This is a genomic window from [Clostridium] symbiosum ATCC 14940, from assembly GCF_000466485.1.
Taxonomy (GTDB): Bacteria; Bacillota; Clostridia; order Lachnospirales; family Lachnospiraceae; genus Otoolea; species Otoolea symbiosa.
This window is the reverse complement of record NZ_KE993024.1, coordinates 1-53,548: the sequence shown is the minus strand read 5'-3', so window position 1 is coordinate 53,548 and position 53,548 is coordinate 1. Positions and strand designations below refer to the sequence as shown.

Below are 53,548 nucleotides of genomic sequence, written 5' to 3'. Positions count from 1 at the left end.
GGCGGCGTCCTCACCTGCTTAACTAAATCTCCAACAACATGAGATTCAGGCTGAACTGTTACACTGCGTTTTAATCCCGCCGCACCGTGCGGACGGGATGATATAATGCTAACAAAGGACGTGACAACCCTTATAAAATATGGTACAGTTATTCTTGTGAAAATCCCCGTAAGGGGAGCTGAAAATAAGATGAAAGGCAGTTGTTCGGAAAACAGTGTTTCTCCGGGATTACCGGATGGCTGCAAACATTATACGTATGGAGGAATGGAAGATGGAAAGACTGATTGGTACGGTTTCCAGAGGCGTTCGCGCCCCGATTATCAGGCAGGGTGACGATCTGGTTCAGATTGTGGCCGATTCTGTACTGAAAGCAGCAGAGAGTGAGGGCTTTGAGCTTCGCGATAAAGATGTAGTGGCTGTGACTGAGGCCGTTGTGGCCAGGGCGCAGGGCAACTACGCAACTATAGAGCAGATTGCCAAAGATGTGCATGACAGAGTGGGAGATGATACGGTAGGCATTATTTTCCCGATTCTCAGCAGAAACCGTTTTTCCATTTGCTTAAAAGGAATCGCTATGGGCTGCAAAAAGGTGGTTCTGATGCTCAGCTATCCGTCTGATGAAGTGGGAAACCATCTGATTACCCCGGAACAGCTTGACGAGAGCGGAGTAAATCCCTGGAGCGATGTGCTGACAGAGGAAAGGTACCGCGAACTGTTCGGCTACAGAAAACACCAGTTTACCGGTGTGGATTATGTGGAATACTATAAGAAACTGATTGAGGATGCCGGAGCAGAGGTGAGCATCATCTTTGCCAACAATCCGAAAGCGATTCTTGATTATACAAAGACTGTGTTAAACTGTGATATCCATACAAGGGCCAGAACGAAAAAGCTGCTGTTAAACTCAGGGGCCGAAAAGGTTATCTCCCTGGATGAGATCCTGACAAAGAGTGTGGATGGAAGCGGTTACAATGACAGCTACGGCCTTCTCGGTTCCAACAAGGCGACGGAAGAGTCCGTGAAGCTTTTTCCGATTAACTGCGGCGAGTTTGTACGCAATGTACAGAAAAAGCTGATGGATAGCACTGGTAAACATATAGAAGTCATGGTTTATGGAGACGGCGCATTCAAAGATCCGGTAGGAAAGATCTGGGAACTGGCGGATCCGGTAGTGTCCCCGGCTTATACAGACGGGCTTGAGGGAACGCCGAATGAAGTGAAGTTAAAATATCTGGCGGACAACGATTTTGCCGATTTATCCGGCGAAGAGCTGAAGAGCGCTATTTCAGATTATATCAGGGAAAAGGATGAGAAGGCGGAAAATCTGACAGGAAATATGGTTTCCCAGGGAACTACGCCGAGAAGGCTTACGGATCTCATCGGATCTCTCTGCGACCTGACATCGGGAAGCGGCGACAAGGGTACGCCGATAGTTCTGATTCAGGGCTATTTTGATAATTATACAAAATAGACAATTAACGAACTATCCGGGAGGTAGTTATGGCACAGACGATAACAGACTTTAAGTCATTTCTGGAAGATGCAAAAGAGGCGGTGACGGAGCTTTCTGATTTCACGAAGAAAGAAGAACAGCTCAGGATGGAGGAGCTGCGGCTGGAAAAATCTCTGGAGGCGGAGCAGAAAGCAGTTCAGGATGCCATCAGCATGACTGTGAAGAAACGTCGCGAAGAGATGGAGAGCAGTTATGACTCGGAGATAGGAAAACTCCAGGAAAAGCTGAAGAAAATCAGGGCGCGCAGGGAGAAGGCAAAAAACCAGGGAATGAAGGACCGCATAAAGGAAGAGACGGTGGAGCTCCATGAGCATAACAGGGAGCTGAGAGTCAGGATGAAGACACTGTTCCAGTCTCAGAGGGTGCCCTCCTTTTGTCAGAGCGGATTTTATTACGCCCTCTATTTTCCCAGGGGGTTCAGGGAGATTATTACCTTCCTTCTGACATTCGCAGTCTGTTTTCTCCTGGTTCCGTATGGAGTATATTCCATGCTTCCCGACAAAAAGACTCTGTATCTGGTCCTCATTTATGTGGCCGCGATATTTGTCTTCGGCGGGATTTATACGGTTGTCGGAAATGCCACAAAAGGCCGTCATCAGAGTGCGCTGCAGGAAGGACGTTCCATCCGCAGTCTGATTAACTCCAATAATAAAAAAATCCGTGTTATCACGGCTTCTATTAAGAGGGACCGGAACGAGGCAATTTATAATCTGGAGAAATTTGATGATGAGATCGCACAGCTTGAGCAGGAGATGGCCCAGACAATCCGCAAGAAGAAAGAGGCGCTCAATACCTTTGAAAATGTGACGAAAATGATTATTGCCGATGAGATCACCGGGAACAGCAAAGCGAAGATCGAAAGTCTTCAGGCTGCTTATGAGGATGCGGGCAGCCGCCTCAGATATACGGAGACCATTGTTAAAGAAAAGAAGATTTTTATCACGGACACCTATGAAAGCTATGTCGGCAAGGAATTCCTGACGGCGGAAAGGCTGGAGGAGCTTAGGCGGATCCTGGAATCAGGGGAAGCCGGCAATATCAGTGAAGCGATAGAAGTATATAAGAATAGAAATATGTCGAGAAAGTAATATGCGGGGGAGAATATCCCCTGCATATTTTTTACATTGCCTGTTTATAATAGAATTAACTAATAAGACAGGCGGTAGATTATGAAAATTTGGGAATGGAAGACGATTCGGAATGATCAGGAAATTTATTACTATAATGCTTCCCGTAATTTTATTCCGGAGGAATTTGCCGGCCAACTGTTTGAAATGATCCAGGAGGAGAAGGAGCGGAAGAACAAGCGGGGAATCGTATTCCTGTGCATTGGAACCGACCGCTCCACGGGAGACAGTCTGGGGCCTCTCATCGGATATAAATTAAATCAAATGAAAATATCAAAGGCGACGGTTTTCGGAACGCTGGAACGTCCGGTACACGCGATGAACCTGGAGAATTACATGGCTGTTCTGAGAACATGCTATCAGGATGATCTGATTGTTGCGGTAGACGCCTCGGTGGGAAACCGGGAGCATGTGGGATATGTAACGCTTGGAAAAGGGGCGCTGAAACCGGGACTTGGCGTGAGCAAGGAGCTGCGTTCGGTGGGGGATATATTCATTACCGGAATTGTGGGAAGCTGCGGCAATTACGATCCCCTTATGCTGCAAAGCGTCAGGCTGTCCGTAGTCATGCAGATGGCGGACTGTATCAGCAGAAGCATCAGTCTTGTCGAAAAGTTCTGGGATAACACAGCCTTTGTTTGACAAGTTTCTCATAGAACCTGTGCTATGATCGCTTAGATTTAATAAAACGATAGCGGGGTGAGTCTATGGGAGAATTATACAATCCATTCCCCAGACTGCCGAAAAATATCAGGCAGATCGGTGACAGGGATGATGTGGTCAAGCTGTACGTGGAAGATTATGTAAATACATATCTGAAACGTCTGTATCCAACGGGCGGACAAGATCTGAGAGTTGGAATTTTACTCGGCAGCACGGAAACTTACGAAGGAGTGCCTTACATTTTTATTGACGGGGCGCTTGAGATGGAAGATGTGACGGCAGCAGGGGAAAAGGTTATTTTTTCCGAAGCCGCCTGGAAGAAAGCATACCAAAGCATAGAAGAAACTTTTCCAAAGAGGACCGTACAGGGGTGGTTTATTTGCGGAGCGCCCGGCTGTATTTTGAGTCCTCTTAATTATTGGAAGCAGCATACCCAGTATTTTGGCGGAAAGAATCAATTGATGTACTTAAACAGCGGAATCGACGGTGAAGAGGCCGCGTACATAACCTCCGACGACGGTTTTTACCGTCTGAAGGGATACAGTGTCTATTACGAGCGCAACCAGATGATGCAGGACTATATGATTCTCCGCAAAGACGTAAGACGCGTGGAAACAGGCGGAGGCGACAGGGTGATCCGCGACTTCCGCCAGAGGATGGAAGGCCGGAAAATAGAGGCCGCGTCCCGCCGTGGCACGATAAAAACGCTGGGGATGCTTTGCAGTGTACTGTCGGTAGCGGTGCTTGCCGGCGGTGTTGTCATGTTTAACAACTACCAAAAAATGCGTGAAATGGAGACGGTTCTGGTTTCCGTGCTGCCAAGCGGCGTTAAGGGCCTGGAGAATTATATCGGCAGGGAAGACGATGATAATCTGGTGGTAGAGCAGATTAAAGGGAAAGTGTATCCGACGGAAAAGTCGGCGGAGGAAGCAAAAACAGGGCAGTCTATCCTGAACAGTGGTGAGTCTGTGGAAAAGACGGCGATTCCGGGAAGTGAAACGGCAGGAGAGATGCAGCCGGAGTCAGAGTCACGGGAAACCGCGGGCCAGGAACCGGCATCAGCGCAGAGCCGGGCGCAGGCGGAAGGACAGACCCAGGCAGATGGGCAGAACGGCGCTGCCGATTTGACAGGCGCTCAGACAGACGGACAGGCTCAGACGGGCGGAAAAGCCCAGACGGATGGACAGGCCAAGACAGACGGACAGGCTTCCGGAGCAAAGCCGGAAAACGGCGGAGGAAGCGCTTCGTCCCAGAGCGGCGGCACAGGATCGGAGGAGAGCGGGCAGAACGGAAGCGGAGGCAATTCAACGGCAATCAAGGACTATCCGGTGACAAATATGAAACCGGGTAAGACCTATATTATCGGGGACGGTGAAACACTCTACGGAATCTGCTTCAAACTCTACAATAACCTGAATTATCTCGAGGACATCTGCGCCCTGAATAACCTGGATGATGTTAATAAAATCATAGCGGGCCAGGAGCTGGTGCTTCCTGCTCTGGAAGGAGAATAGGTGTGTGACAGTAACACGAAATCCAGTTACTGTTCACACCATGCCAAAAAGCGGCATGATGTAAACAATAACACGCTTCGCGATGCACAGAAACTGCATAAAACGCAGTTTCGCGCCGTGTAACTCGGGATTTTCGCACAGAAAACGCACGAAAACACCTCGCGGGACATAACCGTGTGAACAGTAACGAAATCTAACTCGGCAAAGTGTATTAAGAAAGAATTTTAATGCGTATCTCCTGAAAATAGTGTATAATTGTTAGCAACCATTGTGGTTACAGGAGATAAACGATGAGTAATATGAACTCGATGGAACGAGAACAAAAAAAGAGGCAGTTAAAACGCCGTATCGTCGAGCCGGGCTCCGCTCCGGGCGGAAGGCCCGGGAAACATCAGGAAGACAATGAGGAAGAAATTGTCCGTAAAGCCGAACGCAAGACACGGCTTAAGAGGCTGCGGCTGATCCTTATCCTGATTATGCTGGCGGCAATACTCGTATTTCTGGCGGTACGCTATGTCCGGGGACACCAGTATATGGAATATACGGTTGCCTGGGAGAAGGAGATTCCTGCCAGTGAAAGCAGTTTTACCGGGTATATGAAATTTGGTGAAAATCTGCTCAAATACAGTAAGGACGGGGCATCTTATATTGACAAGTCGGGTAATGCTGTGTGGTCGTTAAGCTACCAGATGAAGTCACCGGTATGTTATGTGAATGGCAATTTTGCAGTTATAGGAGATCAGCAGGGCAATTCCCTTTATATCTGTGATATTACAGGATTGCAGGGGGAAGCGACAACGCTGCTTCCGATTCTGCGGGTCAGTGTGTCTGCTTACGGGGTGGCGGCCGCCCTGGTGGAGGACAGTACATCGACCTATATCACGTTTTTTAAGAAGGACGGAAGCATGCTGGACTGGAGCATCAAGACGGTCATGTCGAAGAACGGATACCTGATGGATGTATCACTGTCGCCGGAAGGCACACAGGTTATGCTGTCGGACGTATATATCCAGGACAGCACTTTAAAGAACAGAATCGTATTTTATAACTTTTCCGAATTTGGAAAGAGCTATCCGGATCGTCTCGTGGGAGGCTTTGAAGAATTTGGGGAAAGCTTGTGTCCCAGGGTGCGGTTTTTCGACGAAGATCACGCATGTGCGGTGACGGACAACCAATTGGCGTTTTTCTCTCTGGTGAATGTGACTTCCCCGGAACTGGTTAAGCAGGTGCCGGTGGAAGAGGAGATCCAAAGCGTCGCCTATTCCGACAGCCATGTGGCAATTGTCGTAAACGCCCCGTCAGGTGAATACGACAACAGGCTGGATGTGTATAAGTCGAATGGAACACTTGCTTTCAGCAGGGAATTTACCTATCTGTATCAGAACCTTGATATTGACGGTGATTTTGTATTTTTGTATAATGATAATTCGTGCAAAGTCTATGACATGTCGGGAAGAGAACGCTTCTCCGGCGAGTTTGATTTCACGGTATCCAAAATTACCAGGGGATCACGGTTCAATACCTTAATCATTACAGGCGGAGACAGGATCCGCGAGATCACGTTGAAATAGAAGTCAGGAGGAATTACAAATGAACCAGATTGACAATCTTTCCATTAATTCAATCAGAATTTTGTCCGCAGACGCCATTCAGAAGGCAAATTCAGGCCATCCGGGACTGCCGCTCGGCTGTGCAGCCATCGGTTACGAGGTTTGGGCCAATCAGATGAATCATAATCCGGCCAATCCAGGCTGGGCTAACAGGGACCGTTTTGTGTTGTCGGGAGGACACGGCTCCATGCTGCTGTATTCCCTCCTTCATTTATTCGGATACGGCGGACTGTCTAAAGAAGATCTGATGAACTTCAGGCAGCTGGGGTCCAGGACACCGGGCCATCCAGAGTTCGGGCATACGGTGGGCGTTGAGGCGACAACCGGGCCGTTGGGAGCCGGAATGGCGATGGCAGTCGGAATGGCAATGGCGGAAGCGCATCTGGAATCTGTATTTAATAAAGACGATTATCCGGTAGTAGATCATTTTACCTATGTACTGGGCGGAGACGGCTGCATGATGGAAGGTATTTCCTCCGAGGCATTTTCACTGGCTGGAACGCTGGGACTTTCAAAGCTGATCGTACTCTATGATTCAAATCGAATCTCAATAGAAGGCAGTACGGATATTGCTTTTTGCGAGAATGTGGAAGAGCGTATGCGCGCTTTTGGTTTCCAGACAATTACGGTGGAGAACGGCAATGATACCGGAGCCATCGGCATGGCGATTGAGGCGGCCAAAAGAGATACGGCCCGTCCGTCATTTATCACGATTAAGACGCAGATTGGATACGGCTGTCCGGCGAAACAGGGCAAAGCCAGCGCGCACGGAGAGCCGCTTGGCGCGGAGAATATAAAAGCGCTCCGGGAAACTCTGGAATGGCCATACGAGGAACCTTTCTATGTGCCGGATGAGGTATATAAACATTTTGCTGCCATCGCGGAGGAAAAAGCAGAGACAGAAGCGGCCTGGAACGTGATGTTTGCCGCATACTGTGAAGAATATCCCGAGATGGAAGAACTCTGGAACCGGTATTATGACGTTCATGCCGCAGAAGTGCTGGATCAAGACGGGCAGTTCTGGAAAAGGCAGGAAAAAGCAGAGGCAACGCGTTCTATTTCCGGCTCTGTCATTAACTATCTGAAGGATGTCATGCCGAATTTGTTCGGAGGGTCGGCTGACCTGGCTCCGTCTAATAAGACGGCGATGTCGGGCGCAGGTGATTTTTCGAAAGAAGACAGAAGCGGCCGCAATCTGCACTTTGGCGTCAGGGAGCTTGCCATGGCTGCAATCGGCAACGGCATCATGCTCCATGGGGGACTCAGGGCATATGTGTCCACATTCTTTGTGTTTAGTGATTACTGTAAGCCGATGGCCCGTCTTTCCGCACTGATGGGGACACCGCTTACTTACGTATTCACACATGACAGCATCGGTGTGGGAGAAGACGGCCCGACCCATGAGCCGGTAGAACAGATGGCGGCGCTCAGAGCAATGCCCAACTTCCATGTATTCCGGCCATGTGATGCGACTGAGACACAGGCGGCCTGGTACAGCGCCGTGACCTCAGAGCATACACCGACGGCTCTCGTCCTGACCAGGCAGAATCTGGAACCAATGGCGGGAAGCGGCAGGGAGGCCTTAAAGGGAGGCTACATCATAGACGACTGTGACGGAACGCCTGACACAATCCTGATTGCAACAGGATCTGAGGTAGCTCTGGCAGTAAAGGCCAAGGAAGTGCTGGCGGCAGAGGGGATGAATGTCCGTGTAGTATCCATGCCGTGTACAGACTTATTTGAAGAGCAGCCAGCCGAGTATAAAGAGTCTGTCCTTCCTAAAACAGTGAGACGCAGAGTTGCGGTGGAGGCATTAAGCGGCTTTGGCTGGGAACGGTACACCGGACTGGACGGAAAGACGGTGACCATGGACGGCTTCGGAGCAAGCGGTCCGGCGCCGCAGTTGTTTGAGAAGTTTGGATTTACGGTGGAGAACGTTGTGGCGGCTGTAAAAGGGATTCAGATTAATTAATCGGGTGAGGACGCTGCCGGGCCGAAAGACTCCGCCAGGTGTATCTGTCCCTGGTTACTGTTCAGACGGTTATGTCCCGCGAGGTGTTTTCGAGCGTTTTCTGCGCGAAAATCCCGAGTTACACGGCGCGAAACTGCGTTTTATGCAGTTTCTGTGCATCGCGAAGCGTGTTATTGTTTACATCATGCCGCTTTTTGGCATGGTGTGAACAGTATCTGTCCCCGTCCGCGTCCTCCCAACCTCAACTAAACCACCTTGCAATCTGCAAACGCATCTTTTATAATAAAACTGATTTAGAAAAATTGCGGGAGGCCGGAGCATGGGTAAAAAGTGTATAGGAATAGATGTTGGCGGAACTACGGTTAAGGTTGGAATGTTCGAGCTGGACGGAACACTGGTCAAAAAGTGGGAAGTGCCGACCAGAAAAGAAGAGAACGGTAAATACATCCTTCCGGATGTTGCAGCGTCAATCAGGAAGGTTTTGAATGAGCAGAACATCAGTCTGAACGAGGTGGCGGGAGCCGGACTCGGAATCCCCGGCCCGGTTCTTCCGAACGGCTTTGTGGAGGTCTGCGTTAACCTGGGATGGCGTGAGATGAATCCGCAGGAAATCTTAAGCGGACTGCTGGACGGTATGACGGTAAAGACGGGCAATGACGCCAACGTGGCGGCGCTCGGTGAGATGTGGCAGGGCGGTGGTAAAGGATATCATGATATTGTCATGGTGACACTGGGAACGGGTGTCGGCGGCGGCGTTATCATTGATGAAAAGATCATCCCCGGCAGACATGGCCTGGGTGGAGAGATTGGACATATGCGTATCCGCGAGGGTGAGAAGGAACAGTGCAACTGTAAGGGATATGGCTGTGTGGAGCAGATCGCATCCGCGACCGGCATTGCGAGAGAAGCGAGACGAATGATGAAGCAGAGCGGTGAAGATTCTGCGATGCGTAAATTCGGAGACAGAATCTCAGCAAAAAACGTGCTGGATTGTGCAAAAGCGGGAGACAAGCTGGCAATGGAGGTCATGGAGACGGTTTCCTATTATCTGGGCTGGGCGCTTGCAATTGTGTCCATGACGGTCGATCCGGAGGTGTTTGTTATCGGAGGAGGCGTTTCAAAAGCGGGTACTTTCCTGACTGATATGATTCGCAAGTACTATGAGGAGTACACTCCCATTTCCGAAAACAAAGCGGGAATCGAGCTGGCCACGCTTGGCAATGACGCCGGAATTTACGGCGCAGCGAGGCTGATTCTGGACTGATTGCGGTACCCGGGCCATTCATGCCGGCAATAAACGGTTTAACAAACGACAGGTCTGAGCATAATAAGAGATAACAGTATACAGAATCATGGCAGCAGTTCAGACAGGTCTGCGCATTTGCCGTGAACACCGGATACAGACAGGAGATATATTATGGCGAAGACTTTATATTATAATGGTACAATCATTACAATGTCAGGCAGTGAACCGGAGTCAGCGGAGGCTGTATTGACGGAGAATGACAAAATTCTGGCAGTAGGCTCACTGGAAGCGGTGCAGGCGGCTGCGGAAAGCGGGAAACATCAGGACACACCTATATTAAAGGACTTAAAGGGAGCAGTGATGCTCCCTGCTTTTATTGATTCCCACAGCCACATCACCGCTATGGCGCGTGTATTATCCTTTGCCATGCTGCAGGAGGCGGAAAGCTTTGATGGAATTATCGGGATACTTAACCGGTTTAAAGAAGAGAGAAAGCTGGAACCCGGCGACTGGATTATCGGAACGGGATATGACCACAATAATCTGAAAGAGGGAAAGCATCCCGACCGTTTTATACTGGATGCCGCATTTCCTGAAAATCCTGTGATGGTGACACATGCCAGCGGCCATATGGGCGTCGCCAATTCCCTTGCGCTTGAAAAAATGGGAATAACGGCAGACACCAAAGATCCTTCAGGAGGCCGGATTGGCCGTGCGGGAGGCAAAAATACAGGAGAGCCGGACGGTTATCTGGAAGAGACAGCTTTTACCGGTGCATCCTCGGTAATACCGGAACCGGGAACGGAACAGCTTGGCAGACAGCTTCAGGCAGCTGAACAGCTTTATCTAAAACACGGAATTACAACGATACAGGATGGACGGACCGGAAAAGAAGAATGGAAGCTCCTGAAATATGCGGCAGAACAGGGATTGCTGCACGCGGATGTGGTGGCGTATGCCGCACTGAACGATGCCCATGAACTGACGGAGGAGAACCCCGCCTATACAGGGGCCTATTGCAACCATCTGCGTATCGGCGGTTATAAGATCTTTCTGGACGGCTCCCCGCAGGGCAGAACCGCATGGGTGAGCCGGCCATATGAAGGCGAACCGGAGGGATACTGCGGTTATCCGATATTTAAAGACAAAGAGGTACAGTCCTATTTTGAGACGGCGTTCCGGGAGGGAAGGCAGCTTCTGGTTCATTGCAACGGTGATGCCGCCGCACAACAGATGATAGGGGCCTGCCGGATGGCGGCAGATACAACCGGTCAGGATCCGGCAAAGACACGGCCGGTTATGATTCATGCCCAGCTGGTAAGGCCGGATCAGTTAAAGGAGATGGAGCGGCTTTCCATTACGGCCTCATTTTTTACCGCCCATACCTGGTACTGGGGAGATGTGCATTTAAAAAATTTCGGTGAGGCGCGCGCTCTTAAAATCAGTCCGGCAAGAACGGCGATCGATGATGGCGTTAATGTGACCTTTCACCAGGATTCCCCGGTAATTCAGCCTGATATGCTGGAAACGGTGTGGTGTGCGGTGAACCGGATCAGCTGCGGGGGACATCCGATGGGACTGATGGAGAGAGTCACCCCCTATGAGGCGTTAAAAGCGGTAACATCCAATGCGGCATACCAGTATGGGGAAGAAAACGAAAAAGGAACGATAGAACCTGGAAAAACAGCAGATTTTGTTATACTTTCGGCCAGTCCACTGACGGTTCTGCCGGAGGAAATTAAGAAAATCCGCGTTCTTGAAACAATTAAGGGCGGAAAAGTTCTGTATAAAAGCATATGACATGAGGAGACCCCGGAGCCGCTAGGCTGCCGGGGCAATTATGAAAAATCTATGTGCAAAATCACCATAAAAGTAAAGAAAAAATGAAATTTCTTATGCTTTTAGTATAAAAATTATATGTGAATAGATTGTGAACAACGTGTTAACAGATTATGAAAGATAAGAGGAATCGTCTGTCTTGCGGACAAATGCTTTTCATTGAAAGACATAGTATTGAGAAAAATAGTTAGTTTAAACTAATCAATACCGTTGACAACCAAATATTGCCAATGCTAAACTGTAAAATATGGTTAGCATAAACTAACCAAAGAGGAGACAGGAGGAAAGGCAATGAGAAAGTTTATGAGCAGGGCAGTCGTTCCGATATTGACGGCGGCTTGTATGACCTTCCAGACAGGAACGGTGTGGGCGGCTCCGACAGGGCCGGCACAGGAGGCTCTCTTCCAGGGAAGATGGGAATTTGGAGACGGAACATGGAAGTATTATGATTCGTCTGGAGCGGTACGGACGGGATGGCTCCAGACAGCAGGAGGCTGGTACTATCTGGATCCCGGCAACGGTTCACTGCGGACTGGGTGGCAGAACATCGGCGGACATATATTTTATCTGAATACCGCGCAGGATGGCGTGGAAGGAAAGATGCGCACCGGCTGGTTCCGGGATCCGTCCGGACATCGGTTTTTTTTAAATACTTCCGTTGACGAAACATTGGGATCTGCACTGACAGGCTGGCAATGGATAGAAGGCCACTGCTATTTCTTTGAGACGGCGGAAGGCGGAGAAAAGGGCAGAATGTATGCCGGCAGGGAAACACCGGGAGGCTTTTTAACAGATGCGGAAGGGAGATGGATTGAGAAGGACGGAAGTGTTCATTACGAGCCGGGCAGAGGCTATTCTTCCGTTCAGAATACGAAAGCAGCCGTAGCCGGAAGCAAAAGCTCCGGAAGCAGAAGTTCCGGTAACAAAAATTCCGGAAGCGGCAGCTTAAACAGCGGAGGTTCCGGCGGCTCAGGCTCCGGAAGCGGCGGTACCGGGAATAGCGGTACGGGAAACGGGAGCGGCAATACCGGGAATAACGGTACGGGAAGCGGGAGCGGCAATACCGGGAATAGCGGTACAGGAAGCGGCAGCTCCGAAAATACGGTTAAACCGGGAGGGGAAGCTCAGAACGGCTCCGGCGGAGATACCGGTGACGAGGGAAAAACCAGCGATTTACTTGACCGGAATAAGACGAAATTTCTGAATCTGGGATGGACGCGATATGCCGTCATTACATTTGAAGATGGAAATATTGATGATTACAGCGTCAGGATAGACGGCACTGATGTAACCGGCACACTGACCAAAGTAGATGATGACGGTTCGGTTGTGAAGTGGGAAAGCACTGTGCTGAAACCGGGCTCCGTCACCGTGACAAGAGACAGTGACGGCAGAGAGCAGACGGTGAAGCTTGCAGCCGCAGCCGCGTCGAAAGCGCCTGACGCCGGTGATCCGGACAATGCGCCAAAAGCAATACTTACGAATGGACCGGTATCACGATTTGACTATTATCTGGACGTCTATGATAAGAACGGGCAGGTCAGGACCGAACCGGAGAGAACCACATTTGATCTGAGCGACCGGAGAGGAAATGCGTCAGAGGAGACGCCTGCCGCGTATTATGTTCCGGATACTCTGATTGATCAAAAGACGGGAACAGGGGAGATTACGGTCAAGCTTTCACTTAAGACAAAGGATCAGGAAGAGTGGTTTGACAAACTCAAGACAATAAAGGCCCTGGATCAGGAAAACAGGATTCTTAACAGTGAACTGGCATTCAGGAAGACCACGGAAAATACGTACGGAAAAACGGGTGTGCTGAAAATCAGTCTTCCGCAGACAAATCTTTTTTCCAGAGGCCGCTACCAGTTAAATCTGGTATCCGGATACAGCAGCGCAGCGATGACGGTGCCGGTTCACCTTGTTGACGGCAGGACATTTACAATGAAACTAAATACGCTGAACCTGAATCCTGAGCCGGGAGAGTGCTTTGCTTTTACAATAGAGGGGGAAGACGGAGCGGCGTTTGGAAATGAAATCCTGTCCCCGATTTACAGGGTGCAGCTGACCACACCGTCCGGAAAGACAAAAGAGCTTGAAAATATAAGTGAGTGGTATGAGATAGGGAATATGCTCCACATCTGCGGCACTAATACGAAGGAAGAGATTGTCACGGATGAAGCCGGAATATATACGGTTACAGCTTACGCCAACGGGTACAAGACAATGACGAAATCCGTTGAGATCGGTTCTGCCGTTACGGTATTTGGTAAACGTTCCGGCAGTTCGGTTTCCGGAGCCGATGCGGTTTCCGGCGCATCCTGGAACGGTTCAACCGGCTCATCGGGGGAATCCGCTTCATCCGGGGGCGGCAGTATCAACGCATTCCTGATATTTGACCATGATCTGATTGCCAATGCGCTGATACTTAAAAAGCTTGGAATGACAAACAAAGATGCCGATGCCGTTCTCGCGCGCTGGGAGGCACAGAGCCCGGTAGCGGTAATGGATGAAAATGCGGAGGAGCTGTATGATTTTACTGCGTATTTGAATGCGGTAAAGGATGCGGGACTCGGAGACGGGACGGCGCTCACCTTCCGCCGGTACGCAGACAGCGGCCAAGGAAAGACCGAAAACCGTCCGTATCAGGTGAAACGTGTTTTAGAGGACGGACTTCTTGGCTCTTCATTCCTGTTCTCTGAGATGACGGGGAAACGGGCGCCCCGGCTTGAAGGTCTTAACGGAGCATTCGGGGAAGATCTCGTGCTGAGCTGCAGTTCGGATCCGTCATACCTGAATAAAAATACAAAGTTCTATCTGGACGGCAGCGCCATTGCCCTGCGAAGCGACAGCTATCTGGCCGGATATCTATTTGACGAGGAGACGGGAAAAGCTACCATCTATTCTGCAACAAAGGGGACAGCAGGAGGAAGTGTCCAGCTAACGGCGGGAGTTCATGAGCTGAGAGTGGTTTCCGGGGGATACCAGACGGCTGTGGCACAGATTCATATAAGTAAAACACCGGAGCAGTTTGAACTGTCACTGGCGGATCCGAACCCGGCGGCGAAAGAAGGCGCGGAGGATGAGTCGGCATACTATACCGGCCAGGACGTGCATGTGATTGCGGCCTGCAGAGAGGGGGATGAGAGCCAGAACACGCTGCGAGGAGACTTCATGAAGAACCTGAAGGGAATCGAGCTTAAGAGACCGGACGGAAGCAGCCGGAAAGTGACTTCCGACACGGAAGGTTCACTGTTTGGGGACGATAACTATATTCCCGGTAAATTTGGCTTTGTACTTCAGAAAGGGCTTTTTAAAGAGTCCGGAGTCTATATGGTAACTGTATGGTCGGAAGATTACACGCCTAAAACGCTGGAATTCAGGATTAATAAGGGAGAAGAGAACCAGAATCCTCCCGAAACACTGACCGCACCTGAGCTGGATAAAGTAGAGAAAAAATCGGACTTACTCAACGGAAAATACTACCGCGTGTCATTTAAAGCAGCTTCCGGGCAGGAATTGGAGAATTACCTGAAGCTCTTTGAGGACAGCGGCAAGGCGGCAGTTCAGGTGAATGGGGAAAAATATACCTACAGCGGATTTTCCATAGGAACAAGCGATCAGTATAAATATACCGTATCCGATAACGAGACAAATGGAACCAGGCAGTACCTGGATCTCAGCATCAATGGTTTTACGGCAGGAAAGAATACCGTAACGATTGAAGCAGAGGGCTGTGATGATTTGAACTTTGATGTTTATCTGGATAAAAACGGGGAGATTACGGACAGCGGGTCTGAGGAACCGCCGGCCGGCTTGCTGACTGCTCCGGAGGCAGAGCCGGCGTCGCTCTATAACAGCAGATGCTACCGGGTATCATTCACTGGCTTAAATGATGAAGAATTACGGAATTACCTGAAGGCGCTTGCTGACAATGACAAAACAGAAATCGAGGTGAACGGCCAAAAATATCAATATAGCTCCTGGCTGATAATGGCGGCAGACAAACAGAAATATACCGTATCGGACAACACATACCTGGATTTCAGCAAAGACGGCTTTGGTGAAGGAGATAATACGGTTAATGTTAAGGTAAAGGGCTACGAAGACATAAGCTTCAAAGTGACTCTGGATGAGAACGGCGGGATTGCAGGAGAAGACGGACCGGCTCCGTCCGATAAACTGACTCCGCCGGATGTAAAGAAGGCAGAGCTTAAAACATCAGTATTAGGCGGAAAATATTATCGTGTATCTTTTAAGAATCTGACGGAAGAAGAATTGGCAGCATATCTGACAATACTTAAGAAGGAAGATAAGACAGAGATACAGGTGAACGGACGGACTTACGAATACAGCAGCTGGTCAATTTCTTCAAATGATGAGGATAAATACAAGGTGTCGGAGGATGAATCCTTTGGCGGATTAAAATATCTGGACTTCAGCATAAATGGATTTAATACAGAAGAAGAAAACACCGTAACCATTGAAGCAGAGGGATATGATGAACTGAGTTTTGCGGTATACACCGATGAAAATGGGAGGGTTACAGAACGGGAGGAGCCAGACAATAATGGCGCGGCGGCTGTCCCGAGCGAAAATGTTTCAACGCCCGCGAAAGAACCGGAACCCGACGTAACAGTCGATAAGACGGAGGATAGCGGCAATAAGGCAGAACCTGATAACAAAGAGCCGGAGGAAAGCGATAAAGAGTCCGGAACAGCCGGAAAGGAACCGGAGACGGACGATAAAGGGCCGGAGACAGCCGGAAAGGAGCCGGAGACGGACGATAAAGAGCCGGAAACAGCCGGGAAGGAACCGGAGACGGACGATAAAGAGCCGAAAACAGACGGTAAAAAACCGGAAGTAAGCGCTAAAGAACCGGAGCCAAACGGTGAATAGGTGCAAATAAGCAATGAGATACCGTGGCGGACCGTAAATAGCTTAAAAGCTCTTTACCCATGCAATGCATCCGCCGGGGAACGGCATTAACCGAATAAAGCGGCAGAATGGTAAGCAGCCGCAGAAGAAGGTCAGGCAGAGCAGCCGGAATATCCGGCCGGCTCTGCCTGACCCTCCTGTAAACCGGCGGTAAAAGGCCGGGAAAGCGTCTATTTCACCGTTTGAACCGTAAAAAATACAAAAAGGTAGCTGTTCGGTATACTGCAAATGTGCTATACTGAAAAATACCTGAGAAAGAAAGGTTACCGTTCGCATATGTGCCGGGGACAGTAAGAAAGAGACAATTTTGAATAGATATGACAGGACTATTAAATTTTAGGAGGCCGCATGACAGTTGATAAAACGAAAAAGACCATAGTAATCGGGCATAAAAATCCTGATACGGATTCCATTTGCTCTGCCATCTGTTACGCGAATTTGAAGCAGATAACATCCGGAGGGGAATATGTGCCGGGCCGGGCCGGGCACGTCAATTCGGAGACCCAGTTTGTGCTTGATTATTTCGGGATGGCAGCTCCGAAAGAAACCCAGACAGTTAAAACACAGGTAAAGGACATAGAGATAAGAGAGACAAAAGGCGTAGCAAAGAATATTTCCCTGAAAAAAGCATGGAATCTGATGCAGGACGCCGGTGTTGTGACGATTCCGGCCGTAACAGAGGACAATGTGCTGGAGGGGCTGATCACAGTAGGGGATATAACGCGCTCCTATATGAATGTATATGACAGCAGCATTCTCTCGAAGGCATGTACCCAGTATACGAATATTATCGAGACCCTGGAAGGGGCGATGCTGATTGGTGATGAGAGGGAATATTTCAAAGAAGGAAAGGTTCTGATTGCCGCTGCAAACCCGGATATGATGGAATACTACATTGAGAAACATGATCTGGTAATCCTGGGCAACCGGTATGAGTCACAGCTCTGCGCGATCGAGATGGAGGCAGGATGTATTATCGTCTGCGAGGGCGCAGGTGTATCCATGACAATTAAAAAACTGGCTCAGGAGAGGGGCTGTACCGTAATTACGACACCGTACGACACATATACGGCGGCCCGTCTGATCAACCAGAGTATGCCGATCAGCTTTTTCATGAAGACAGAAAACTTAATCACCTTTGATACGGATGATTATATCGATGACATCAAGGAAGTGATGGCGAGCAAACGCCATCGTGATTTCCCGATACTCGATAAGAATGGGAAGTATAAGGGGATGATATCACGGCGGAACCTGCTGGGGGCCAGAGGCAAGAATGTGATACTTGTGGATCATAACGAACGCAGCCAGGCTGTGGACGGTATGGAGAATGCCAATATTCTGGAAATCATCGATCATCACCGCCTTGGCACGGTTGAGACAATGGGACCGGTATTTTTCAGGAACCAGCCGCTGGGCTGTACGGCTACGATTATATATCAGATGTATAAAGAAGCGGGAGTTACAATAGAAAATAAGATTGCGGGACTGCTGTGCAGCGCCATCATCTCCGATACGCTTCTTTTCCGCTCACCGACCTGCACGCCGGTGGACAAAGATGCGGCGATGAAGCTTGCGGCTATCGCCGGGATTGATGTGGAGCAGCTGGCTAATAAGATGTTTGCTGCCGGCAGCAAGCTGAAGGGAAAGAGTGATGCGGAAATCTTTTATCAGGACTTCAAGCGTTTTACGGCCGGAAAGATTGCGTTCGGTGTCGGACAGATCACATCCCTGAATGCCGGTGAGCTGAACGAACTGAAAAGCAGAATGCTGACCTATATGAACAGGGCCAGGGAGGATGAGAAAGTCGATATGATGTTCTTCATGCTGACGAATATCCTTACGGAGTCCACGGAACTGATCTGCGACGGGCAGGGAGCCAAACAGCTGGCAGGAGAAGCGTTCCACTTAGGGGATGAAGAGATGGATAAGGAAGAGCATATTGTCAGTCTGCCGGGGGTTGTTTCCAGGAAAAAACAGCTGGTGCCGGGGCTGATGGTGGCGACGGAACAATAAGATAATTTTCAGATTCTGCTAAAAATTAAAAAGATATATTATTAGTAACGGAAGGGTAATGCCAGGTTTATGGCTTTGCCCTTCCGTTGTATTATAATGCAGCTTTGGATATATCAAGCGGAACTGTATTTGGCAGTCCGCAGCATTTATGATTCATTAATTCTCGGCCAGAAACTGGGCGGCGGCATCCTGGATAGCCGTAACAAGCTCCTGCAGGACCGGATATTGACGGTATGCCTTCCTGGAATAAAACAGACAAAAATCTCCCTTTGTATAATCGCCCTTAAATGGGAGAGAGACAATTTCTCCCTCCGATACTCCCGGGTACCTCTTCAGAATCGGATAATAGGAAAGGGCGTATACGTCAGACTGTGTCCGGACCAGATTAATCACACTGTCCACAGATTCCGTCTGAATCACCTGGGAAGGGGAGATAACCGGAACAATTTCATCCAGAACGGGCTGCATAGCTGTTGAGGGGGCTTCCAGCCGCGACTTTAAGGCGAGATAATGTTCCTTTAAATCCTGGGGAACTACGGTTTCTTTTTCTGCTAGGCTGCTGTGTTTATTTACAAGACAGCAGTATTCTCCCTGAAACAGAACGATGGGAGGCGTTCCTTGGGCCTTTACGCATTTCTCCATCAATCCTTTCTGTCCGCATACAAAAAGAGACAGAACAGGCCGTTCTGTGTCCTGGGAGATGTACTGCTCAGGCGTCCGGCTGACCTCACAATTAATCTGCAGGCTGGGGTGCAGTTTTTTAAACTGCAGAACTACCTTTGGAAGGAGGAAATTGGGAAAAGAGGCCTGAATATAAATATCTACAGCGCGCAGGGGAAGTTTTTCAGAAAGGCTAAGCCAACCGTTATAATATTCTACCATCTGCTTTGCCTCCGGAAGAATTCTCTTTCCGGCTTCAGTAAGCTGTATTCCCGTTTTTTTTCTTTGAAACAGCTGAGTGCCGATCTCCGCCTCAAACAGCTGCAGAGCTTTTGTGAGGCTGGGCTGGGCAATATACAGCTTCCCGGCCGCCTCATTGATAGACTGTGATTCCGCCAGCGTAATGAAATATTCCAGAACCTTAATTTTCAAGATGATTCTCCCTTCTATCCTGATATAGCTTTTTTTCATATGGCCGGTTTTTATATATATTATCCAAATGAACACTTATATGATAAGCTTTTTATATCGAAAATGTCAATAAAAAATCAAACAAAGGAGATTCTGCTATGACAAAACATGAAAGATTTCTTAACGTTCTGGCGAACAAGCCGGTGGATCGCGTTCCGGTTGCTTTCTTCCATCATTTCCTGGAGGACTGGACGGATTTTGGTAAGGGTATCGAAGATGATGAGGTTTTTGAAAAAAACATCGAGGGCCACCGAATTGCCCGCAAGCTCTTTGATCCCGATGTGGCAAAGGTGATGAACGATTCCCTGATGCTTATGCCGGTGGAGGCATCCTTTGTAAAGACAGCAGCCGATTTAAGAAAAATTGAACCGCTATCTTCGGACTCTGGATTTGTGAAGCGGACTTTGGAGCTGACAAAACGGGTACGTGAGATTTACGCCGACAGCGACGCTCCGGTTTATGCCACCAGCTTTTCTCCTACTTTGGTTCTGCGCAGTGCGCTGCCGGAAGGACGCAGGCCCGGACTCGGAGGTCCGGAGACTGTAATTAAGCGCTTTATCAAAGAGGAACCGGAGGCGCTTGGGGAAGCCTGCAAGACAGTGAGCGAGGGTATTATGGAATTAAACCGCCTTCTCATAAAGGAGTGCGGAGTAGACGGCATTTATCTGAGTGTAAACAACCAGGCCGGCTTTTTTCCGGAAGAGATTTACCGTACCTATATTTCACCTTTTGAAAAAGCTGTCCTGGATGACGCCAATAAACTCAGCGATGTGAATATACTCCATATCTGCGGTTTTATCGGACAGGGGAACGATCTCAATCTGTTTACCGGCTTTAATGCCGCCGCCTATAACTGGGATGTCCATACGGAAAAGGTTTCTCTAAGCCAGGGCAAAAGGCTTTTTGGCGGTAAGGCTGTTTTCGGCGGTTTTGAACAGAAGGGGGTTCTCTACAAAGGAACGCGGGAAGAGGTTGAGAAATACACGTATCAGATTCTTGATGAGGCCGGCCAGGTGGGGATTATGGTGGGCGCCGACTGTACGGTTCCCGCAGACATTGATGATTCACGCCTTGAATGGGTACGCCAGGCAGCCATTCGATATGCGGCCCAGCCCATAAGAAAAATAAAATATAATTCGGAATCTTTAAATTAACAAATGAGGCAGCCATTCTAAATGAAAGGAGATTCAATTATGGAATATTTAAAAAAGAGCGGATTTGCCAAAACTTTTTCCATTTGGTTCGGCATAGGAGCATTGATGTTCGGCACCTATTGCGGCGCTAACATGGCCTCCGGCGTTTATGCGTCCGCCTATATTGTAACTCTTGGCGGCGGCTGGTCCCTGGTATGGCTTTCAATCTTTTTTGCCTTTATGACTTTTTTCTGTGCTATCAGCCTGGTATTTATCCGCATTTACAAGGTTAAAAATTATAATCAATACTACCTGGCGCTTTACGGCTTACATAAACCAGATGCCAACCCGCTGCTTAGAGGCGGCGTAACAGTATTTTTTGATATCTTCACCATGCTGAAAGGTCTGGTCAATGTAGCTGCCACAGTTGCTCTGTTCACCGAGCTTATGCATGCTCTCCTGGGCATTCCTGTATTGGTGGGCAGTGCCATGGGTATCCTGCTCTTTGCCGTTCTGACTATTTATGGAGCAGGCTTTCTCCGGAAATTTAATACAATCATGACGGTTTCCCTTATTCTGTGCCTTGGAGTTATTTTGATTTCCGTTATCGCAATCCGCGGCGATGTGCTGGTGAGCAGGATTGGAAACTTCCAGGAAGGGTTGGACTGGGGAGGCACAACAGTAAAAGCTCATTTTCTGATGTTCCTTTCCTACTGTTTTAATACTTCAGCCTGGGGTTCCACACTGAGCAATTATTCAGATCAAATCCGTGATAACCGGGACGCCATCGGCTCCGGCATCATGATCGGCGTTCTCGTTACGGCGCTGTTTGCAATTACTGGGGCCATTGTACTGCCTTTCATGCCGGATGTCATGCAGGGTACCCCAATTTTAATGATTTGCCAGAATTATTTTCCGGGTGTACTTACTGCTGTTTACTGGGTTGTAGTAATTTTTGCGGTAGCGTCCACAGCCCCCAGCTTTACTTTCAACATTTCCAACAGATGGGCCGGTGTATGGAAGACGGAGAAGCTCTCCCACAGAGCAAAGTTCTTTATCCTGTCCCTGGGTTTCTTGCTGACATGCGGTATTCTTTCCCAGGTGGGACTTATGGTAATTGTGAAAAAGGGCTATACGCTCCTTGGAAATATTGCTCTTATTGCCGTTATTATTCCAATATTTATAGCTATCCCACGTATGATTAAGCAGGATAAGGCGGATAAACAGATGACGGGAGGAAATGGTACATTATGATAGAGATAATTTGGAAACAGGAATTGCACAGCTTTAACAGCTGCCAGGAATTTGCAGATGAATTCCGCCTTTGTGAAACAGACCTTATCCTGACCAACGAATACATTTACCAGCCCTATTTCGGCTCCATGAATTTAGGCTGCCGTGTACTATATCAGGAAAAATACGGGATCGGCGAGCCCACCGACACCATGACGGAAGCCATCATGCAGGATATGAAAAAAACAGGATGTAAACGGGTTATTGCCATCGGCGGAGGAACAGTCATTGATATTGCCAAGGTTCTGGCAGTGGCCGGAGACGAGAGCATCGACTGCCTCTACGATATGGCTCCGGCGCTGCCAAAGCGCCGTACCTTAATCATTGTGCCCACCACCTGTGGAACCGGCAGTGAGGTCACGAATATCTCCATATTGAACCGCACCCGTATTAATACGAAAATGGGTCTGGTTGGACCGGCGATGTATGCAGATGCGGCTGTGCTGCTCCCGCAGCTTTTAGAGGGGCTTCCCTTTGGCGTGTTTGCAGCAAGCTCCATCGATGCACTGGTTCATGCGGTGGAGTCTATTCTCTCCCCCAAAGCAACAACGTACACGAAACTTTTCGGATATAAGGCTGTTGAGATGATAATCCGCGGTTATCAGACCATCGCCAGGGAGGGCAGGGATGCCCGGATTCCGCTGCTGAACAACTTTCTCACTGCTTCCAACTATGCGGGTCTTTCCTTCGGAACCGCAGGCTGTGCAGCGGTTCATGCCATGAGTTACCCTTTGGGCGGAAAATATCATGTGCCTCATGGAGAGAGCAACTATGCTATGTTCACCGGTGTTTTGAAAAATTATATGGAAATCCGTCAAGATGGGGAAATTGCAGTGTTAAATACATATTTGGCAGGCCTCCTCGACTGCCCCGTAAGGGATGTATACGACTGCCTGGAACAACTTTTGGACCAGATTCTTCCTAAAAAGCCGCTGCATAAATACGGCGTGACGAAGTCAGAACTTAAAGACTTCACAAGGAACGTCATGGAAACACAGGGCCGTCTTATGGGCAACAATTTTGTTTTTCTGGATGAAGCCCGGGTGCTGAAAATTTATACAGAGCTTTACTGATTCCTTACTGTTCACACCATGCCAAAAGGCGGCAAGCTGTATAGAGTAATACTGATTCTCTCAGGCTGAAATGAGGGTATACATTACCCTCATTTTTTGCTATGATACATAGTAGGTTTAGAGTAAAGAGGATAACTGAAATGAGAGAGAAAAAAGACAATAAAAACAGCACCGGTAATGGCCGCATGCTCTGGAAACCGGGAAATATGGTATATCCGGTTCCGGCTGTTATGGTGACCGCGGCGGATCGGGAAGGAAAGAGCAACATTATTACAATTGCCTGGACAGGAACCGTCTGCACGAACCCTCCCATGGCATATATATCCGTACGGCCGGAGCGGTATTCCTATGGGATGCTGAAAGAAACAGGCGAATTTGTCATAAACCTGACGACGGAAAAACTGGTCCGGGCTACCGATTACTGCGGAGTAAAGTCAGGCAGAGACACGGATAAATGGAAGGAGACCGGACTGACCCCCATCCCGGCGCAGGAGGTGAAAGTCCCGCTGATTAAAGAAAGTCCCGTCAATATCGAGTGCCGCGTATCGGAGATCAGGGAGCTGGGTTCCCATCACATGTTTCTTGCCAGAGTTGTGGCAGTGGATGTTGACGAGGCATATTTAAATGAACAGGGCAGATTTGAACTTCAAAAAGCGGCTCCGATTGTCTATTCCCATGGAGAATATTATGGTCTTTCCAGTCTGCTGGGAACCTTCGGTTACAGTGTGAGAAAGAAAACTGTTCCTGCAAGGGGAAATAAAAAGAGGCCGGGAGGAAAATATGAAAGATAATACAAAGGACAGCCGGAAGAATAACATAACACTGATTGGCATGCCCGCCGCAGGAAAGAGTACGGTAGGCGTTCTGCTTGCAAAGCGTCTTGGCTATTCCTTCATTGACGTGGATATTGTGATCCAGGAGGAGGAAGGAAAGCTGCTAAAAGAAATTATCAAAGAGCAGGGACTTGACGGCTTTATGGAGGTGGAAAACCGGGTCAATGCAGGACTCAGGGCAAACCGGGCCGTAATCGCTCCCGGGGGCAGCGTGATATATGGTAAAGAAGCCATGGAAAACCTGAAATCTCTTGGTCCGGTGGTTTACCTTAAAATCAGTTATGAAGAATTATGCAGCAGACTGGGAGATGTAGTAGACAGGGGCGTGGTTCTGAAAGAGGGGATGACGCTGGAAGAACTTTATAATGAAAGAGTTTCATATTTTGAGCGGTATGCCGATATTATCATAGATGAAGAGGGCAAGGAGCTGGGCGCAGTCGTGGATGAACTCAGGGAAATCATGGAGAAAAAGGGACTGCGGAGCTAGCAGTCTGTCCTCTATGTACTTGTGCATACAGCGCCCGCTATCCACGCCGGGCGCACGTCTGCAAAGCTAGCCGCAGGGTCCGCTGCGCCGTCGCTTTGCAGGCGCACACCTGACGCATAGATATATAAATATAGAAGTGAGGAAAATACAAATGAACAACCATAAATTACGCCGTTATTATCTGGAAAAGGACTATAACTGTGCGGAAACCATACTCCGCGCAGCAAATGAGGAATATCATCTCGGACTGAATGAGGACTCATTCCGTCTGGTCAGCGGATTCGGCGGAGGTATGGGCTGTGGCGGGACCTGCGGAGCCTTGAGCAGCGCCATGGCGGTTATCAGCATGTTTCTGGTGGAGGAACGGGCGCATGCAACGGAAGGGTTCAAAGAAAAGTGTGCAAACTTCTGCCAGATGTTCGAGAGAGAGCTGGGAAGCACAAAATGTTCCGTACTGAAAGAAAAATATACGCAGGAGGACAGCCGGTGCTACAAGACGGTTGAAATCTCCTACAGGCTGCTGGAGAATTTTCTGGCGGCAGAGGGGCTTATCGAGGCAGAGTGCAAGGAGGTTACAGTCAGCCCGGAGGACATTACCAGAGTCAAGGCGCTTGGTTTCCTGCATAATAAAGGTACCGACTGCTTTAACGGCAGGATTATCACCAGAAACGGAAAGATAACGGCGGCAGAGAGTGCCAAAATAGCGGAAGCAGCGGAGAAATACGGGGACGGCCATGTTGCACTGACAACCCGTCTTACAATAGAGGTAACGGGTATTCCATATGAGAATATTGAACCGTTCAGGGAATGTGTCGCTGAGGCTGGCCTGGAGACAGGCGGAACCGGATCTAAAGTCCGGCCGGTCGTTTCCTGCAAAGGAACCACATGCCAGTATGGACTGTGTGACACATTTGCACTGGCAGACCGGATACATACCAGATTCTATAAAGGCTACCATGAGGTGAAGCTGCCCCACAAATTCAAAATAGCGGTTGGCGGCTGTCCGAATAACTGTGTAAAGCCGGACCTGAATGATTTCGGTATCATCGGACAGAGCATACCGGCAAACGATGCGGATAATTGCAAGGGCTGCAAAAGCTGTGTGGTAGTGGACGCCTGTCCCGTCAGCGCGGCGGCCGTGGAGGACGGCACGGTCCGCATACCTGAAGAGGAATGCAATAACTGCGGACGCTGTACAAGCAAATGTCCATTTGACGCGGTGACGGAAGAGACAAAGGGATTTAAGGCCGTAATCGGCGGCAGATGGGGCAAGAGAACGGCCGAAGGCAGGGAGCTTGGGAAGATTTTCAAATCGGAAGAAGAGGTGCTTGAGGTTCTGGAAAAAGCGATTCTTTTGTTCCGTGAGCAGGGAATCACCGGAGAGCGCTTTTCCGATACGATTGAGAGACTGGGATTTGAAAATGTGGAAGCCCAGCTTTTAGGAAATGAGCTGCTGGAACGAAAAGATGAGATTATTAATGCGCAGGTTCATCTCAAAGGGGGAGCAACCTGCTGACGGAAAAAGGAGGGAGCCGCCATGGGCAAAATATATCAGGGTATTGAAGAGCTGGTAGGACATACCCCGCTTGTGAACTTCAGAAGACTGGCAAAGGCAGAGGGGGTAAACGCTGAAATCCTTGCAAAGCTGGAGTGCTTTAATCCGGCCGGGAGCGCCAAAGACAGGGTAGGACTGCAGATGGTACTGGACGCGGAGAAGGCGGGAATCCTGAAAAGAGGCTCGGTTATCATAGAACCGACAAGTGGTAATACGGGTGTGGGACTGGCTGCCGTAGCTGCCGCCAGGGGCTACAAAACGGTGATTGTCATGCCGGACAGTATGAGTGAGGAACGCAGGATGCTGTTAAAGGCGCATGGGGCTGAGCTGGTATTGACGGACGGGAAAAAGGGCATGCAGGGAGCCATAGAAAAGGCAGAAGAGCTTCAGAAGACAACGGATAACAGCTGGATTGCAGGACAATTTACCAACCCCTCCAATCCTGACGCACACTATCATAGTACCGGTCCTGAGATTTGGGAGGATACGGACGGGAAAGTGGATATATTTGTGGCAACAGTGGGTACCGGGGGGACGATTACCGGGACGGCCCGCTATCTGAAAGAGATGAATCCGTCCGTCTATGTGGCGGCGGTGGAACCCGCAGGCTCACCGGTTCTTTCCGGGGGAGCTCCGGGACCGCACGGCATTCAGGGTATCGGCGCCGGCTTCATACCGGAAATACTCGATACGGGAATTTACGACGAAATTATTACGGCAAAGGAAGAAGACGCTTACCGGCTCGGAAAAGCAGCGGCCCGTGAAGAGGGATTTCTGACGGGAATTTCGTCCGGCGCAGCTCTGTGGGCGGCAGTTGTGCTGGGACGGAGGCCGGAAAACGAAGGGAAACGGATTGTTGCGGTTCTTCCCGATACGGGTGAACGCTATTTGTCGACAGAACTGTTCCGATAAGAAGGGGAAAGGATTTCATAAATGGAGAAGGATAATATTTGTTATAAGACGTATGTGGAGATATTGGAACGTGAGCTGGTTCCGGCAATGGGATGTACGGAACCGATTGCCCTGGCCTATTGCAGCGCAAAAGCCAGATCGGTGCTGGGGGTCCTGCCGGATAAGGTTCTGGTGGAGGTCAGCGGCAACATTGTAAAAAATGTAAAAAGCGTAATTGTGCCTAATTCCGGCGGGCGCCGGGGAATTGAGGCGGCAGCCGCCGTCGGCATCCTGGCCGGAAGAGAAGATTTGGAACTGGAAGTGCTGTCAAAGGTTACGGACGAGGATATAGCGGGCCTCGGCGCTTATATGGAGAAAGTTGAGATAACGGTGGCGCCTCTCGACACGCCCTACCTTTTGGATATGGCGGTGACGGCAAAGAAGGACGGTTCCCGCGCGCGGGTGAGAATTGCGCAGGAGCATACGAATATTATAGAGATAGAAAAAGACGGTAAAATCCTGTTTGAAAAGCAGGCGGGAGAAGAAGAGGATTGTGACGCCCCCGACTATTCCCTGCTGACAATCGAGAAGATATATGATTTTGCCGATACGGCAGATTTGGAGGACGTAAAAGCCGTCCTGGACCGTCAGATTGCATATAATACGGCAATTGCCGAGGAAGGCCTGCGCGGAGACTACGGCGCCAACATCGGCCGTGTTCTGATGGAGGAATACGGAGACAGGATTGAGAACAGGGCTAAGGCGATGGCGGCGGCAGGATCCGATGCAAGGATGAACGGCTGTGACCTGCCTGTTATTATTAACTCCGGCAGCGGAAATCAGGGAATGACGGCGTCACTGCCTGTAATTGAATATGCAAAAGAATTGAAGTGCAGCAGGGAAAAGCTGTACCGGGCGCTCCTGTTATCCAATCTTGTGACACTTCATCAGAAGACAGGAATTGGACGGTTGTCCGCCTATTGCGGAGCTGTCAGCGCAGGTGCGGGCGCAGGCGCGGGAATTGCCTACCTGGAAGGCGGCGATCTGAAGGTGGTTGCCCACACTCTGGTTAACGCTCTGGCCATCACATCGGGAATCGTCTGTGACGGGGCCAAAGCCTCCTGCGCGGCAAAGATAGCGGTTGCGGTGGATACCGGGATACTGGGCTATAAGATGTACAAGAAAGGCCAGCAGTTCTACGGCGGTGACGGTCTTGTAGCCAAGGGCGTGGAAAACACGATCCGCAATATCGGCCGTCTGGGGAAGGAAGGCATGAAGGAGACGGACAAGGAAATTATCAGAATTATGACGGAGTAACGTTACTGCTCTCACGGTTGTGTAGATTTAGTTAAAGGTGAGGACGCCGCCGGAACGGCCAGCGGACGGGGTGGTGGGGTGTGTATATGAGTCTTCCGACCCTGCGAAAACCTGACCGGGGGAAGGAGGCGGAATCAATTCTGGAGGGGCTGTGAAGCGTAACAACCCATGCTAAGCTTTCGTTAAGCTCTCCCGTAAACTATTGCGGCCTGACCGCATATCCTGTAATATAATGGTGCATGACAATACCGCCGGTATATTGGCGGCAGTTGAAAAGGAGTGTAATACAGGATGGACGACAGCGCCCCCGACGCTGATGTAAAAAACAGCAATTTAAATATTGAGCCGTAAAATAGAGGCGCAATCTGCTTTTACTTAAGCAGGTTGTGCCTTTTCGAGCTCAAAATATAAGAAATGAAAAGGAGAGATAACGGTGGGAGAATTACCACAACAACTGATTGTGCAGGCGGCACTGATACTTTTAAACGCTTTTTTTGCGGCGACGGAGATTGCCGTGATATCGCTTAATACGGCGAAGCTCAGGAGATTGCAGGAGACAGGAGATAAGACGGCAGGAAGGCTGCTGAGGATGGCGGAAGAACCGGCCGGATTTCTTTCGACGATACAGATAGGCATCACGCTGGCCGGATTCCTGGGCAGCGCGTTTGCTGCGGAGAACTTCTCAGACAGCCTGACAAACTGGATTTATAACGGTCTTGGTTTTCAATATTTGCCGGTGAGCGCGCTTGATACGGTTTCTGTAATTGTGATTACCATTATTCTGTCGTACTTTACATTGATATTCGGAGAGCTTGTGCCAAAACGTATTGCAATGCAAAAGCCGTACGAAGTGGCCAAGATTGCCAGCGGACCGGTATCGGCCATTGCTTTCGGCATGAAACCGGTTATCGGTTTTCTGGCGTTTTCCACCAACACCATGCTGAAGCTTCTTCATATGAAAGTGGAAGCAGAGGAAGAGCAGGTTACGGAAGATGAGATACGGATGATGATTGACCTGGGAAAAGAGAACGGCGCTATCGACGAAGAGGAGACGGAGTGGCTCCAGAATGTATTTGAGTTTAACGACACATCGGTTCAGGAGGCAATGACACGGGACTTTGAGGTGGAGTCATTTCAAATTGGTGATACGGAAGAAGAGATCGTTGAAAAAATCCGTGAAACCGGTTTGTCACGTTTTCCGGTATATGATAAAGACGGCCGTGACATCCTGGGCATTCTCTATTCCAGAGAGTATCTGCTAAATCTGAGAACGGATAAAAAGCCCCTGGGCGAGCTTCTCCACCAGCCCTATTTCGTACCTGAGACAATGCATGCGGATCAGCTTTTTGGCGATATGCAGAAAAAGAAGATACATATGGCGATTGTCATAGACGAGTACGGGGAGATAAGCGGCATCATCACCATGGAGGATCTTCTGGAAGAAATAGTCGGAAACATTTATGATGAGTTTGATGCCGAGGAAGAACCGGAGATCGAGCAGATGGATGACAATCTCTGGCGTTTTCCGGGATGCACGCTGATCAGGGACGTCTCGGAGACTCTGGGGATGACCCTGCCTGAGCAGGAAGATTATGAGACCGTAGGCGGCCTGGTGCTAAGCTGCCTCAACACCATTCCGGCGGACGGCACAACTCTCGATGTGGAGACGGAGGGCCTGAGTATTCATGTGGAACAGATAAAAAACAGACGGATAGAGTCCGTCCTTGTAAAAAAACTGGAACAAAAGCAGGAAGAGGACGAGGTGAGAAAAACCGGCTGAATATAAACAATTATTTATTATTGTTATAAAATAAAAATAATAGTTGCAAATATTCCGGAAAAGAAATAAAATATAGAAAGAGTAAAATTAACGTTATATTAACAGACGGACAGGGTATGCAAAGGAGCTGTACTTTAGAATTTGCATACCCTTTTTTTCGGAAAGGCAGTGTATTTATGATCAAAATGAAATCTCTGACCAGAGAAAGGAAATTCCTTTTGCTGGCTCTGATTCCAGCTTACTTCATTGTTGCGGGACTTTTGCTTCAGCCGCTGGAAGGAATCCTCGAGGGCGTTTACACCATGATAAGGGAGCCGGATTTCCTGATTACGGACTACATAGCAGTGGGCGGCATTGGGGCAGCCTTTATCAACGCCGGCGCCCTCACTTTAATGAGTATCGGATTTATCTATTTTCTCGACATGGAGATGGATGGGCACACCATTACGTCCAGCTGTCTGATGTTTGGATTCTCACTTTTTGGCAAAAACCTGATGAATATCTGGGCTATCCTTCTGGGAGTTCTGTTATACGCCAAATACCATAAAACTTCACTTTCAAAATATATATATGTGGGAATTTACGGTACCAGTTTATCGCCGATTATCACACAGATTATGCATATCGTGGATATGCCTCTGCTCGGACGGCTGCTCCTGACCGTGGGAGTGGGGATTTCTATCGGCTTTGTGCTTCCGCCGTTATCTACCCATGTTCACTATGCCCATAAGGGCTACTCGCTTTACAATGTCGGTTTTGCAGCCGGAATAATTGCCACGGTTATCGTATCATCCCTGAAGTCATTCGGTATAGAGACGGAAGCGCGGCTTATCTGGTCTTCCGGAAATAACTGTTTGTTTCTGATATTATTGGGCATCCTGTTCGGCGGCATGATACTGGGGGCCCTGCTTTTGGGCGGGGAGGGAGTGGTTCATGCCTACTGCCGGATTTTAAAAACCACCGGTATATCCGGTACGGATTATCTGGCGGACGAGGGTGGAGCCGCCACTATATTGAATATGGGAATCAACGGGATCTTTGCCACGCTCTTTGTACTGGCGGTGGGAAGCGATTTGAACGGGCCCACAATCGGCGGAATATTTACAATAGTTGGCTTCAGTGCGACGGGAAAGCATCTGAGGAACATTTTCCCGATTATGACGGGCGTATGCCTGGCCAGCCTGACCCATGCCTGGGAGATTAATAACCCGTCCGCCATGCTGGCGCTGCTGTTTTCCACGACGCTGGCCCCGGTTGCAGGTGAATTCGGCGTTATTGCCGGTCTGCTGGCAGGATTCCTCCACGCATCGGTGGCGATGAATGTAGGCATTGTCTACGGCGGAATGAATCTGTATAATAACGGTTTTGCCGGAGGTATCGTTGCGATTTTCATGGTGCCTGTGATTCACTCCATCAGAGACAGAAGAGCCAGGGCGGGGAGCGATATTTCATTGTAGTGAGGTTCCGATGCAAAGTAAAAGAGGAGATATGTGGAAGCCGGAGGGCTGCCATCTTATCTCCTCTTTTTTGAATCCCTGAAACATGTATGCCTGAGCGTTCTGCTGTTAAAAATTAAATCCGGTAACTGCCAGGGAGCCATGCATCCTGTTGATTATAATGTTATTCCTGTTTCCCATGACGATGCCGTTTCCGTAAATCTGCTGTCCGGCCGGATCTGCAATTCCAATTTCATGTACCAGACTTCTTGTGAACACGGACTCCTTCCCAAGAGTAATAAAATCTTCCCGGGAATTGACGGTCAGGGAAGTTCCGTCCTGCATTGTAACGCTGATGGGAAAATCGCACAGTTCGGCCAGGGCTTCCAGGTCACGTCCTGATACCGTATCCTGTATCTCGGCGGCAAATGCAGTGATCTTGGCGGCAGGGGATTCCCTGAGCGCCTCATCCTCTATCGACTCCATGATGTCCTGCAAATCACAGGCGTCCTCATCCTCCGTCTGATTCACTGGTCCGGCAGCCATTGCGGTGGTCATATATCCGCAGGTGATTGATACAACTGCGGCTGCGGCCAGCCCCACGGCTAAAAATTTTCTTTTCATTTCAAACTATACCTCACTTTATAACGGATATGTATCTTTCCAAGGGTGAAGTATAGCACCGGGTTCAGGTAAATTCAAGAGTTTGGGGGATTTTTGGCACTTCGCTCAAAAAGCGGCGGCGATTAGTGCAAATTCCGGCAGAAGTGATATAATAGCAATAGGCGGAATGGTTTTCAGGCTCTGCCGGGAGGGGAATGGAATATGTTGAAATATCTGAGGCAGTTCGGAATATTTTTTTGTTCTGCCGTGCTTATCTTTTTATATCCACTGACGGCGCCGGCCGGAACTGCTGTATCAGCCTCGGAGCAAGGCAGACAGACATTGAGGGTCGGATATATCAATTATGATGGGTTTATCGTGCAGGAGAACGGAGGATATATTGATGGATACGGCGTAGCCTTTCTCGATAAAATCTCAGAGTATACCGGCTGGCGGTATGAGTTTTATTACAACACCTGGGAGGAATGTCTTAACGAGCTGGAGCGGGGGACGATCGATCTCGTATGCTGCGCTCAGAGCAGGCCGGACAGGAGGGCCCGGTTCGCGTATACGGAGTTTCCAATCGGGCGTGAAAGTACCTTTGTCTATACAAATAAGGGAAGCAATGACATATATTATCAGGATTATGAGGCGATGGACGGTGCGACGGCTGCCGTGCTGAAAGATTCTTATCAGAGTGATGAATTTGCGGATTTTGCAAAGCTCAAGGGCTTCAGTTACGAGGCTTTGGAGCTTGATTCGGTAGATGAAATTACGGATGCGGTTCAAAGCGGCAGGGCAGATTTGGCTGTGATTGGCAGTCTGTCGAGACAGACCGATCTGAGAATTGTGGATATGCTTGGCACGGCTCCCTTTTATATTATCACAACCAAAGGCAATGATGAGGTTCTGGAAAGTCTCAATGATGCCCTGAGAAACATATATTCATCATCACCATACATAGTGGAAGAGCTTTATTACGAATATTACGGAGATAATACCGTGACGGAGGAGCCGCTCCTGACCAGGGAGGAGGCCGAATATGTAAAGGAAAGCGCTCCATTAACCGTGGCCTGTATAGACGGTTTTTATCCTCTTTCTTACGTTGACCCGGAGACGGGGGAACCCTCCGGTATTTTTCCCGATCTCGCAAGAAAGATTGGGGAGATAAGCGGACTGGAGTTTATACTGAGCGCCGAACCGTCCGGCAGCCGGCCGGAGGACTTGATTAAGGCCGGACGCGCTGATATTGCAGCCGGAATTTTATTCAGTCAGGAAAAGAGCCGGGAGACAGGCGTGCAGCTTACGGAAATTATCATGTCCCAGCCATCCCTGGTTATATCAAACTCCGGAGTCAATATCTTCGGCCTGAAGGATGGAGTGATGGCGCTGCCCTGTTCCTACGAGAACGCGGACAGCCTTCTGCCCGCCGAGTTCCAGCGGTTTGGTATTATATTTAAAGAGAATCTGGAAGACTGTTTTACCGCGGTAAAGGAGCATGAGGCGGATTTGACGATACAGAATACCCATGCGGCCAATTATTTTATGCAAAAGAGAGACTTTTCAACGCTGGCTGTCACGTCCATGCAGTCAATGGAGGAGAAAAGCTGCATGATGATTTCCAGGGAGGCGGACAGGAAATTGCTGAGTATCCTGAACAAATCCATCAATTCCCTTGGCGATAATACGATTAACCAGATTATAATGTCGCATACGGTGGCGCAATCCTATCATGATACATTGATTGATACTATGTACTTTTACAGGAAACAGATTATCTTCCTGACTGCATTGACAGCCGCCGTAATAGTTCTGGCAGCGCTCATGTACCGCAGGCACATGCATATTATGATGGAGCTAAAGGAGAAGAAGGCCTACCAGCTTATGGCTGAGACTGATGAGCTGACGGGGATGTATAACCGCAAAGCGTTCTATGAACGGGCGCTCCGGTATATGGACGAAAGACCGGACAGACGATTTCAAATTATCTTCTTTAATGTGGAGAATTTCAAGGTTGTCAATGATTTGTTCGGCGTACAGGCAGGGGATGGCATCCTTATTTTCCTGGCCGGGATTATTAAAGAATGGACGGCAGAGAAGGGGGGAGTCTGTTCCCGCTTTGAGGGCGATCACTTCGTGGTCTGTACGGAGGAAGATGATGAATATGCAAAGGAGATTACGGATAAGATAAGAAGTGAGCTGAAAACGTATCCGATTGACATGAATGTTGAAGTTTCCTGCGGCATTTATCACGTTCACGGCAGGGATAAGAGCATCAACATTATGTGCGACAGAGCGCATATCGCGGTGAACAGCATCAAGGGCAATTATGCACGACACGTGGCCGTATATGACGATTCCCACAGGGAGGCGATAATCCATTCACAGCTAATCGTCAGTGAGATGAACAGGGCCATGGAGCAGAGGCAGTTCCATGTATACTTACAGCCGAAATTCAATATGGAAACAGAGAAGATCATCGGAGCCGAGGCTCTGGTGCGCTGGGTACATCCTGAAAGAGGAATTTTGCCGCCCGGTGATTTCATTCCGATTTTCGAACATAACGGGTTTATCGGCCAGTTGGATCTCTATATGTTTGAGGAGACGTGTAAAGTGCTGAGAAGATGGCTGGACGGAGGCAGGCAGCCGGTGCCGGTATCGGTCAACTTGTCCAGAGTCGGTTTTTATAACCCCAAATTATGTGAGCATCTGTACAAGACGGCCCAAAAGTACCGGCTTCCCCTGGACCTGCTTGAACTGGAAGTGACGGAGACGGCTTATGCGTCAGATTCAAGGACGATTCACAGTCATATTAGGCAGCTTAGGAGAATGGGATTTAAGATTTTAATGGACGATTTCGGAAGCGGTTACTCGTCACTCAACATGCTCAAAGAGGCACCGGTGGATCAGATTAAGCTGGATATGAGATTCTTAAGCGAACCGGATCCGTACGGCAGGGCGGAAACCATTCTTCAGATGGTGATTGCCATGGGAAAGGCGCTGTCCATTCCGGTGCTGGCCGAGGGGGTTGAGACAAAGGGCCAGGTGGAGATGCTGAAAAGCTATTCCTGCTGTCTGGCCCAGGGATACTATTATGCCAGACCGTTAACGGTGGAAAAATTCGAAGAAATGATGGATAAACAGACAGGGCTATCTGGTTCTTAACATTTTCTGAACACGGATTTATTGGCTTTTCTCCGGCATATTATTGTAGAATAAAAGAAATAAACTAACAGGAGCTGATATTATCACACTTACACTATCACTATTTATTACATCCATTGTTATCTTCATATGTATTTTGAGCAGTAAAATCTCGGGACGCATCGGTGTCCCCACCCTGTTCGTGTTTATAGTGCTGGGCATGTTATTTGGCTCGGACGGGGTGATTAAGATTGCATTTGACAATTATGAAATTGCGGAACAGATTTGTTCCGTTGCCCTGATTTTTATTATGTTTTACGGTGGCTTTGGAACAAGATGGAGCGAAGCGCGGCCGGTAGCGGGAAAATCAGTCCTTCTGTCGTCGGTGGGCGTAGTGCTGACGGCAGTGCTGACCGGCCTGTTCTGCTACTTCGTTTTGAACATGGATTTCCTGGAGGGTATGCTGATCGGTTCCGTTCTTGGTTCCACGGATGCCGCTTCCGTATTCTCGATTCTGCGTTCCCGCAAGCTTAACTTAAAATACGGTTCGGCATCCATGCTGGAGCTGGAAAGCGGAAGTAATGATCCCTTTTCCTATATGATGACAATCATCGTTCTCACCGCGATGTCCGGGACAATGGGAGTCGGGCAGATCGCCGGAATGCTTGCAAGTCAGCTGTTATTCGGCCTGCTGGTCGGCGCAGGAGTGGCGTTTGCCGCATCACGTTTCCTGAACCGGTACCAGTTTTACGGTGAGGGATTCGACACGATATTCATCTTTGCCGTTGCGATCATTTCTTATGCCTTTTCATCCCTGATAGGGGGGAACGGCTACCTTAGCACTTATCTGACCGGAATTATTCTGGGCAATCAGACTCTGAAGAACCAAAAGACGCTGGTGAGCTTTTTCGACGCATTCACCGGCCTTATGCAGATTCTTATTTTCTTCCTTTTGGGACTGCTGGCATTTCCTTCACAGATGCCTTCTATCCTTCTGCCTGCCTTGGCAATCGCCCTGTTTCTGACCTTTGTGGCCAGGCCGGCAGCAGTGGGTTTGCTCCTGGCTCCGTTTAAGACACCGTTCCGGCAATATCTCGTTGTGTCATGGGCCGGACTGCGGGGGGCGGCATCTATCGTATTTGCTATTATGGCGGCGGTGAGTGACAGCTATACGAAAAACGACGTGTTCCATATAGTTTTCTGCGTAGTTTTGTTCTCGATCATTTTGCAGGGTTCCCTGCTTCCGGTTCTGGCGAAAAAGTGTGAGATGATAGATGAGAATGCCGATGTCATGAAGACATTTACCGACTACACAGAGAATACGCAGATTCAGTTTATCCAGCTTCCCATAGGGAAGGAGCATCCGTGGGTGAACCGGGAAATACGCGAGATCCGGCTCCACCCGGGAACGCTGATAGCAGTGATTAAGAGGGGGGAACGGGTGGTGGTGCCCAAGGGGAATACGGAAATTCTCCCCGGAGATACGGTTATTCTGGGCGCGGAAGGATTTTCCGATAACCGCGAAATTCTTCTGAAAGAGATTCGTATTACACCGGAACACCGTTGGTGCAATAAAAAAATCCGTGAGGCTAAGTTTTACAAAAATACGATTATTGTGATGGTCAAACGCGGAGATCAGGTTATTATCCCCAGCGGGGATACGATGATACTCGATCAGGATCTTGTCGTCGTCTACTCACAGAAGCTGCCTCCTGAGGCGGTTCTGATTTCAGCGGATTAACTGCCGGCTTCGGATATCAACCTCTGTTTTTAGACAAAGCTTTCCGTAGGGCGAAATATAGGATTGTCTGGCACAGGACGAGCGCGGCCCAGCCGCAGCCCGTGGCGGCGGCCACCGCGGCAAGTCCCAGCCGTTCGATTAGGCATCGGGCGAGAATCACACGGATAGTGATGTGGATTACGACGCTGACGGCCGATATCCCCACCTTTCCGATGCCGTTAAAAAAGCCGACGTAGGCGGCTCCGATATAATTGAAGAGATAGAAGAGAGAGATGACTGCCATATAGCGCACTCCCTCTTTTATTACGGCTGGGTTATCGGTGCCGGAGATGAAAGATACGCTTAAGCCGGCGGTACCATACATGGCCAGGGACAGGGATATTCCCATGACGGCCAACAGGATAAAACCTTTCCGGAAACCGCGTCTCACCCGTTCATGCTGACCGGCCCCAGTATTTTGGGCGATAAAAACGGAAAGCGCTTCCGTACCGCTGTCGCCGAAGGAGTTGGCAAAGCCCTCCGCCTTTGTGGTGGCAGTGTAGGCTGAAATCATCTCGGTGCCCATGGAATTGACTGTACCCTGCACCATCAGCTTGCCCAGATACAGGCTGGCCTGTTGGAGCGCGGAGACGAAACAGTAGCGGAGAGTCTTGTAAAACAGGTTTTTATTAAAATACATATCTTTTTTTCCAAATAAGAGGCTCGGATATTTTTTTATGAGGTAGAAGATGCCAAGGACTGCCGACAGCGTCTGGGCCAGAATGGTGGCGGCCGCTGCGCCTGCAATACCCATATGGAAATTCCTGATGAAAATCAAATCCAGGGCAAAATTCAATATGATTGTACAGATTAAAATCAGCAGGGCTACGACCGTGTTGCCGACAGAGCGGAGGATTGCTGAGCTGAGGTTATAAAAGAATGCCGGAACCAGCCCTGCAAAAATGATTTTAAGGTAGAGCGAAGCTTTGGCCGCCACCTCCTGCGGTGTCTGAAGCAGGCGTAGGCACCCATCGGTGCAGAAAAATGCCAGGAGGCTTATAAAGAATACTCCCACAGCGCCCAGAGCAAACGCCATAAATACTTCATTGCGGAAGCAGAGGTAATTGCGCTCCCCATAATACCGGGCCAGAATGATGGCAATTCCGGAGCAGCAGCCGCTGATCACGAAAAGAAAGAGATTCATGATTGTGCCGGATACGCCGATGGCCGCAAAGGCCTCGAGGCCTGCGTATTTTCCGATTACGACTGCATCAACTGTATTATAAAGCTGTTGGAATATATTTCCGATAATCAAAGGCCCCATCAGGCACAGTAGGCTTGAGTAGATGCTCCCGTTCAGAAGATTGGCTTCTCTTTTCATTTTAAATACCTGCTTTCTGTAGACATGGCAGTGGTTTGGCCAAAGGCCGGATGTAACGACTCTATTATAAAACCCGGTTCCGTTGTTGTAAAATTCCGAATCTAGTTCTATAATATAAAGAATTAGTTATATTATAGGCTGATAGGGGATGAGGCGATGACGGAAGCGGAGATAAGAGCATTTCTAACGGTCCTGCAGGCAGGGAATATTTCATCCGCCGCTGCACGGCTGTATGTGACGCAGCCGGCGCTCAGCAAGCGGATTCAGGCATTGGAACATGAACTGGGATACAGGCTGATAACACGGGGGAAGGGGCTGCGTGAACTCGGGCTTACGCCCAAGGGTGAGGCATTCGTACCGGTTGCGGAACGCTATCTCGAGCTTTGGAAAGAGGCCAGGGAGATCGATGGGATAGAACAGAACAGGGTACTGCGTATTTCGGCCGTCAACAGTGTCAGTACTTATCTGTTCCCGGCTGTCTGCTCCGGATTTATGTTAAAGCATCCGGACTGTCTGCTGAACTTTTCGAATTACCATTCTCAGGAGGCATATGGGCATGTGGCGGACGGCAGGATTGATTTGGCCCTGATTTCCGATGACATGAATGTGAGGGGGGGGGAGACAGTTCCTTTGTTCAACGAGGATATGCTGCTTGCGCTGGGACCGGGTGGCAGGTATGTCGATGCCGGACATCCGTCTGAACTGAACCCGGCCGATGAGATTCGTCTGCCCTGGAGTCCGGAATATGATATGTGGCATGAATACTGGTTTAACTCTACCGCACGATCCAGGATGGTGGTAGACCAGATGTCGCTGCTGGAATATTTTCTGAGGTTTCAGGATGTCTGGGCGGTTGTTCCGGCCACGGCTGCCCTGCATTTGAGAGAGCGACTCGGAATCAGAATCCGGCCGATGCAGGAGGGGCCTCCGCCGCAAATTATCTATTATTTGAAGAGAAAGATATACCGGATAGAGCAGGCGCAGCAGTTCCTCGAAGCAGTGAACCGGGAGCTGCTGAGGCTTAGGGAGATGGGCCGCCATGTGAGGCCGCTGACGGAAGAACCGTAACACCGGCCTCTCTTTTTTGTGCAGGGAAAGAGAGGAAATGAACACGAAAAGCATGTAGAATCTGTATGTAGCATACAGGCAGGAGGAATAAAGATGGAGTGGATAGAACGCCTTAATAAGGCAATGAGCTATATCGAAGAGCATATCACCGAGGAGATTGATTTTGAGCAGACAGCGAAGATAGCCTGCTGTTCTGCTTATCACTTTCAGAGGATGTTCACGTATATGGCAGGCATCCCCCTCTCCGAATACATCCGGCGCAGACGGATGACGCTGGCGGCGGTGGAGCTGCAGAGCAGTGATGAAAAAGTAATCGACATTGCCCTTAAGTACGGCTATGCTTCTCCGACGGCATTTAACCGCGCATTCCAGAGCGTGCAGGGAATTACGCCCTCGGCAGCTAAAAAGAAGGGAACTCCGGTAAAATCTTATCCTCCGCTCAGTTTTGCAATCACGATTAAAGGAGTGGAAGGAATGAATTACAGAATCGAAGAAAAAGAGGCATTTCGTATTATCGGCATTGCACAGTCTATGAGTAAAAATCTGGAAGAAAATTTTGCGGTTGTACCGCAGATGTGGGGAAAGGCGGCAGCCGACGGAACGATACAGAAGCTGGCATCGATGATTGAAGGCCAGCCGGCCGGCCTGCTGGGAGTAAGCATCTGCAATAATGAGGAGGACTGGAGATATTTTATCGCTGTTTCCGGTACCCGGCCGGCGGAGGCCCCGTTCGAAGAGTACCGGGTTCCGGCGTCCACATGGGCAGTTTTTCCGGGTACGGGAACCAATCTGTCGGTTCAGGATCTGGAACGGCGCATCGTGACAGAGTGGCTGCCCACATCCGGATATGAATACGGCAGCGCTCCCGACATTGAGGTATACATCAGCCCCAATCCGGAAAATGCGAAGTATGAGGTATGGATTCCGGTAGTGAAGAAACAGTAACGTAATGGAGGAGCCATACACAGGCTGCTTATATCGAAAAGACAGGACGCATATCAAAATCGCGTCCTGTCTTCTTTTGATTGAAGGCGGTGCCTATACAAATCCCTGAGCCATCATAGCATTTGCAATCTTTTCAAAGCTTGCGATATTGGCTCCGGCAACATAATTTCCAGAAACGCCGTATCGTTTTGCAGCGTCTGCCACTTTCGTGTAGATTCCTTTCATGATATCATGGAGTTTTTCATCCACTTCTTCGAATGTCCAGCTCATGCGGAGGCTGTTCTGGCTCATCTCCAGTGCGGAGGTGGCAACACCGCCTGCATTTGCCGCTTTTCCCGGCATGAACAGCATGCCGTTGTCCAGGAAGAACTCGGTAGCCTCCATATCGGACGGCATATTGGCTCCTTCTGCAACAGCAATGCAGCCGTTTGCTTTCAGTGTTTTTGCATCCTCCAGATTAAGTTCATTCTGGGTTGCGCACGGCAGGGCGATGTCGCACGGAACGGACCAGATTCCTGTTCCTTCCGTATACACGGAGCCCGGTACCTCATCAGCATATTCCTTAATACGTCCGCGGCGTATTTCTTTAATCTCTTTCACAATATCAAGTCTGATACCGTCTTTGTCATAAATGTAACCGTTGGAGTCACTCATGGCCACAACTGTTGCACCAAGCTGCTGGGCTTTTTCCACGGTGTAGATTGCTACATTGCCGGAGCCGGACACAATTGCCGTCTTGCCCTCCAGGCTGATACCGTGGCTTTTCAGCATTTCTTCCAGTATGTAGACCAGGCCGTAGCCGGTAGCCTGGGTGCGCACCAGGGAACCGCCGTAGGTTAAACCTTTTCCGGTCAGCACACCCTCGTAGAGGCCGGTCAGGCGCTTATACTGGCCGTACATAAAGCCAAGCTCTCTTCCTCCCACGCCGATGTCGCCTGCGGGAACGTCCTGGTCGGCACCGATATGTTTATAAAGTTCTGTCATAAAGCTCTGGCAGAATACCATTATCTCGTGATCGGATTTGCCTTTCGGATCAAAATCAGAGCCGCCTTTGCCGCCGCCGATAGGCAGCCCGGTCAGAGAGTTTTTAAATGTCTGTTCAAATCCAAGGAATTTAAGGATGCCCTGGTTAACCGACGGATGAAAGCGGAGGCCTCCTTTGTAAGGCCCGATTGCATTATTAAACTGCAGGCGGTAGCCCTTGTTAATACGTGCACGGCCTTTGTCGTCCACCCAGGGAACACGGAAGGAGATAATTCGTTCCGGTTCTACGAGACGCTCCAGAAGAGCCGTCTCTCTGTACTGTGTTTCGTTGGCGTCAATTACCAGCTTCAGAGAATCCAATACCTCTTTCACTGCCTGATGGAATTCTTTTTCACCAGGATTTTCCCTCACTGTTTTGTTGTAGATTTCTTCGACATACGACATAGATTCTTCCTCCTCACATGCAATCTTGCGTTACACTTCCGGCCGCCTTCCACGCCGTGTTAACAGAGCAACAGAGCTTATGGCATGCTGCCTGGACCCTCGTATTTGTGTAATGTTCAGCATTGTAGCATGGTAGCAAGTTAAAGTCAAGAAGAATAATCAGATTACTTTTGCATTTTTGTAAATACAATCCTGTTATGTGCGAAAAGACAAAATGTTTTGTATTATATTGATAGTTATCTATTATTATTGAGGCTGATCTTTGTAAAAAATGCAACATAGCCCGATTTTTCTTCATAGAGTCATTCTATCAATCCCATATAAAACAGGTATTAGACTTCAAAGGGGAAGCAGGGATATAATAAAAACAATTCAAAGCCGCAAGGTTTGGCGCGGCGGCTAAAGACAGGTCAGAAGAAAGAGGTGTTTATTATGGGAAAACAGAGTAAAAAGATCCGCCGGCTTCTTGCAGAAAACGATTATCTGATTGCGCCGTGTGCATATGATGCGCTTAGCGCAAGGGCGATCCAGGCTTCCGGATTTTCAATTGCAGGCACAACCGGGTACGGAATGCACGGGGTAGTGCTGGGACAGCCTGATACGGGACTTCTCGCCCTGAATGAGACGGTATCAATACTCAGCAAAATGGTTGACGCGGTTGACATACCGATTCTCGCCGACGCCGAGGGAGGCTACGGAAGCGCCCTCAATGTAATCCGCGCAGTAAAAGAGTATGAGAAGACAGGTGTGGCCGGCCTGTTTATAGAGGACCAGAAACAGCCGCCGAACTGTCCGTTTATTAAAGCTCCGGAGCTTATCAGCACTGATGAGATGGTTGGAAAAATCGAGGCTGCGGTCGCGACCCGCGAGGATCCGGATATGGTAATTATAGCGCGTACCGACGCACCGTTTGAGGAGGCAATTGAGAGAGCCAACGCATATATGGAAGCCGGTGCTGATATGGTTAAGATTCTGCCGAAATCACGTCAGGAGCTGGAGGCCCTTCCCCCAAGGGTAAACGGGCCGATCCATCTGGGCCTGTATGCTAATAAAGGAATCAATGACGGAATGACAGCCGCAGACTGCGGTAAATTGGGCTACAAGATCATTACGTTCCCGGTAAGCTGCCTTTTTGCACAGACAGCCTCCCTTCTCTCTCTGTTAAAACATATTAAGGAGAATGAGACAGACGAGGGATACGACGGAGAGTTTATGGCTTTTGCCGACTACCTGAAATTTATCGGAGCAGATTACTACAAAGAACTGGTTGATAAGTATTTAAGAGTTTAATCCTCCAAACGCCGATAACGATATTCCTGTTAAGCTATCCCCAAAAAGGCATGATGGAAATGTGCATTCCGGACAGCCGGCGGCAGGAGTATCTTATTGATAGCGGTGAAGTGTGCCCGGCATACTTTTACCGTAAGATATAATTCCCCTGAAGAAGCCGGCCCCGGCAGAATTTAATTCTGCCGGGGCTGAGCTTTTTGATGGCGGAGACCTGAGCTTGCAGGTTACCGCTTCGGACTGAAAGCTTATTATTATAGAAAAAAGTCCCCGGCATTTATGATTTCCGAATTGGCCGAATCATAAACGCCGCGGACTTTTTTGGTTAATCCTGATTGGACTGGATTAAATCACAGGAACGGCCTGCACGCAGTATGTAACTGTCCATATCGTGATTTAATAGTTCTTTCAGTTTCCTGGAAAGTTCGATTACTTTGGTGATATCAATACCTGTAGCAATACCGGATTCCTCGCACAGATGGAGAACATCCTCTGTTGAGATGTTACCTGCCGCACCGGGGACAAACGGGCATCCGCCCAGTCCGCCGAAGGAGCTGTCGAAACGGTCCATTCCTGCTTCCATGGCCGCCATGATATTTGCCATAGCCAGGCCGCGGGTATTGTGGAAATGCAGCCACCAGGTTGCCTGCGGGTATTTTTCTTTTATATGGCAGCAGAGGTTGTAAACCTGGTTTGGAACGGCCATACCGGAGGTGTCCGACAGGGAGATTTCAGTGATTCCCACCTTGAGGTAGGCCTCGATGATGGCGTCTACGTCTTCCTCTGTGATACGGCCTTCCCATGGGGAGGCAAAAGGCATTGAGATGGAACCTGATATTGCAATACCATTCTCACCTGCGGCGTCCACACAGGATGCAAATCCCGCTACGCTCTCCTCCGGCGTCATGTTCAGGTTTTTCAGGTTATGCTGGCGGCTGGCGGAGACGTTGAGCTTCACTTTTTTACAGCCGCAGTCAATCGCTCTCTGGATTCCGCGCAGGTTTGGAATCAGGGCCCGGAGTTCAACGCCCGGAACGTCACCGATGGCCTTGAATACTTCGTCGGTGTTCGCCATCTGAGGCACAGCCCTCGGATGCATAAAGGAGCCAACCTCAATTACCGGGAATTTAGCATCAATTAGTCCGCGCAGCATTTCCAGCTTCTGCTCGGTGTTTAAGATATAAGTTTCATTCTGAAGGCCGTCACGCAGGCCTACCTCACACAGCGTAATTGATGAGGGAAGTTTCATAGAATAGTTCCTCCTTTAAGTGGGTTGTAATTTTCCGGCCGGGGAGGATGCAGGCGCACTGCCCCAGTCTGTATTGTTCTTGTAAATTCAGTATATCGGAGTTTCTTTTTTCAATCCAATGTTAAATATAAATGGAATCATTAATAAAAACGATTAATCCACTCAAAACTTGGAAAATATGCTGTTTTTCTATGAGTGAAATTGAACAATATGTCGAAATCATGCAAATTATTGATGAGTTCATGAAAACTGTCCATTGGACGTTTGTGCAATAATCCAATAGAATGTAAATACAGAAAGCAAGTATTGGTTGAATTAACTAAAGAATGAATATAGAAAGAGGAGGAATCGTTAATGGAAAGAAAGTTTTCCCTGGCCTATCTCACAATTCCGGGAGTGAATCCGTTTGATCAGATTCGGATTGCCGCAGAGGCTGGTTATGACTATGTAAGTCTTCGTACTATTCCGATGGGGCTGCCCGGAGAACCTCAGACTTGTCTGGAAAAAGACCCGGAGCTGTTTAAGAATATCAAAAAAGCCCTTAAGGACTCCGGCATGAAGCTGTTCGACATTGAGCTTGTGCGGGTCCGCGAAGATCTTCCAGGTGATTACAGAAAGGCATTTGAGTGCGGTGCAGAACTGGGAGCGACCGATGTTCTTTCCAGTGTTTGGACAAAGGATCATTCTTTTGCAGCAGAGCAGTACGGCAGCATCTGTGAGCAGGCGAGGGAGTTCGGACTGACTGTCAACCTGGAGTTCCCGATTGTTTCAGGGCTGACCACATTAGATGAGACGATTGCGATTCAGGATAAAGTGAATGCGCCGAACCTTAAACTCCTTATGGATATGATATACTGTCACTGGGATAACGTCACAGGAGAGAAGATTAAGGGACTTGACCCGGAGCGCTTTGGCGTAATCCACCTTTGCGACTGTCCGAAAGATACGCAGGGAATGGAAATTGCCCAGATTGTCCGTGAAGGCCGTGAATACTGCGGTGAGGGAGTTGCGGCTCTGGAGGATCTCTTAAAGGCTCTGCCGGCCAACACCTGTTCCATCGAACTTCCCAATACGAAATACATAGCCGAATACGGCGGCGCAGGTCATGCAAAACGGTGTCTGGACCATGCAAAGGCCGTATTCAAGAGAATCGGATTATAACAGAAATAAGAAAGAGGGAAGCTTATGAATATTGATATCAACACAAAGATGATCACCTTGCTGGGCACACCGCTGAGTCAGTCCTTCGCAGCCAGAATGCAGAATAAAGCCTATGAATCTGCCGGACTGAATATGTGCTATTTCTATACTGAGATTGATAATGAACATCTGGGAGAAGTGGTTAACAGCCTCCGGTATATGAATTTTGCCGGATGCGCAGTGACAAAGCCGAATAAAGTCAAAGTACTTGAGTACCTGGATGAACTGGATCCTTTATGCGAGAAGATGGGTTCCAGCAATACGGTGGTAAAGACGCCGGAGGGAAAGCTGGTAGGTTATAACACGGACGGAGTTGGTTTCTACACATCCCTGACGGAAGAGGGAGGCATCAAGGTTAACGAATGCGTATTCTTCTGTTTCGGGGGAGGCGGCGCAGGCCGTGCCATGTGTTCCATTCTTGCTTACCATGGAGCGCGCAAGATTTACATAACGGATGCATATGAGGAATGTGCAATATCGCTTGTCGGTGATATAAATGAGAAATTTGCTCCGATAGCTGAATTTGTTCCATTAGGAGATTTTTCAAAACTGGCTGCCTGTGATGTCGTGCTGAATGCCAGTGGCGTGGGAATGGGTTCCACGATTGGCCAGAGCCTTCTGCCAAAGGAATATATCAAACCGAGCCAGTTTTATTTCGATGCATGCTACAATCCTGCCAAGACTCAGTTCCTTCTGGATGCCGAGGAAAAAGGCTGCCGGATCCTGAACGGTCTGGGAATGTCGTTATATCAGGGGGCTGCCCAGATTGAACTCTGGACGGGACAGAAAGCTCCGGTAGAGGTAATGCGTCAGGAACTTTTAAAAATCGTAGCCGAAAGTAAAGCTTGATTTTATAAGGGGTTATAAAAAAGGAGGTATATGATGAAAGTAGTCAAATGGTTGGATGAACACATGGAAGAATTCCTGTTGGTTATCCTTCTCGTAGTAATCGCCTGTGTCAGTCTGCTTCAGGTAATTATCCGCAAAATTCCGTGGATACCGTCTCTGACCTGGGCAGAGGAGTTCTGCCGTTTCTGTTGGATTTGGAGTGTGTTTCTTTCTCTTCCATATACAATCAGAATGGGAAATATGCTTCGTGTAGGCGTTCTTCTGGATATGCTGCCTAACGCAGTGCGTAAGACAGTCAACATCCTGGTGGATATTGTGACAACGGCATGTATGGGTCTTCTGGCTTATCATTCCGTAGCAGTGGTAGGCGGCATTCAGGCCAGCGGTGAGGCTTCACCGGCTATGCTGTGGCCTATGTGGATTGTGTACAGCGTGATGCTGATTGGATTTGTTCTTGCGGTACTCCGCGGATTACAGCAGATGTACATCCACGTTACACATTTTAATGAAAAAGAATTAACAACGATTGAACAGACGATGAGAGACGCAGCAGAAGAAGCTGCCCTGGCGAAAGGAGGAGAAGAATAATGCCTGCATTATTGGTATTTGTAGTTTTCCTGATTGCAATAGCGGTATCCATACCGATTGGCGTCAGCATGATTCTGGGTTCGATAGCTCCGATTTTCTTAATGGGAAAAGGCGGTTCCGTTGTCCAGCTTTTAAATAACACCTTTTCAGGTGCCAACTCCACACCGATTTTGGCCGTACCGCTTTTCATTCTGGGCGGCGTTATCATGGCAAAGGGTGGAATTTCCAAAAAACTGTTTAACTTTTTCTCTTATTTTGCCGGAAGAATGCCGGGTGGACTTCCCTGTGCGGTAATCCTGACATGTCTGTTCTATGGCGCTATCTCCGGTTCCGGTCCTGCGACAACCGCAGCGGTTGGTTCCATGTGTGTTCCTTTCCTTACCGACCTGGGATATGAGAAGAAATGGAGTGCCGGCCTGATTGCAGTAGCCGGAGGTCTTGGAGTTATCATCCCGCCGTCCATTCCATTCGTGCTGTATTCACTGGCAACCGGCGTTTCCACAGGAGACCTGTTCCTTGGCGGAGTATTCCCCGGTATCCTGATTGGTTTGTTCCTGATGGTATATGCGGTATATTACTGTGTACGCCACGGAGAGGACCGCGATTTAATTAATGCCAGAATGAAAGAGCTTCGCTCTGCCGGATTTTTAAAACTGTTTTTAGACAGCTTCTGGGCTCTTCTGTGTCCGGTAATCGTTCTTGGCGGTATCTACACAGGCTTTGTTACACCTACCGAGGCGGCAACACTTTCCGTCTTTTATGCAATTATCGTTTCCCTGTTCATTTACAAATCGATCAAGGTAAACGAACTGATTCCGTTCCTCTGTGAGTCGGTAAAAACATACGGCGGCCTCGCCTTCGTGCTTGCGTTTGCAACTGCCTTCGGCCGTGTACTGTCCCTTACAAAGGCAACAAAGATTGTTGAGAACTTTATCCTCGGCAACTTCCATTCCGGTGTCGTGGTACTTACCGTACTGGCAATCATCTTCCTGATTCTCGGTATGGTCATGGATACAGGCCCAGCCATTATCATCCTGGCTCCGGTGCTTCTCCCGGCCGTTCAGGCTCTGGGTGTAGACCCGGTACACTTCGGTGTAGTTCTGGTTTGCTGTCTTTCCATTGGTCTTGCAACTCCGCCTTTTGGACTGGATTTGTTTGTGGCCGGAAATATCGCAGAAGAGCCTCCGATGTCTGTGGCAAGGAAAGCCGTTCCTTTTATGATAGCTTTCCTGGTAGCATTAGTTATTATCACTTATGTACCGTGGTTCTCCACATTCCTGCCGAATCTGCTTAAATAAAAGCAGATTTGGATTGAAGGCGGTGACATGTGCGCGGAGCGTGCAGGTTACCGTTTGACGGGGGAGTTTTACAGCTACTGTTTACAGTATAGCTTTATAAAACAATAGTAACTAAAGTAAATATTAAACAATTTAAAGGAGGAGTATTTTAATGAGAAAAATGAAGAAAGCAGCAGCATTATTTATGGCGGCGGCAATGGCAGCATCACTGTCAGCCTGCGGAGGCAGCAGCACAGGAACAACAACAGCGCCAACTCAGGCACCGGCAGCAGAGGGCAGTGAAGCCGAAGGCGGGGCGTCGGCCGATGTCGATACAAGCAGCTTTGAAGGACTTGATGATGTGGAACTGATTGGAGCCGACAACACAAGTAAAGGCGCTGCGGGACAGCTCTTCGGTGAGCTGGTAGCAGCTAAGGTAGATGAGATTACCGGAGGCAAGCTGACAATTGATTATCATCCAAACAGCGAACTGGGTGACGACGGTGATATTCTTCGCCAGATGCAGTCAAACGATATCCAGATTGTAGTATGCCAGACAGCTCCGCTCGTATCGTTCGTTCCGGAGGCAGCCGTATTCGATCTTCCTATGGTTTTTTCGAAGTATGACGGTGATACGATTGACGGTGTTTTAAATGGAGATTCTGCGTTCCACACCGAGCTTTCATCAGCTTTTGAGGCTGCAGGTTTCCACTACCTCGGCATTCTTCAGAACGCTACATACCGTTTGACAACAGCCAACAAAGAACTGAATACGCTTGCGGATTTCAAGGCTCTTCAGATTCGTACAATGAACAACAGCAACCATATGGCATTCTGGACAGCTATCGGAGCCGAGCCGACACCTCTTGCATGGTCCGAGGTTTACTTCGCACTGCAGAGCGGCACGATCGACGCACAGGAGAATGCCGCGGATACCTGCGTAGGCGCTAACCTGAACGAGGTTCAGAAAGTACTTGCCTGCACGAACCATATTCTGTATGCAAACCAGATGACAATCAACAAAGAAGCATATGATTCCCTTGACCCGGCTTACCAGGCAGCTCTGAATCAGGCAGTTACCGAAGCATTGGCAGAGCTTCGCCCGCAGCTTTCCGAGATCGATGAGCAGAATAAGCAGACTCTTGTAGATAAAGGCATGACTCTTATTGAGTATGACAATGCATTCTATGATGAGATTCTTAATCTTGACACAGTTAAAAAGCTGTATTCGGATATCGACAGCCAGGTAAACGGCCTTGGAACAACTCTGCAGGAAGCTCTGGAAAGCGCATCAAAGTAAATCCGGATATCAGAAACCGACCGGAACAGTATTATAAAGCAGCAATAAATGGATTTTTGCCGGAACGGCGGTTAAACGGCCGCCGTCCGGGAATATCCGTTCACTGACAGCGGCGGACAACAGAATATGGTTTCCGCTGCATGAATCAGGAGGCAGATATGGCGCGCAGCAACCAAAAACTTGCGTTTGCATTACTTTTTTTTACCTTCTTTATCTGGGGCAGTATCTATGTTACCGGAAAAATGATTTCGGACGATGTACCGGCTTCTCTGGTGGCATGCCTGCGGTGCGTGACTGCGATGATTCCTTTATATTTCATGTCGCGTAAGCACCTGAAAACAAAGATAGACAGGAAGGACAGGAAGTACTTCTTTCTTGTAGGCGCGCTCGGCTATTTCCTGACGGTTCAGATGATTCAGCTTGGCATAGCACTGACGGGAGCCTCTATGGCAGCCCTGATTAATGCCATGACACCGGTAGCGGTGACTATTCTTGCGGCTATTATCCTCAAGGAGAAAATCACCCCGGTAAAATGCCTCTGCCTTGTACTGGCACTGGCGGGGACTATTGTCATCACCAGCGGCGCTTCCACCCAGGGAGAGACGATGGGAATTGCGGTAGTTCTGGTAGGAGTCGTGTCCTTTGCGGCAGCTTCCGTATATATGCGCAGGCTGACGGCAAAGTATCCGGCAGTACTGGTGACCACCTACAGTATGGCCATCAGCTTGATTTTTCATATACCGGTAGGTATAGTGACTGTTTGTACCCGGCCGGTTACGATTACTCCGCTTGGAGTGGCAATAATCCTGTATCTTGGATTTGCGGGCTCCGGTGTGGCGCAGTATACCTGGACAAAATGTCTGTCCATGCTGCCTGCCAGCACCTGTTCCCTGTTTTACCCATTACAGCCTGCTTTTGCAGCTCTTTTAGGAGCCTGGCTTTTGGGAGAAACCTTTACCCCTGCATTTTTCATCGGATTGATGCTGATTTCTCTTGACGTGGTTCTTAATACATGGGAGGCGCGCCAAATGGATAAGGCGCTGACGGCAAAAGAATCCTCCAACGTCTAAACAGGTTGCGGTTTCCTGAGAACTAATAGATAATAGTGAAGGGAAAATTTACCGCATTTAAAACCTGGAGGAGGATTACATATGAATTTGCAGTGGCTGTACTATTTTAACACAATTGCAGAACTTGAACATTATACCAGGGCAGCAGAAAAGCTGCATGTAAGTCAGTCGAACCTGAGCCATGCCATCAAAGAACTGGAAAATGAATTGGGGGTTCAGCTCTTTGAACGTCAGGGGCGCAACATTAAATTGACAAAATATGGTGAAATATTCCAGCCATATGTTATTAGGACAATAAATTCACTGGAGGACGGCATTACTACTTTAAAAGGGTATATCGACCCGAACGAGGGAATCATTTCCCTGGCAGGGTTTCCGTCAATGGCACAATTTGCACCGGATCTCATGGTGCGCTATCAATCTGAGACCAACCGTCTGGGTGTACAGTTTCAGTACAGCCAGGAAGGATGGAAAGCAATTTACAACATGCTGCTTGACGGTGCGGTTGATTTGATATTGTCAACAAAATTGGAGCATCCGCAGATAGAGGCGGCCTATATAGGAACACACCGCCTGGTGCTGCTGGTGCCGGAAGGCCACCGGCTGGCAGGTAAAGGGTGTGTGGACTTAAAAGAGCTTGACGGCGAAAACTATATTGCATTTGACCCCAGCGGACAGCTGAGAAGTCAGCTGGATGAGCTTTTTAAAGAGCTGGGAGTCAGGCCGAATATGGTTATGGAGACATTGAGCGACCAGATTATTCATGGAATGGTTGCAGCCAGACGGGGGGTGGCTATTGTACCATATCCACTTTCCGGGGCGCCATATAATACGCAGATTCTCCCTATTGCCAATGATATTCCCCAGCGTAAGCTGTATCTGCAGTGGAATAAGGAGCGGTATATCCCTCCGGCAGCAAAGTATTTCCGTGATTATGTCATCCGCAGCGGAGAGGTGTTCGACCAATACATGGAACACCATGGCCTGATGTAACCGGAAAGAGCTGTTATATTTGTAGATGGGTGACAGTTCAGACAGCGTGAACTGTTACACGGATGGTACTTGAACAGTAAAATAAAAATAAATATATAAGAAAGATTGATAATGGAGGAAGAACTATGAGTAAGAAGCTGGTTTCTGAATTAATGGTAGATTACCTTGAACGCCGCGACGTCAAATATGTATTCGGCCTTTGCGGACATACAGTAATCGGTATGCTGGACGCTTTGTCCCGCAGCGAAAAAGTTAAATACATTTCCAACCGTCACGAGGCAGTGGCATCAACCGCAGCCGACGGATATGCACGAATCACGCATAAAGCGTCTGTTGTTATGTGCCATCTGGGGCCTGGACTTACAAACGTACTGACAGGAGTTGCCAATGCCGCGTTTGATTCCATTCCCATGGTTGTTATTGCAGGTGATGTTCCCAGCTATTATTATGGCCGCCATCCTCATCAGGAAGTAAACATGCACGGTGATGCGACACAGTATAAAATGCTTGAGCCGGTTGTAAAAAGAGCATGGCGCGTGGACGATGTGGAGGCCCTTCCCGACATCATGGATAAGGCATTCCGACTTGCCGAGTCCGGCCGTCCGGGACCTGTCCTGATTGACATGCCGATGGATATGTTCTCACGTGAGATGGAAGATTATCTGTGGGATCGTACCTACAAAGACAGCCATCTGACCATGCGTCCGGCGCTGGATCCGGCTGCCGCCAAGGCAATCGCAAAGAAACTGGTTGAGGCTGAGAACCCGGTGCTTCACGCCGGCGGAGGTATCCTGCTTTCCCAGGCATCCGAAGAGCTTGCAGCGCTTGCAGAATTCCTTGATATTCCGGTTTCCCGTACACTGATGGGACAGGGATGCCTTTCCGACCGCCATCCGCTGATGATTGGACAGACCGGTTTCTGGGGACTTGAATTTACACATTCAATTACGACAAAAGCCGATGTAATCCTTGGACTCGGAACACGTTTTGCAGAGGCAGACAGTTCCAGCTGGTACCCTGGAGTAACATTCGATCCGGCTCACACCACGTTCTTGCAGATTGACATTGATCCAATGGAAATCGGCCGTAACTATCCGGTTGAGATCGGCGCTATCGGCGACCTGAAGATTGGTCTTGCACAGATTCTCGAAGAGGTCAAAAAGATTTGTCCGGAAGGAAAGAAGAACCCTGAATTAAGAGCAGAGATTGCAAAAGCAAAAGAAGCTTTCAAAGCAACCAATGTTGACATATCCAATGACAACCGTTTCCCGATGACACCTCAGCGTATCTTAAAAGATGTCAAGGAAGTTATTCCGGAGGATGCGGTAATCTTCACCGATGTAGGCTGGAATAAGAACGGTGTTGCGCAGCAGTTCGACATCACGCTTCCGGGAACGATCCACCATTCATCCGGTCTGGCTACCATGGGCTTCGGCGCGTCAGCCGTACTGGGCGGCAAGGTTGCGGCTCCTGACAAGATCTGCCTTACTCTCACAGGCGACGGCGGCTTCGGCGTTAACCCGACCTGCCTTGCGACGGCGGTAGAGCAGGGAATCGCCTGCACATGGGTTGTTATGAACAACTCTGCGTTCGGTACAATTGCCGGACTTGAAAATGCAAATTACCAGACAAAGTTCGGTACCGTATTCCTTACGCCGGAAGGCGAGAGCTACACACCACGCTGGGCAGATGTGGCCAAAGCTTACGGTGTTGAGTCTGTCTGTGTTGAGTCCGCCGATGAATTCAAACCGGCTCTGGAGAGGGCAATCGAGGCCAATAAGGCGGGAAGACCGTTCCTCGTGGAAGCACCGATGGAAAACATCGTTGTTCCTACACCAGGATGCTGGAATATCAACGATATCTTCAGCCCGAATAATCTTGTTAAAGAGGGTAAACTTGTTAAAGATGAGAATGGAAGATTCGTGGCGCCAAGCCATGCGAAATCGCATAATGCAAAGTAATTGGCAGTGAGATGATTTTCAGTTCATAATAATGTAATAGAAAATGGGTAAAGCTGGGATGGCTTTGCCCGTTTTCTATTTTATGTAGAGATTTAGTTAAGCAGGTGAGGACGCCGCC

General features: G+C 49.1%; 38 protein-coding genes. 33 read left to right on the top strand and 5 right to left on the bottom strand.

Annotated features, from left to right (window positions below):
- The first annotated feature begins 271 nt into the window (after positions 1 to 271).
- The 10 genes from CLOSYM_RS19870 to CLOSYM_RS19825 all read left to right on the top strand — a co-directional run bounded on the left by CLOSYM_RS19870 (position 272) and on the right by CLOSYM_RS19825 (position 18,438).
- Positions 272 to 1,471, top strand: coding sequence for a coenzyme F420-0:L-glutamate ligase (locus CLOSYM_RS19870; RefSeq protein WP_003503284.1), 1,200 nt, complete (start codon positions 272 to 274; stop codon positions 1,469 to 1,471).
- A gap of 29 nt (positions 1,472 to 1,500) precedes the next feature.
- Complete coding sequence (locus CLOSYM_RS19865) at positions 1,501 to 2,601, top strand: hypothetical protein (RefSeq protein ID WP_009298788.1); 1,101 nt, start codon at positions 1,501 to 1,503, stop codon at positions 2,599 to 2,601.
- Between the two features lie 81 nt (positions 2,602 to 2,682).
- The gene (gene yyaC, locus CLOSYM_RS19860; protein WP_003503286.1) at positions 2,683 to 3,282 is read left to right on the top strand and encodes a spore protease YyaC; all 600 of its coding nucleotides are present in this window, start codon (positions 2,683 to 2,685) and stop codon (positions 3,280 to 3,282) included.
- Between the two features lie 65 nt (positions 3,283 to 3,347).
- Positions 3,348 to 4,817, top strand: a complete 1,470-nt coding sequence (locus CLOSYM_RS19855) for a LysM peptidoglycan-binding domain-containing protein (protein ID WP_021643532.1) — start codon at positions 3,348 to 3,350, stop codon at positions 4,815 to 4,817.
- A 290-nt stretch (positions 4,818 to 5,107) separates the two neighbouring features.
- A complete protein-coding gene (locus CLOSYM_RS19850) occupies positions 5,108 to 6,388 on the top strand; it encodes a DUF5711 family protein (RefSeq protein ID WP_003503288.1) in 1,281 nt (426 codons plus the stop codon).
- A gap of 19 nt (positions 6,389 to 6,407) precedes the next feature.
- Positions 6,408 to 8,399, top strand: coding sequence for a transketolase (gene tkt, locus CLOSYM_RS19845; protein WP_021643530.1), 1,992 nt, complete (start codon positions 6,408 to 6,410; stop codon positions 8,397 to 8,399).
- A 319-nt stretch (positions 8,400 to 8,718) separates the two neighbouring features.
- Positions 8,719 to 9,663 carry an ROK family glucokinase gene (locus CLOSYM_RS19840; RefSeq protein WP_003503294.1) on the top strand — a complete coding sequence of 315 codons (945 nt, stop codon included), beginning with the start codon at positions 8,719 to 8,721 and terminating at the stop codon, positions 9,661 to 9,663.
- A gap of 153 nt (positions 9,664 to 9,816) precedes the next feature.
- On the top strand, positions 9,817 to 11,445 hold the full coding sequence (locus tag CLOSYM_RS19835) for an amidohydrolase (RefSeq protein WP_021643528.1): 1,629 nt from the start codon (positions 9,817 to 9,819) through the stop codon (positions 11,443 to 11,445).
- Between the two features lie 330 nt (positions 11,446 to 11,775).
- A complete protein-coding gene (locus CLOSYM_RS19830; RefSeq protein WP_021643527.1) occupies positions 11,776 to 16,383 on the top strand; it encodes a hemoblobin-interacting domain-containing protein in 4,608 nt (1,535 codons plus the stop codon).
- Between the two features lie 387 nt (positions 16,384 to 16,770).
- Positions 16,771 to 18,438, top strand: coding sequence for a putative manganese-dependent inorganic diphosphatase (locus CLOSYM_RS19825; protein ID WP_021643525.1), 1,668 nt, complete (start codon positions 16,771 to 16,773; stop codon positions 18,436 to 18,438).
- Positions 18,439 to 18,594: 156 nt separating this feature from the next.
- On the opposite strand, the gene CLOSYM_RS19820 is transcribed toward CLOSYM_RS19825, so the two are convergent.
- Positions 18,595 to 19,530: a LysR family transcriptional regulator gene (locus CLOSYM_RS19820; RefSeq protein WP_242828712.1), complete on the bottom strand. Its 936-nt coding sequence runs from the start codon at positions 19,528 to 19,530 to the stop codon at positions 18,595 to 18,597.
- 137 nt (positions 19,531 to 19,667) lie between these two features.
- On the opposite strand from CLOSYM_RS19820, the gene CLOSYM_RS19815 reads away from it, so the two are divergent.
- The 10 genes from CLOSYM_RS19815 to CLOSYM_RS19770 all read left to right on the top strand — a co-directional run bounded on the left by CLOSYM_RS19815 (position 19,668) and on the right by CLOSYM_RS19770 (position 31,388).
- Positions 19,668 to 20,723, top strand: coding sequence for a uroporphyrinogen decarboxylase family protein (locus CLOSYM_RS19815; protein ID WP_021643523.1), 1,056 nt, complete (start codon positions 19,668 to 19,670; stop codon positions 20,721 to 20,723).
- Positions 20,724 to 20,762: 39 nt separating this feature from the next.
- Complete coding sequence (locus CLOSYM_RS19810) at positions 20,763 to 21,956, top strand: SLC5/6 family protein (protein WP_009298797.1); 1,194 nt, start codon at positions 20,763 to 20,765, stop codon at positions 21,954 to 21,956.
- Complete coding sequence (locus CLOSYM_RS19805; RefSeq protein WP_021643522.1) at positions 21,953 to 23,068, top strand: 4-hydroxybutyrate dehydrogenase; 1,116 nt, start codon at positions 21,953 to 21,955, stop codon at positions 23,066 to 23,068. Before CLOSYM_RS19810 ends, CLOSYM_RS19805 begins: the two co-directional genes overlap by 4 nt.
- A gap of 140 nt (positions 23,069 to 23,208) precedes the next feature.
- Positions 23,209 to 23,859, top strand: a complete 651-nt coding sequence (locus tag CLOSYM_RS19800) for a flavin reductase family protein (RefSeq protein ID WP_044902984.1) — start codon at positions 23,209 to 23,211, stop codon at positions 23,857 to 23,859.
- Complete coding sequence (locus CLOSYM_RS19795; RefSeq protein ID WP_003503314.1) at positions 23,849 to 24,388, top strand: shikimate kinase; 540 nt, start codon at positions 23,849 to 23,851, stop codon at positions 24,386 to 24,388. The genes CLOSYM_RS19800 and CLOSYM_RS19795 overlap by 11 nt, the downstream gene beginning before the upstream one ends.
- Positions 24,389 to 24,539: 151 nt before the next feature.
- The gene (locus CLOSYM_RS19790; protein WP_021643520.1) at positions 24,540 to 25,904 is read left to right on the top strand and encodes a C-GCAxxG-C-C family (seleno)protein; all 1,365 of its coding nucleotides are present in this window, start codon (positions 24,540 to 24,542) and stop codon (positions 25,902 to 25,904) included.
- Positions 25,905 to 25,925: 21 nt separating this feature from the next.
- On the top strand, positions 25,926 to 26,855 hold the full coding sequence (gene cysK, locus CLOSYM_RS19785) for a cysteine synthase A (protein WP_021643519.1): 930 nt from the start codon (positions 25,926 to 25,928) through the stop codon (positions 26,853 to 26,855).
- A gap of 21 nt (positions 26,856 to 26,876) precedes the next feature.
- On the top strand, positions 26,877 to 28,151 hold the full coding sequence (locus tag CLOSYM_RS19780) for an L-cysteine desulfidase family protein (protein ID WP_003503319.1): 1,275 nt from the start codon (positions 26,877 to 26,879) through the stop codon (positions 28,149 to 28,151).
- Between the two features lie 433 nt (positions 28,152 to 28,584).
- Positions 28,585 to 29,931, top strand: coding sequence for a hemolysin family protein (locus tag CLOSYM_RS19775; protein ID WP_021643517.1), 1,347 nt, complete (start codon positions 28,585 to 28,587; stop codon positions 29,929 to 29,931).
- A gap of 176 nt (positions 29,932 to 30,107) precedes the next feature.
- Positions 30,108 to 31,388 (top strand): DUF1576 domain-containing protein, encoded by a 1,281-nt coding sequence (locus CLOSYM_RS19770; RefSeq protein ID WP_003503323.1) that lies wholly within the window; start codon positions 30,108 to 30,110, stop codon positions 31,386 to 31,388.
- A gap of 108 nt (positions 31,389 to 31,496) precedes the next feature.
- On the opposite strand, the gene CLOSYM_RS19765 is transcribed toward CLOSYM_RS19770, so the two are convergent.
- Positions 31,497 to 31,991: a hypothetical protein gene (locus CLOSYM_RS19765; RefSeq protein WP_021643515.1), complete on the bottom strand. Its 495-nt coding sequence runs from the start codon at positions 31,989 to 31,991 to the stop codon at positions 31,497 to 31,499.
- 201 nt (positions 31,992 to 32,192) lie between these two features.
- Between CLOSYM_RS19765 and CLOSYM_RS19760 the strand changes: the two genes are divergently transcribed.
- Together CLOSYM_RS19760 and CLOSYM_RS19755 are read left to right on the top strand one after the other, a co-directional pair.
- Positions 32,193 to 35,135: an EAL domain-containing protein gene (locus CLOSYM_RS19760; protein WP_021643513.1), complete on the top strand. Its 2,943-nt coding sequence runs from the start codon at positions 32,193 to 32,195 to the stop codon at positions 35,133 to 35,135.
- A gap of 79 nt (positions 35,136 to 35,214) precedes the next feature.
- Positions 35,215 to 36,855, top strand: a complete 1,641-nt coding sequence (locus CLOSYM_RS19755; protein ID WP_330362925.1) for a potassium/proton antiporter — start codon at positions 35,215 to 35,217, stop codon at positions 36,853 to 36,855.
- 16 nt (positions 36,856 to 36,871) lie between these two features.
- Here CLOSYM_RS19755 and CLOSYM_RS19750 read toward each other — a convergent pair whose 3' ends face one another.
- Complete coding sequence (locus CLOSYM_RS19750) at positions 36,872 to 38,215, bottom strand: MATE family efflux transporter (protein ID WP_021643510.1); 1,344 nt, start codon at positions 38,213 to 38,215, stop codon at positions 36,872 to 36,874.
- A 156-nt stretch (positions 38,216 to 38,371) separates the two neighbouring features.
- On the opposite strand from CLOSYM_RS19750, the gene CLOSYM_RS19745 reads away from it, so the two are divergent.
- Entirely contained in the window at positions 38,372 to 39,283 is a 912-nt protein-coding gene (locus CLOSYM_RS19745; protein ID WP_021643509.1) for a LysR family transcriptional regulator, read from the top strand.
- Positions 39,284 to 39,376: 93 nt separating this feature from the next.
- The gene (locus tag CLOSYM_RS19740) at positions 39,377 to 40,228 is read left to right on the top strand and encodes an AraC family transcriptional regulator (RefSeq protein WP_044902980.1); all 852 of its coding nucleotides are present in this window, start codon (positions 39,377 to 39,379) and stop codon (positions 40,226 to 40,228) included.
- A 93-nt stretch (positions 40,229 to 40,321) separates the two neighbouring features.
- Here CLOSYM_RS19740 and gdhA read toward each other — a convergent pair whose 3' ends face one another.
- Positions 40,322 to 41,656: an NADP-specific glutamate dehydrogenase gene (gene gdhA / locus CLOSYM_RS19735; RefSeq protein ID WP_021643507.1), complete on the bottom strand. Its 1,335-nt coding sequence runs from the start codon at positions 41,654 to 41,656 to the stop codon at positions 40,322 to 40,324.
- Positions 41,657 to 42,088: 432 nt separating this feature from the next.
- Between gdhA and CLOSYM_RS19730 the strand changes: the two genes are divergently transcribed.
- Positions 42,089 to 42,946, top strand: coding sequence for an isocitrate lyase/PEP mutase family protein (locus CLOSYM_RS19730; protein ID WP_044902978.1), 858 nt, complete (start codon positions 42,089 to 42,091; stop codon positions 42,944 to 42,946).
- A 322-nt stretch (positions 42,947 to 43,268) separates the two neighbouring features.
- Here the strand turns inward: CLOSYM_RS19730 and CLOSYM_RS19725 are convergent, their stop codons facing one another.
- Positions 43,269 to 44,192: a hydroxymethylglutaryl-CoA lyase gene (locus CLOSYM_RS19725; RefSeq protein WP_021643504.1), complete on the bottom strand. Its 924-nt coding sequence runs from the start codon at positions 44,190 to 44,192 to the stop codon at positions 43,269 to 43,271.
- A gap of 354 nt (positions 44,193 to 44,546) precedes the next feature.
- Between CLOSYM_RS19725 and CLOSYM_RS19720 the strand changes: the two genes are divergently transcribed.
- The 8 genes from CLOSYM_RS19720 to CLOSYM_RS19685 all read left to right on the top strand — a co-directional run bounded on the left by CLOSYM_RS19720 (position 44,547) and on the right by CLOSYM_RS19685 (position 53,430).
- Positions 44,547 to 45,353, top strand: coding sequence for a sugar phosphate isomerase/epimerase family protein (locus tag CLOSYM_RS19720; RefSeq protein ID WP_021643502.1), 807 nt, complete (start codon positions 44,547 to 44,549; stop codon positions 45,351 to 45,353).
- A 24-nt stretch (positions 45,354 to 45,377) separates the two neighbouring features.
- On the top strand, positions 45,378 to 46,241 hold the full coding sequence (locus tag CLOSYM_RS19715; RefSeq protein ID WP_003503343.1) for a shikimate dehydrogenase family protein: 864 nt from the start codon (positions 45,378 to 45,380) through the stop codon (positions 46,239 to 46,241).
- A 30-nt stretch (positions 46,242 to 46,271) separates the two neighbouring features.
- The gene (locus tag CLOSYM_RS19710; protein ID WP_009298880.1) at positions 46,272 to 46,829 is read left to right on the top strand and encodes a TRAP transporter small permease; all 558 of its coding nucleotides are present in this window, start codon (positions 46,272 to 46,274) and stop codon (positions 46,827 to 46,829) included.
- Complete coding sequence (locus tag CLOSYM_RS19705; RefSeq protein WP_021643501.1) at positions 46,829 to 48,127, top strand: TRAP transporter large permease; 1,299 nt, start codon at positions 46,829 to 46,831, stop codon at positions 48,125 to 48,127. Before CLOSYM_RS19710 ends, CLOSYM_RS19705 begins: the two co-directional genes overlap by 1 nt.
- 151 nt (positions 48,128 to 48,278) lie before the next feature.
- On the top strand, positions 48,279 to 49,406 hold the full coding sequence (locus CLOSYM_RS19700; protein WP_021643500.1) for a TRAP transporter substrate-binding protein: 1,128 nt from the start codon (positions 48,279 to 48,281) through the stop codon (positions 49,404 to 49,406).
- A gap of 158 nt (positions 49,407 to 49,564) precedes the next feature.
- A complete protein-coding gene (locus tag CLOSYM_RS19695; protein WP_044902976.1) occupies positions 49,565 to 50,476 on the top strand; it encodes a DMT family transporter in 912 nt (303 codons plus the stop codon).
- 81 nt (positions 50,477 to 50,557) lie between these two features.
- Entirely contained in the window at positions 50,558 to 51,469 is a 912-nt protein-coding gene (locus tag CLOSYM_RS19690; protein WP_003504755.1) for a LysR family transcriptional regulator, read from the top strand.
- A gap of 125 nt (positions 51,470 to 51,594) precedes the next feature.
- A complete protein-coding gene (locus CLOSYM_RS19685) occupies positions 51,595 to 53,430 on the top strand; it encodes a thiamine pyrophosphate-binding protein (protein WP_003504756.1) in 1,836 nt (611 codons plus the stop codon).
- The last annotated feature ends 118 nt before the right edge of the window (positions 53,431 to 53,548 follow it).

Coding starts and splice junctions, on each gene's coding strand:
- CLOSYM_RS19795 (WP_003503314.1), top strand. CDS start 23,849: ATGAAAGATAATACAAAGGACAGCCGGAAGAATAACATAACACTGATT.
- CLOSYM_RS19865 (WP_009298788.1), top strand. CDS start 1,501: ATGGCACAGACGATAACAGACTTTAAGTCATTTCTGGAAGATGCAAAA.
- yyaC (WP_003503286.1), top strand. CDS start 2,683: ATGAAAATTTGGGAATGGAAGACGATTCGGAATGATCAGGAAATTTAT.
- CLOSYM_RS19770 (WP_003503323.1), top strand. CDS start 30,108: ATGATCAAAATGAAATCTCTGACCAGAGAAAGGAAATTCCTTTTGCTG.
- CLOSYM_RS19725 (WP_021643504.1), bottom strand. CDS start 44,192: ATGAAACTTCCCTCATCAATTACGCTGTGTGAGGTAGGCCTGCGTGAC.
- CLOSYM_RS19765 (WP_021643515.1), bottom strand. CDS start 31,991: ATGAAAAGAAAATTTTTAGCCGTGGGGCTGGCCGCAGCCGCAGTTGTA.
- CLOSYM_RS19805 (WP_021643522.1), top strand. CDS start 21,953: ATGATAGAGATAATTTGGAAACAGGAATTGCACAGCTTTAACAGCTGC.
- CLOSYM_RS19715 (WP_003503343.1), top strand. CDS start 45,378: ATGAATATTGATATCAACACAAAGATGATCACCTTGCTGGGCACACCG.
- CLOSYM_RS19750 (WP_021643510.1), bottom strand. CDS start 38,215: ATGAAAAGAGAAGCCAATCTTCTGAACGGGAGCATCTACTCAAGCCTA.
- CLOSYM_RS19740 (WP_044902980.1), top strand. CDS start 39,377: ATGGAGTGGATAGAACGCCTTAATAAGGCAATGAGCTATATCGAAGAG.
- CLOSYM_RS19835 (WP_021643528.1), top strand. CDS start 9,817: ATGGCGAAGACTTTATATTATAATGGTACAATCATTACAATGTCAGGC.
- CLOSYM_RS19745 (WP_021643509.1), top strand. CDS start 38,372: ATGACGGAAGCGGAGATAAGAGCATTTCTAACGGTCCTGCAGGCAGGG.
- CLOSYM_RS19780 (WP_003503319.1), top strand. CDS start 26,877: ATGGAGAAGGATAATATTTGTTATAAGACGTATGTGGAGATATTGGAA.
- CLOSYM_RS19695 (WP_044902976.1), top strand. CDS start 49,565: ATGGCGCGCAGCAACCAAAAACTTGCGTTTGCATTACTTTTTTTTACC.
- CLOSYM_RS19810 (WP_009298797.1), top strand. CDS start 20,763: ATGGAATATTTAAAAAAGAGCGGATTTGCCAAAACTTTTTCCATTTGG.
- CLOSYM_RS19685 (WP_003504756.1), top strand. CDS start 51,595: ATGAGTAAGAAGCTGGTTTCTGAATTAATGGTAGATTACCTTGAACGC.
- CLOSYM_RS19720 (WP_021643502.1), top strand. CDS start 44,547: ATGGAAAGAAAGTTTTCCCTGGCCTATCTCACAATTCCGGGAGTGAAT.
- CLOSYM_RS19800 (WP_044902984.1), top strand. CDS start 23,209: ATGAGAGAGAAAAAAGACAATAAAAACAGCACCGGTAATGGCCGCATG.
- CLOSYM_RS19840 (WP_003503294.1), top strand. CDS start 8,719: ATGGGTAAAAAGTGTATAGGAATAGATGTTGGCGGAACTACGGTTAAG.
- CLOSYM_RS19815 (WP_021643523.1), top strand. CDS start 19,668: ATGACAAAACATGAAAGATTTCTTAACGTTCTGGCGAACAAGCCGGTG.
- tkt (WP_021643530.1), top strand. CDS start 6,408: ATGAACCAGATTGACAATCTTTCCATTAATTCAATCAGAATTTTGTCC.
- CLOSYM_RS19790 (WP_021643520.1), top strand. CDS start 24,540: ATGAACAACCATAAATTACGCCGTTATTATCTGGAAAAGGACTATAAC.
- CLOSYM_RS19855 (WP_021643532.1), top strand. CDS start 3,348: ATGGGAGAATTATACAATCCATTCCCCAGACTGCCGAAAAATATCAGG.
- CLOSYM_RS19870 (WP_003503284.1), top strand. CDS start 272: ATGGAAAGACTGATTGGTACGGTTTCCAGAGGCGTTCGCGCCCCGATT.
- CLOSYM_RS19710 (WP_009298880.1), top strand. CDS start 46,272: ATGATGAAAGTAGTCAAATGGTTGGATGAACACATGGAAGAATTCCTG.
- CLOSYM_RS19850 (WP_003503288.1), top strand. CDS start 5,108: ATGAGTAATATGAACTCGATGGAACGAGAACAAAAAAAGAGGCAGTTA.
- CLOSYM_RS19690 (WP_003504755.1), top strand. CDS start 50,558: ATGAATTTGCAGTGGCTGTACTATTTTAACACAATTGCAGAACTTGAA.
- cysK (WP_021643519.1), top strand. CDS start 25,926: ATGGGCAAAATATATCAGGGTATTGAAGAGCTGGTAGGACATACCCCG.
- gdhA (WP_021643507.1), bottom strand. CDS start 41,656: ATGTCGTATGTCGAAGAAATCTACAACAAAACAGTGAGGGAAAATCCT.
- CLOSYM_RS19730 (WP_044902978.1), top strand. CDS start 42,089: ATGGGAAAACAGAGTAAAAAGATCCGCCGGCTTCTTGCAGAAAACGAT.
- CLOSYM_RS19700 (WP_021643500.1), top strand. CDS start 48,279: ATGAGAAAAATGAAGAAAGCAGCAGCATTATTTATGGCGGCGGCAATG.
- CLOSYM_RS19825 (WP_021643525.1), top strand. CDS start 16,771: ATGACAGTTGATAAAACGAAAAAGACCATAGTAATCGGGCATAAAAAT.
- CLOSYM_RS19760 (WP_021643513.1), top strand. CDS start 32,193: ATGTTGAAATATCTGAGGCAGTTCGGAATATTTTTTTGTTCTGCCGTG.
- CLOSYM_RS19705 (WP_021643501.1), top strand. CDS start 46,829: ATGCCTGCATTATTGGTATTTGTAGTTTTCCTGATTGCAATAGCGGTA.
- CLOSYM_RS19830 (WP_021643527.1), top strand. CDS start 11,776: ATGAGAAAGTTTATGAGCAGGGCAGTCGTTCCGATATTGACGGCGGCT.